At 63.8% G+C, this 56,129-nt stretch carries 56 protein-coding genes and 2 pseudogenes (2 of these 58 only partly in view); 41 read left to right on the plus strand and 17 right to left on the minus strand.

The window, feature by feature from the left end; all coding sequences use genetic code 11:
• The 12 genes and pseudogenes from U0025_RS08595 to U0025_RS08650 all read left to right on the plus strand — a co-directional run.
• On the plus strand, window positions 1–619 hold the final stretch of the coding sequence (locus tag U0025_RS08595; protein ID WP_004212675.1) for an aldehyde dehydrogenase family protein. It extends 902 nt beyond the left edge of the window; the window shows 619 of its 1,521 coding nt (coding positions 903–1,521); the start codon falls outside the window, past its left edge; it ends in the stop codon at window positions 617–619.
• Window positions 620–644: 25 nt separating this feature from the next.
• The gene (gene adhP / locus U0025_RS08600) at window positions 645–1,670 is read left to right on the plus strand and encodes an alcohol dehydrogenase AdhP (RefSeq protein WP_004212676.1); all 1,026 of its coding nucleotides are present in this window, start codon (window positions 645–647) and stop codon (window positions 1,668–1,670) included.
• Window positions 1,671–1,695: 25 nt separating this feature from the next.
• Window positions 1,696–3,402: a copper resistance system multicopper oxidase gene (locus U0025_RS08605; protein WP_015449263.1), complete on the plus strand. Its 1,707-nt coding sequence runs from the start codon at window positions 1,696–1,698 to the stop codon at window positions 3,400–3,402.
• Window positions 3,399–4,385 carry a copper resistance protein B gene (locus U0025_RS08610; RefSeq protein ID WP_004212678.1) on the plus strand — a complete coding sequence of 329 codons (987 nt, stop codon included), beginning with the start codon at window positions 3,399–3,401 and terminating at the stop codon, window positions 4,383–4,385. Before U0025_RS08605 ends, U0025_RS08610 begins: the two co-directional genes overlap by 4 nt.
• On the plus strand, window positions 4,379–5,620 hold the full coding sequence (locus U0025_RS08615; RefSeq protein WP_037491517.1) for an MFS transporter: 1,242 nt from the start codon (window positions 4,379–4,381) through the stop codon (window positions 5,618–5,620). Before U0025_RS08610 ends, U0025_RS08615 begins: the two co-directional genes overlap by 7 nt.
• A 79-nt stretch (window positions 5,621–5,699) precedes the next feature.
• A complete protein-coding gene (locus U0025_RS08620; RefSeq protein WP_007683347.1) occupies window positions 5,700–6,137 on the plus strand; it encodes a DUF411 domain-containing protein in 438 nt (145 codons plus the stop codon).
• A 383-nt stretch (window positions 6,138–6,520) separates the two neighbouring features.
• Window positions 6,521–6,784 (plus strand): type II toxin-antitoxin system RelB/DinJ family antitoxin, encoded by a 264-nt coding sequence (locus U0025_RS08625; protein ID WP_004212689.1) that lies wholly within the window; start codon window positions 6,521–6,523, stop codon window positions 6,782–6,784.
• Window positions 6,771–7,052, plus strand: a complete 282-nt coding sequence (locus U0025_RS08630) for a type II toxin-antitoxin system YafQ family toxin (protein ID WP_004212690.1) — start codon at window positions 6,771–6,773, stop codon at window positions 7,050–7,052. Before U0025_RS08625 ends, U0025_RS08630 begins: the two co-directional genes overlap by 14 nt.
• A 401-nt stretch (window positions 7,053–7,453) precedes the next feature.
• Window positions 7,454–8,148, plus strand: a pseudogene (locus tag U0025_RS08635) (Mu transposase domain-containing protein); the annotation flags it as partial.
• A complete protein-coding gene (gene istB / locus U0025_RS08640; RefSeq protein WP_004212693.1) occupies window positions 8,135–8,863 on the plus strand; it encodes an IS21-like element helper ATPase IstB in 729 nt (242 codons plus the stop codon). The pseudogene U0025_RS08635 and the gene istB, both read left to right, overlap by 14 nt.
• Window positions 8,864–9,064: 201 nt before the next feature.
• Complete coding sequence (locus tag U0025_RS08645; RefSeq protein ID WP_021245211.1) at window positions 9,065–9,493, plus strand: TonB-dependent receptor domain-containing protein; 429 nt, start codon at window positions 9,065–9,067, stop codon at window positions 9,491–9,493.
• Between the two features lie 275 nt (window positions 9,494–9,768).
• Window positions 9,769–10,884, plus strand: coding sequence for an IS110 family RNA-guided transposase (locus U0025_RS08650; RefSeq protein WP_004206949.1), 1,116 nt, complete (start codon window positions 9,769–9,771; stop codon window positions 10,882–10,884).
• A gap of 824 nt (window positions 10,885–11,708) precedes the next feature.
• Here the strand turns inward: U0025_RS08650 and U0025_RS08655 are convergent.
• From U0025_RS08655 to U0025_RS08665, 3 genes are all read right to left on the minus strand, one after another.
• A complete protein-coding gene (locus tag U0025_RS08655) occupies window positions 11,709–13,976 on the minus strand; it encodes a nitric-oxide reductase large subunit (RefSeq protein ID WP_004212696.1) in 2,268 nt (755 codons plus the stop codon).
• Window positions 13,977–14,054: 78 nt separating this feature from the next.
• On the minus strand, window positions 14,055–14,519 hold the full coding sequence (locus U0025_RS08660; protein ID WP_004212697.1) for a cupin domain-containing protein: 465 nt from the start codon (window positions 14,517–14,519) through the stop codon (window positions 14,055–14,057).
• A gap of 257 nt (window positions 14,520–14,776) precedes the next feature.
• Window positions 14,777–15,235, minus strand: a complete 459-nt coding sequence (locus tag U0025_RS08665; protein ID WP_004212699.1) for an Rrf2 family transcriptional regulator — start codon at window positions 15,233–15,235, stop codon at window positions 14,777–14,779.
• A gap of 109 nt (window positions 15,236–15,344) precedes the next feature.
• Here U0025_RS08665 and U0025_RS08670 point away from each other — a divergent pair, with 109 nt between their 5' ends.
• From U0025_RS08670 to U0025_RS08745, 16 genes and pseudogenes are all read left to right on the plus strand, one after another.
• Complete coding sequence (locus tag U0025_RS08670; RefSeq protein WP_004212701.1) at window positions 15,345–15,782, plus strand: group III truncated hemoglobin; 438 nt, start codon at window positions 15,345–15,347, stop codon at window positions 15,780–15,782.
• On the plus strand, window positions 15,775–16,050 hold the full coding sequence (locus U0025_RS08675) for a DUF1971 domain-containing protein (protein ID WP_004212703.1): 276 nt from the start codon (window positions 15,775–15,777) through the stop codon (window positions 16,048–16,050). Before U0025_RS08670 ends, U0025_RS08675 begins: the two co-directional genes overlap by 8 nt.
• A gap of 40 nt (window positions 16,051–16,090) precedes the next feature.
• Window positions 16,091–17,302, plus strand: a complete 1,212-nt coding sequence (gene hmpA, locus U0025_RS08680) for an NO-inducible flavohemoprotein (protein WP_004212704.1) — start codon at window positions 16,091–16,093, stop codon at window positions 17,300–17,302.
• 12 nt (window positions 17,303–17,314) lie between these two features.
• Window positions 17,315–17,776 carry a hypothetical protein gene (locus tag U0025_RS08685; RefSeq protein ID WP_004212706.1) on the plus strand — a complete coding sequence of 154 codons (462 nt, stop codon included), beginning with the start codon at window positions 17,315–17,317 and terminating at the stop codon, window positions 17,774–17,776.
• Window positions 17,777–18,025: 249 nt separating this feature from the next.
• The gene (locus U0025_RS08690) at window positions 18,026–18,814 is read left to right on the plus strand and encodes a YbaY family lipoprotein (RefSeq protein ID WP_004212707.1); all 789 of its coding nucleotides are present in this window, start codon (window positions 18,026–18,028) and stop codon (window positions 18,812–18,814) included.
• Window positions 18,815–19,159: 345 nt separating this feature from the next.
• Window positions 19,160–20,803, plus strand: a complete 1,644-nt coding sequence (gene ccoN / locus U0025_RS08695; protein ID WP_004212708.1) for a cytochrome-c oxidase, cbb3-type subunit I — start codon at window positions 19,160–19,162, stop codon at window positions 20,801–20,803.
• Between the two features lie 3 nt (window positions 20,804–20,806).
• A complete protein-coding gene (gene ccoO / locus U0025_RS08700; protein WP_004212709.1) occupies window positions 20,807–21,559 on the plus strand; it encodes a cytochrome-c oxidase, cbb3-type subunit II in 753 nt (250 codons plus the stop codon).
• A 15-nt stretch (window positions 21,560–21,574) separates the two neighbouring features.
• On the plus strand, window positions 21,575–21,745 hold the full coding sequence (locus tag U0025_RS08705; protein ID WP_004212711.1) for a cbb3-type cytochrome c oxidase subunit 3: 171 nt from the start codon (window positions 21,575–21,577) through the stop codon (window positions 21,743–21,745).
• Window positions 21,736–22,614: a cytochrome-c oxidase, cbb3-type subunit III gene (ccoP, locus tag U0025_RS08710; protein WP_004212713.1), complete on the plus strand. Its 879-nt coding sequence runs from the start codon at window positions 21,736–21,738 to the stop codon at window positions 22,612–22,614. Before U0025_RS08705 ends, ccoP begins: the two co-directional genes overlap by 10 nt.
• Before the next feature lie 198 nt (window positions 22,615–22,812).
• Window positions 22,813–23,631 (plus strand): DUF2189 domain-containing protein, encoded by an 819-nt coding sequence (locus U0025_RS08715; protein WP_004212715.1) that lies wholly within the window; start codon window positions 22,813–22,815, stop codon window positions 23,629–23,631.
• A 2-nt stretch (window positions 23,632–23,633) separates the two neighbouring features.
• Window positions 23,634–25,895, plus strand: coding sequence for a heavy metal translocating P-type ATPase (locus tag U0025_RS08720; RefSeq protein WP_004212717.1), 2,262 nt, complete (start codon window positions 23,634–23,636; stop codon window positions 25,893–25,895).
• Window positions 25,892–26,101, plus strand: coding sequence for a cbb3-type cytochrome oxidase assembly protein CcoS (ccoS, locus tag U0025_RS08725; protein ID WP_004212718.1), 210 nt, complete (start codon window positions 25,892–25,894; stop codon window positions 26,099–26,101). Before U0025_RS08720 ends, ccoS begins: the two co-directional genes overlap by 4 nt.
• 39 nt (window positions 26,102–26,140) lie before the next feature.
• Window positions 26,141–26,266, plus strand: a complete 126-nt coding sequence (locus U0025_RS08730) for a hypothetical protein (RefSeq protein ID WP_004212719.1) — start codon at window positions 26,141–26,143, stop codon at window positions 26,264–26,266.
• A 97-nt stretch (window positions 26,267–26,363) separates the two neighbouring features.
• Window positions 26,364–27,534 (plus strand): annotated as a pseudogene (locus U0025_RS08735) (IS3 family transposase).
• A 315-nt stretch (window positions 27,535–27,849) separates the two neighbouring features.
• The gene (locus U0025_RS08740; protein ID WP_004212722.1) at window positions 27,850–28,257 is read left to right on the plus strand and encodes a single-stranded DNA-binding protein; all 408 of its coding nucleotides are present in this window, start codon (window positions 27,850–27,852) and stop codon (window positions 28,255–28,257) included.
• 116 nt (window positions 28,258–28,373) lie between these two features.
• The gene (locus tag U0025_RS08745) at window positions 28,374–28,919 is read left to right on the plus strand and encodes a PepSY-associated TM helix domain-containing protein (protein ID WP_004212723.1); all 546 of its coding nucleotides are present in this window, start codon (window positions 28,374–28,376) and stop codon (window positions 28,917–28,919) included.
• A gap of 207 nt (window positions 28,920–29,126) precedes the next feature.
• Here the strand turns inward: U0025_RS08745 and U0025_RS08750 are convergent, their stop codons facing one another.
• Window positions 29,127–29,693 carry a TetR family transcriptional regulator gene (locus tag U0025_RS08750; RefSeq protein ID WP_004212724.1) on the minus strand — a complete coding sequence of 189 codons (567 nt, stop codon included), beginning with the start codon at window positions 29,691–29,693 and terminating at the stop codon, window positions 29,127–29,129.
• Between the two features lie 69 nt (window positions 29,694–29,762).
• On the opposite strand from U0025_RS08750, the gene U0025_RS08755 reads away from it, so the two are divergent.
• A complete protein-coding gene (locus U0025_RS08755) occupies window positions 29,763–30,593 on the plus strand; it encodes an SDR family oxidoreductase (RefSeq protein WP_021245217.1) in 831 nt (276 codons plus the stop codon).
• 449 nt (window positions 30,594–31,042) lie between these two features.
• Complete coding sequence (gene corA / locus U0025_RS08760; RefSeq protein WP_004212726.1) at window positions 31,043–32,011, plus strand: magnesium/cobalt transporter CorA; 969 nt, start codon at window positions 31,043–31,045, stop codon at window positions 32,009–32,011.
• A 61-nt stretch (window positions 32,012–32,072) separates the two neighbouring features.
• Here the strand turns inward: corA and U0025_RS08765 are convergent, their stop codons facing one another.
• The 9 genes from U0025_RS08765 to U0025_RS08805 form a co-directional block, all read right to left on the minus strand.
• Window positions 32,073–32,480, minus strand: coding sequence for a response regulator (locus tag U0025_RS08765; RefSeq protein WP_021245219.1), 408 nt, complete (start codon window positions 32,478–32,480; stop codon window positions 32,073–32,075).
• Window positions 32,481–32,561: 81 nt separating this feature from the next.
• On the minus strand, window positions 32,562–33,185 hold the full coding sequence (locus tag U0025_RS08770) for a response regulator transcription factor (RefSeq protein WP_004212728.1): 624 nt from the start codon (window positions 33,183–33,185) through the stop codon (window positions 32,562–32,564).
• Window positions 33,175–34,710, minus strand: coding sequence for a PAS domain-containing sensor histidine kinase (locus U0025_RS08775; protein WP_323156769.1), 1,536 nt, complete (start codon window positions 34,708–34,710; stop codon window positions 33,175–33,177). Before U0025_RS08775 ends, U0025_RS08770 begins: the two co-directional genes overlap by 11 nt.
• Window positions 34,711–34,769: 59 nt before the next feature.
• Window positions 34,770–35,243, minus strand: coding sequence for a DUF305 domain-containing protein (locus U0025_RS08780; RefSeq protein WP_004212732.1), 474 nt, complete (start codon window positions 35,241–35,243; stop codon window positions 34,770–34,772).
• Window positions 35,244–35,333: 90 nt separating this feature from the next.
• Window positions 35,334–36,521, minus strand: coding sequence for a copper resistance protein B (locus tag U0025_RS08785; RefSeq protein WP_004212733.1), 1,188 nt, complete (start codon window positions 36,519–36,521; stop codon window positions 35,334–35,336).
• Window positions 36,518–38,470: a copper resistance system multicopper oxidase gene (locus tag U0025_RS08790; RefSeq protein WP_323156770.1), complete on the minus strand. Its 1,953-nt coding sequence runs from the start codon at window positions 38,468–38,470 to the stop codon at window positions 36,518–36,520. Before U0025_RS08790 ends, U0025_RS08785 begins: the two co-directional genes overlap by 4 nt.
• 66 nt (window positions 38,471–38,536) lie before the next feature.
• Complete coding sequence (locus U0025_RS08795) at window positions 38,537–39,103, minus strand: RNA polymerase sigma factor (RefSeq protein WP_010336585.1); 567 nt, start codon at window positions 39,101–39,103, stop codon at window positions 38,537–38,539.
• Window positions 39,100–39,537 carry a periplasmic heavy metal sensor gene (locus U0025_RS08800; protein WP_029547545.1) on the minus strand — a complete coding sequence of 146 codons (438 nt, stop codon included), beginning with the start codon at window positions 39,535–39,537 and terminating at the stop codon, window positions 39,100–39,102. The genes U0025_RS08795 and U0025_RS08800 overlap by 4 nt, the downstream gene beginning before the upstream one ends.
• Complete coding sequence (locus tag U0025_RS08805; protein ID WP_010336583.1) at window positions 39,537–39,809, minus strand: hypothetical protein; 273 nt, start codon at window positions 39,807–39,809, stop codon at window positions 39,537–39,539. Before U0025_RS08805 ends, U0025_RS08800 begins: the two co-directional genes overlap by 1 nt.
• A 132-nt stretch (window positions 39,810–39,941) precedes the next feature.
• Between U0025_RS08805 and copC the strand changes: the two genes are divergently transcribed.
• From copC to U0025_RS08830, 5 genes are all read left to right on the plus strand, one after another.
• A complete protein-coding gene (gene copC / locus U0025_RS08810) occupies window positions 39,942–40,319 on the plus strand; it encodes a copper homeostasis periplasmic binding protein CopC (protein WP_159365914.1) in 378 nt (125 codons plus the stop codon).
• Between the two features lie 4 nt (window positions 40,320–40,323).
• Window positions 40,324–41,268, plus strand: coding sequence for a copper homeostasis membrane protein CopD (copD, locus tag U0025_RS08815; protein ID WP_007406374.1), 945 nt, complete (start codon window positions 40,324–40,326; stop codon window positions 41,266–41,268).
• Window positions 41,269–41,304: 36 nt separating this feature from the next.
• On the plus strand, window positions 41,305–41,979 hold the full coding sequence (locus tag U0025_RS08820) for a class I SAM-dependent methyltransferase (RefSeq protein WP_004206947.1): 675 nt from the start codon (window positions 41,305–41,307) through the stop codon (window positions 41,977–41,979).
• 107 nt (window positions 41,980–42,086) lie between these two features.
• Window positions 42,087–44,444 carry a heavy metal translocating P-type ATPase gene (locus U0025_RS08825; protein ID WP_004206948.1) on the plus strand — a complete coding sequence of 786 codons (2,358 nt, stop codon included), beginning with the start codon at window positions 42,087–42,089 and terminating at the stop codon, window positions 44,442–44,444.
• Window positions 44,441–44,857: a MerR family transcriptional regulator gene (locus U0025_RS08830; RefSeq protein ID WP_010336581.1), complete on the plus strand. Its 417-nt coding sequence runs from the start codon at window positions 44,441–44,443 to the stop codon at window positions 44,855–44,857. Before U0025_RS08825 ends, U0025_RS08830 begins: the two co-directional genes overlap by 4 nt.
• Before the next feature lie 241 nt (window positions 44,858–45,098).
• On the opposite strand, the gene U0025_RS08835 is transcribed toward U0025_RS08830, so the two are convergent.
• Both U0025_RS08835 and U0025_RS08840 read right to left on the minus strand, forming a co-directional pair.
• Complete coding sequence (locus U0025_RS08835) at window positions 45,099–46,214, minus strand: IS110 family RNA-guided transposase (protein WP_004206949.1); 1,116 nt, start codon at window positions 46,212–46,214, stop codon at window positions 45,099–45,101.
• Window positions 46,215–46,290: 76 nt separating this feature from the next.
• Entirely contained in the window at window positions 46,291–49,260 is a 2,970-nt protein-coding gene (locus tag U0025_RS08840; RefSeq protein ID WP_004206950.1) for a Tn3 family transposase, read from the minus strand.
• A gap of 129 nt (window positions 49,261–49,389) precedes the next feature.
• On the opposite strand from U0025_RS08840, the gene U0025_RS08845 reads away from it, so the two are divergent.
• Complete coding sequence (locus U0025_RS08845; protein WP_080604448.1) at window positions 49,390–50,022, plus strand: recombinase family protein; 633 nt, start codon at window positions 49,390–49,392, stop codon at window positions 50,020–50,022.
• Between the two features lie 5 nt (window positions 50,023–50,027).
• Here the strand turns inward: U0025_RS08845 and U0025_RS08850 are convergent, their stop codons facing one another.
• Together U0025_RS08850 and U0025_RS08855 are read right to left on the minus strand one after the other, a co-directional pair.
• Complete coding sequence (locus tag U0025_RS08850; RefSeq protein WP_004206954.1) at window positions 50,028–51,212, minus strand: alpha/beta fold hydrolase; 1,185 nt, start codon at window positions 51,210–51,212, stop codon at window positions 50,028–50,030.
• Window positions 51,205–51,582 carry a carboxymuconolactone decarboxylase family protein gene (locus U0025_RS08855; RefSeq protein ID WP_004206955.1) on the minus strand — a complete coding sequence of 126 codons (378 nt, stop codon included), beginning with the start codon at window positions 51,580–51,582 and terminating at the stop codon, window positions 51,205–51,207. The genes U0025_RS08850 and U0025_RS08855 overlap by 8 nt, the downstream gene beginning before the upstream one ends.
• A gap of 91 nt (window positions 51,583–51,673) precedes the next feature.
• Between U0025_RS08855 and U0025_RS08860 the strand changes: the two genes are divergently transcribed.
• The 5 genes from U0025_RS08860 to hmpA (U0025_RS08880) form a co-directional block, all read left to right on the plus strand.
• Window positions 51,674–52,558 carry a LysR family transcriptional regulator gene (locus U0025_RS08860; protein WP_004206956.1) on the plus strand — a complete coding sequence of 295 codons (885 nt, stop codon included), beginning with the start codon at window positions 51,674–51,676 and terminating at the stop codon, window positions 52,556–52,558.
• Between the two features lie 76 nt (window positions 52,559–52,634).
• Window positions 52,635–53,750, plus strand: a complete 1,116-nt coding sequence (locus tag U0025_RS08865) for an IS110 family RNA-guided transposase (RefSeq protein WP_004206949.1) — start codon at window positions 52,635–52,637, stop codon at window positions 53,748–53,750.
• Window positions 53,751–54,363: 613 nt separating this feature from the next.
• On the plus strand, window positions 54,364–54,843 hold the full coding sequence (locus U0025_RS08870; RefSeq protein WP_017503290.1) for a group III truncated hemoglobin: 480 nt from the start codon (window positions 54,364–54,366) through the stop codon (window positions 54,841–54,843).
• A complete protein-coding gene (locus tag U0025_RS08875; protein WP_004206958.1) occupies window positions 54,836–55,111 on the plus strand; it encodes a DUF1971 domain-containing protein in 276 nt (91 codons plus the stop codon). Before U0025_RS08870 ends, U0025_RS08875 begins: the two co-directional genes overlap by 8 nt.
• A gap of 39 nt (window positions 55,112–55,150) precedes the next feature.
• Window positions 55,151–56,129: the 5' portion of an NO-inducible flavohemoprotein gene (gene hmpA, locus U0025_RS08880; protein WP_004206960.1), read on the plus strand. 233 nt of this gene lie beyond the right edge of the window; only the first 979 of its 1,212 coding nucleotides appear in the window; its start codon is at window positions 55,151–55,153; its stop codon lies off the right edge, out of view.

The following is a 56,129-nucleotide window of genomic DNA, read 5'->3' on the forward strand; positions in this document are numbered from 1 at the left end:
TACCTGCCCGTCGCGCGCCCTGATCCATGAGTCGATCTTCGACCGCTTCATCGAGCGCGCCGTGGCGCGCGTCGCCGCGATCCGCCAGGGCGATCCGCTCGACCCGTCGGTCCAGGTCGGCGCGCAGGCGTCGGAGGACCAGCTCCACAAGATCCTGGGCTATATCGATATCGGCAAGGCCGAGGGCGCGCAGTGTCTGGTCGGTGGCGCCAGGGCGCTGCCGGGCGGTGCGCTCGACCAGGGCTATTTCGTGCAGCCGACCGTGTTCGTGGGTCAGAACCACATGCGCATCTTCCAGGAGGAGATCTTCGGTCCCGTCCTGTCGGTCACCACGTTCAAGACGGTCGAGGAGGCGATCGCACTTGCCAACGACACCGCCTACGGTCTTGGCGCGGGCGTCTGGACCCGGAGCGGCAACACCGCCTACCGGCTCGGCCGCGCGATCGAGGCCGGGCGGGTCTGGACCAACTGCTATCATCAGTACCCCGCCCATGCCGCCTTCGGCGGATACAAGGCGTCGGGCTTCGGGCGTGAAAATCACCGGATGATGCTCGACCATTATCAGCAGACCAAGAACCTGCTCGTCTCCTATGACGAGCACGCGCTCGGCCTGTTCTGACCCCTCGCTCAAAGGAGAAACGGACATGGCGAAAACCATGAAGGCGGCGGTCGTCCGCGAATTTGGCAAGCCCCTGGTCATCGAGGACGCGCCGATCCCGACGGTCGGCCCCGGGCAGGTCCTGGTCAAGATTGCGGCAACCGGCGTGTGCCATACCGACCTGCACGCGGCAGAAGGGGACTGGCCGGTCAAGCCCAACCCGCCCTTCATTCCTGGCCATGAGGGCGTCGGGCATGTCGCCGCCGTTGGTGCCGGCGTCACCCATGTGAAGGAAGGCGACCGGGTCGGTGTGCCCTGGCTCTACACCGCCTGCGGGCACTGCGTGCATTGCCTGGGTGGCTGGGAGACGCTTTGCCACGAACAGCAGAACACCGGCTATTCGGTCAATGGCAGCTTTGCCGAATATGTCCTCGCCGATCCCAACTATGTTGGTCACCTTCCCGACAATGTCGACTTCCTCGACATTGCGCCGATCCTCTGCGCGGGCGTCACCGTCTACAAGGGATTGAAGGCCACCGAGGCCCGACCCGGCGAGTGGGTGGTCGTCTCCGGCATTGGCGGGCTCGGCCACATGGCGGTGCAATATGCCCGAGCCATGGGTCTCAATGTGGCCGCGGTCGACATCGACGATAGCAAGCTCGACCTCGCTACACGCCTTGGCGCCACACTGACGGTCAACGCGCGCAACGAGGACCCTTCGGCAGCGCTCAAGAAAGCCATTGGCGGCGCGCACGGGGCGCTGGTGACCGCCGTTTCGCCCAAGGCGTTCCAGCAGGCGCTCGGCATGGTCCGGCGCGGCGGCACGGTCGCGCTCAACGGCCTGCCGCCGGGCGACTTCCCGTTGTCGATCTTCGACACCGTGCTGAACGGCATTACCGTGCGCGGCTCGATCGTCGGCACGCGGCTCGATCTGCTCGAGGCACTGGCGTTCGCCGGCGAGGGCAAGGTCAAGGCCACGGTCCATGCAGACAAGCTGGAGAACATCAACGACGTCTTCTCCCGCATGCATCATGGCGACATCGAGGGCCGGATCGTCCTCGACCTCGCCTGAAGCCGACTTCGCGAAAGTACAGTTCATGTCTCCCTTACATATCCGGCCGATCGCGCGGCGCCGTTTCGTCCAGGGGCTGGCGATCGGCGGCGCGGTCGCCGGTTTCGCCCCGGCGCTTCTCGCGCGATCCGCACCAACCTTGCCCGCTGAGCTGAGCGGGACCGAGTTCGACCTCGAGATCGCCGAGCTGCCGGTCAACTTCACCGGCAAACGCCGTATCGCGACCGCCGTGAACGGCAGCGTGCCCGCGCCGGTCCTGCGCCTGCGCGAAGGCGACACGGTCACGCTGCGCGTACGCAACGGCCTCAAGGAGATGTCGAGCATCCATTGGCACGGCATCATCGTGCCGGCGGAGATGGACGGCGTGCCCGGCATCAGCTTTGCCGGCATCGCGCCGGGCGAGACCTTCACCTATCGCTTCGAGGTCCGCCAGAGCGGAACCTACTGGTATCACGCTCACACGCTCGCCGAGCAGACGGGACTCTATGGAGCGATCATCGTGGAGCCAAAACAGGTGCCGACGGCGCGGGCGCCCGATCGCGACTATTGCATCGTGCTCAGCGACTGGTCGGACGAGCCGCCGCTGCAGATCTTCCTCAATCTCAAGAAGCAGAGCAGCTACTATAATTTTGCGCAGCCGACCGCCGGCGATTTCCTCAAGGATGTCGGCACCATGGGCTTGGGCAAGGCGCTCGAGCGGCGGCGGATGTGGAACAGCTCGCGGATGAACCCGACCGACTACAGCGATGTCTCTGCCGCGACCTACACCTATCTGATGAACGGCGCGCCGCCCGCCGGCAACTGGACCGGTATCGCCGCGCCCGGCGAGCGCGTGCGCCTGCGCTTCGTCGGCGCGGGGACGGCGACGTTCTTCGACGTGCGGATCCCCGGGGTCGAGCTGACGGTCGTATCGACCGACGGGCAGCCGGTCGAGCCGGTCACGGTCGAGGAATTCCGGATCGGCCCGGGCGAGACCTACGACGTCGAGTTCACCATGCCCGAGGGCGGCGCCCGCACCATCTTCGCGCAGGCGATCGATCGGAGCGGCTATGCGCGTGGCACGATCGCACCGGCCCCGGGCATGGCGGCAGCCGTGCCGCCGCTCGATGCCCGGACCTGGCTCGAGCCGGTCGACATGATGGGCGCGATGGCGACGATGGGCGCAATGGGAGGCGACGCGCATGCCGGGCACGGCATGACCGAGATGCCGGCCAGGGCACGGCACGCCCGCACCGAATATGGCGCCAATACCGACATGCGCGTCGACTATCCGCGCACCAATCTCGACGATCCCGGCGCCGGGCTGCGCGGGCGCGGCTGGCGCGTGCTGACGCTGGCCGATCTGCGCACGCCGGGCGGCGATCCCGACCCGCGCGAGCCCGAGCGCGACATCGAGCTGCATCTGACGGGCAATATGGAACGGTTCATCTGGTCGCTCGACGGCATCAAGCTCAACGATTCCAGGCCGCTTCATTTCAAGCCAAACGAGCGGCTGCGCGTCACCTTCGTCAACGACACGATGATGGCGCATCCGATGCATCTGCACGGCATGTGGAGCGATGTCGAAGGCCCGGACGGCGCCTTCCAGGTCCGCAAGCATACGGTCGTGGTCCAGCCCGCCCAGCGGGTGAGCTTCCGCGTCACCGCCGACGCCATGGGCCGATGGGCCTTCCACTGCCATCTGCTCTATCACATGGCGGCCGGCATGTTCCGGGAGGTGGTGGTCGCATGATCCGGATTTTCCCCTCGCGCGGCATCGCTCTTGGCGCTGCCCTCTTCCTGGCGCCGGCGATCACGGCTCCCGCCCTCGCGCAGGATGCCTCGCCCCCGTCGCCCGCCGCCACCCCTGCCCAAACGGCCACTCCCGCTCAGCACACCCCTTCCGCGCAAGGCTCTCAGGACCATGCGGGCATGGACATGCCGGGCATGGATATGACCGACACGAAGGCGTCCGGTAACGGCGCCACGATGGACATGGGCTCGATGCAGGGTGGCAAGGCCCCGCCGGACGCGCGCAACTCGGACGATTATGCCGACGGCTATCGCAACTCGACGCTGCCGGGCTATGAGATGGCCGACAAGCTCTCGATCCCCAAGATACTTGTCGATGAGCTCGAATTCGCCAGCGGCAACGAGGGTCAGGGCGTGGGCTGGACCGTGCTCGTCACCAAGGGTCAGGACAATGACAAGCTCTGGCTGCGCAGCCAGGGCCTCAAGAACTCCCGCGACCAACGTCTCGATCCGGAGAGCAGCGTCGAGGCGCTGTGGTGGCACAGCAAGAACCCGTTCTGGGGCACGCTGCTCGGGGTCAGGCAGGATCTCGGCAAGGGCGCGACGACATGGCTGGCCGCCGGCGTCGAGGGACTGGCGCCTTATTGGTTCGACGTCCAGCTCACCGGCTATGTAGGGACCGATGGGCGTCTCGCGGCGCGCGCCAAGGCCTCCTATGAGGTCCTGTTCACCAATCGGTTGATCCTTACGCCGCAGGTGGAAACCAATATCTATTCGAAGCGGTCGAGCGATCGGCAGCTCGGCAGCGGCTTCAGCAATGTCGAGCTGAGCGGACGGTTGCGCTACGAGGTGTCGCGCAAGTTCGCGCCCTATATCGGCTTCGTCTGGGAGCGCGCATTTGACGGCACGGCCGATTTCCGTCGCCTGCGCAGGGAAGGGCCTTCCGAACACAGGCTGGTGATCGGCTTGCGCGCCTGGTGGTGATCCGCGGATGGCCACTCGAGGGATCGACCGCGAACGCGCCGCGTGACAAGGCTGGATCGCAAGCCAACGGTCGCTGGCCGGCCTCCTTTTTCGTCTTGTTGCTCGCGGCGGCTGCGGCGTCGGCGGGACAGACGGCCATTCTCGCCTTCCTTCCGGCACTGGTCGACCCGGCTCGTGGCGCGCTATCGTCAAGCGCTCATGATTTTCACGTCGCGAGCCTGACCGCGGTCCATCCCCTGGCAGCCTTGCTGGCGGCGCCGCTCTGGGGCTGGATCGCGGACCGGGTCGACTATCGGGCGATGTTGCGCGCAGCGCTGGTCATCCTCGCGCTGGTGACCGCGCCGATCGGCCTCGTCGGGTTGCCTGAGCTTTATGCATTGCGTCTGGTGGCGGGGATGGCGTCGGCCGCCATCATACCGTTGGGCTTGCTCTGCGCGAGCTTTGCCGCAAGCGGGCGCGCGGACCAGGCGCGCCGCTTCACCTGGCTGACCGCCTTCGTGTTTCTGGGCGATCTCGCCGGTCCGCTGGTGGCGGAGGTCTCGGCCGCGATCCTGCCCCGCGCTCCCCTCATGATCCTCGCTCTCGGCATCGGTGCCGTCGGGGCGGCGCTTTGCGCCGTGCGTCTGCCGCGCTGGTGTGCACCTTGCATCGATGGCGGAGACCTGCCCGCGCCTACGCTCGGCGCGACGTTGATCCTGCTTTTTATCACGATCGTCGCGGGCGGCGGGCTGGCGGCGATGCATGTCAATCTCCTGGTGACGCGGAGCGCCATTTCGCTGAGCCGCGAAGAGATCGCCTGGATGCTCAGTCTCTGCGGATTGGGCATGCTGGCGGCACAGATCTTCCATGCGAGGCTCGATTGGCTGGTCACTGTGCCGAGGCGGCTTGCCGGATTGACGCTGGGCCTGCTGGCTGTGGCACTTTTCATGTTTCCTGTCGCCGCGAGTATGGCCGAGCTCAGTGGGATCATCGTTGCTGCCGGCTGGAGCTCGGCAACCCTTCGATTGGTCACCAGCTTCTGGATCAGCGGCGGCGGGGCCCCTTCAGGCGTGAAGCTCGGTTTCCAGCATTCCGCCGCCAGCATCGGGCAGGCGCTCGCGCCGCTGGCGATAGCCATCGTCGCTCCCGGGGCGCAGCCGCTCGTTCTGTGGGGGATTGGTGGTCTATCGCTAGCGCTGCTTGTGTCCCTGCCGCTAGCCTGGAGGCCGCCCGCCATCGTAAAATCATCTGCGTGATGAGGGGAGGGGCGCATTGATGCGTATAGAAAAGAAGGGGCCTCTGCCCCATGCTTATCGTTCTTCCGGGAGTCATTTCATGAAGACCCGCCTATTCGTCGCCTTGCTGTTCCTCGCCATGCCCGGCGTAGCGCTTGCGGCCAGTGATATCGTCGTCCACCGGGATCCGGGATGTGGATGTTGCGAGAAGTGGGCGCAGGCCGTGCGCGCGAAGCTGGGACGCAAGGTCGTCATGCGTGACGATGCGTCGCGCAGCGAGCTTCAGCGCAAGGCCGGCATGCCCCGGACGCTGGCATCTTGCCACAGCGCGATCGTCGATGGCTATATGATCGAGGGCCATGTCCCGATATCCGACGTCAAGCGCTTGCTGGCGACCCGTCCTGCGGGCGTCAAAGGCATTGCGGTTGCGGGGATGCCGATCGGTTCGGAGGGCATGGAAGTGGCAGGCGCTGCCCGCCAACCCTATACGGTGGTGGCCTTCGGCAGCGCCGGTCAGCGAATTTTCGCCCGCCATTGATATCGCGCGGTTTGCAGCATCCTGCAGAATTGCCCGGTGGTAGAGGACCCCGCTGTCGAGTGTAGAACCTTGTGTCAAGCGAGCTGATGGCGTCCCTACCCCTACCTACACTGAAAAAGCAACGATTTGTCTTGTAAGTTGTTCGCGGTCGTCTCCCTGATTTGCCTGAATTTGGCCCAAAATGTGGAACGATTGTGGGACCGTTTGCCCACCGAAAGTGTGAGAACGGCCCCAACATTCCCGATCAGGGCCCCGAACCGATGGCACTCACAGCATTGAAGGTGAAAAACGCGAAGCCCGGTCGCCATGTCGATAGCCGGGGCTTTGCCTGATTGCACTTTGCGTTCGCTTGCATTACATCGTCATGCAGAAAGGAAATCGACATGGCCGCAAACGCTCTTGTGCAGACCCGGATCGACGGAGCGGTGAAGGAGGAAGCCGCGACCGTGCTGGCTGCTATGGGGCTGACCGTCTCCGATGCCGTGCGCCTGATGCTGACCCGCGTTGCCCGCGACAAGGCCTTGCCGTTTGAACCGCTGGTGCCCAATGCCGAGACGATCGAGGCCATGAAGGAAGCGCGCGAGGGAAAGGGCAAGCGGTTCGCCACGGTGGTCGACCTGATGGCCGACCTCAATGCGGACGATTGAACGCTTCGGGCGGTTCAAGCGCGACTACAAGCGGGAGAAGAAGGGGCAGCACGCCAAGACGCTGGACGCTGACCTGATCCCGATCATCGAGGCGCTGGCATCCGACGAGCCGCTTGAACCGCGCCACCGCGACCATGCGCTGACCGGCGACTGGCGCGACCATCGCGATTGCCACATAAAGCCCGACCTCGTGCTGATTTACCGCAAGCCCGATGACGACACCTTGCAGCTTGTGCGCTTGGGATCGCACGCGGAATTGGGTTGGTGACGCCCGCGCATGGCGAGCTTATACGTTTGTCGGGTATGTCAGCCAGAGGCACGATTACGGGTTAGGTGTGATCAGCGAGCATCCGATGCCAACAAGCTTTTGCAGAAGACATCAATCGCAGAGATGCATTCGGCAGGCGCTGCTTGAAACAAAAATGAGGGCCATAAATCACTTTCACCCTCAAATTCTGACAAATTTGCCGTTAGTTCACGACTGGTGAGCGAGAAATGAGCCGATCGCGTTGGGCTTGAAGAGCCGACCGCTCGCTCCACCGTCGTGACCCCTACGTTGATGACCGGCGGATGCTGGCCCGGTAGACGATGCTGCCGAGAGCGACGACGACGCCCATGATGGCAAAAGATTCCATGCTCGAATGGCTCAAAAGCCAGATCGTGAGAAGGAAGGCGGAGTGCCGGCGCTGGGCCGAGCACCACACCCATCCCGAGCGCGGCGATATCACCGTGGCCTAGGCGCTGGAGATGGAGCGGCCTGTCCTGCAGCCGATCCTGGCGCCCTTCGATGGCTTCCATGAGAGCGAGCATGCCGTCACCGGCACCTGCCTCATCAGCTTCGACCGCAACCGCTACTCGGTCATGTCCAGGGCGGCGCGGCGCACGGTGCAGGTGCGCGCCTATGCGGGCCGGATGGTCATCCGCTGCGGCGAAGAGATCGTCGGGGAACATGAGCGTCACTTCGGGCGGAACCGCACCATTTACGATCCCTGGCATTATCTGCCGGTTCTGGCCCACAAGCCCGGTGCCCTGCGCAACGGCGCGCCGTTCCAGGACTGGGAGTTGCCGCCATCCCTCCATCGCCTGCGACGCAGGCTGGGGCACGGGGATGAGGCGGATCGCAGGTTCGTGCGGGTGCTCTCGGCCGTGCTCACCGATGGCTGGAGCAGGTCGAGGCGGCGGTGCGCGAAGCGCTGGCGAGCGGAACGGTCAGCGACGACCTGATCCTCAACATCCTCTCCCGTCGCCGCGAGCCGGCGACGCCCCATAGCATCGTCACTTCGGAAGACCGGATGCTGAGTCACCCGCCGATCGCCGACTGTGCCAGCTATGACCGACTGCGAGGCTATGATGCAGCGGCATGAGATGATCGACACAATGCGCGGCCTGGGCCTCAAGGGCATGGTGGCCGCGTTCGACGAGGCCGTCACCACCGGCCTCCAGCGCCAGCGCACCACCATGGAGATCCTGACCGATCTGCTCCGCGCGGAAGCCACCCATCGCGACGCCGCCTCGATCCGATATCGCATGACGGCCGCGCGGCTGCCGGTGGTGAAGGACCTGGAGCGGTTCAGCTTCGAAGGGACGCCGATCAACGAGGGACTGATCCGCTCCCTGCATGATGGCTCCTTCCTACCGGCGCGTCGCAACATCGTGCTCGTCGGCGGCACGGGCACCGGCAAGACCCACCTCGCCATCGCGATTACCGCCAACGTCGTGCGCAAAGGGGCTCGGGCACGATACTTCAACACCGTCGATCTGGTGACACGCCTCGAAGAGGAGGCCCGGATCGGCAAGGGCGGGACCCTGGCGGGACAGCTCTCACGGCTCGACCTGGTGGTGCTCGATGAGTTGGGATATCTGCCGTTCGCGCGCTCTGGTGGCCAGCTCCTGTTCCACCTGTTCAGCAAGCTCTACGAACGCACCAGCGTCGTTATCACGACCAACCTCGCCTTCGGCGAATGGCCTACCGTGTTCGGGGATCCCAAAATGACCACGGCTCTGCTCGACCGCGTCACTCATCACTGCGATATCGTCGAGACCGGCAACGACAGCTGGCGCTTCAAAAACCGCAGTTAGCCGCCACTCTCACCCCAGCTTCAAAACGAACTTGCGCTGTGTACGCCTCCGGCCGGGCTACGCCCGACCTCCGCCGCACACAGCGCAGGGCATCAACCCTCCGCTCAATCTCGAAAAGGGGGTCCCCCTTCAACGCCTATACGGGGTCCCGTTTGCGCGCCGTTTGACAAAGTGAATGGCAGACTGCCGATCACCCCGGCATTGCTGCTGACCGCGAATTATACCTACACCGATTCCGTCCGGAAGGGTGGCGGCGAGCCCGCTTTCGACGGCAGTTCGCTTGACGGAACGCCGCTCGACAAGACGCCCAGGCACATGGCCAACGTTCGCCTGGACTGGCAAGCGACCGAGCAGATCGCGGCCTATGTGCTCGGCTACTACTCGGGCAAGCAGACTTTCAGCGGGTTCCGCAACGGCGCGCTCAACACCCGCACCCGTGAAGGGAGCACGACCTTCGATGTCGGCATCAATTTCACGATCAATGAGAATTTCGCGCTGAGGGCGGCGGTGCTCAACGTCACCGACAAGATCGTGCCGGTCGATGACCGCGGCCGGTTTGATGGTCTCGACGGCAACTGGATGCTCGATGAAGGGCGCCGCTTTTGGGGCACGGCAACGATCAGCTTCTGATCGATCAGGCCGGCCTTCTGCCTTCGCGTTCGAATATTCGCTGAATGCAGAGAGTCGGCCCCTTTTCATCCATGGATCCCGATTCAAGAAACGTTTCTAAAGTCAGAATTCAGTGATCAGTGGATTCGATCTCCGTAAGGAGCGGGGTGGGAGCACATAACCCTGACCGGCGAAGAATATCGCTGGCCAAAATTCTTAGACCCCATGACTGCCAGAGCCTCGGAGGCTCGAATCTGAGATGCTGATGATGGATTTGTCAGCAGCGGAGACGAGTCATGACGGAGACGGTGAAATACGTTGGTCTGGACGTTCATAAGGAAACCATTGCGGTCGCGGTTGCCGATGGGGAACGCGGAGGCGAGGTGCGTTTCGTCGGCACGGTCGCCAACGAGGACGATGCGATCAGGAAGCTGGTCAAGCGGCTGACTGGACCGGGCGTGACGTTGAACGTCTGCTACGAAGCTGGTCCCTGCGGGTATGGCTTGCATCGGCTGCTGACGAAGCTGGGACAGAATTGCATCGTCATCGCCCCCTCGATGATGCCGCGGCGCCCGGGTGACCATGTAAAGACGGACCGGCGTGACGCGATGACCCTGGCGCGGCTGCTACGCGCTGGCGAACTCACCGCAATCTGGATACCGGACGAAGCGCACGAGGCGGTACGCGATCTCATCCGCGCGCGACGCAGCGCGCAAGATGATGCCATCGGAGCCAAGCAGACAGTGCGCAGCTTCCTGTTGCGTCATGATCGTCGTTTCGGCGGCAAGGCGGCCTGGACGAAAATGTACTGGCGGTGGTTGTCCGAGCAGCGGTTCGATTTTCCCCACCAACAGCTGGCATTCGAGGAAATGCAGAAGCGGGTGCTGGAGGCGCAGGCACGGGTTGGGCGCTTAGAAGCGGCGCTGACTGAAGCGGTGGACGCATGGTGTTTTGCGCCGCTGGTCCGCAATCTACAGGTCCTGCGCGGTATCAGGCTGGTCAGCGCTGCGACGCTGGTCGCTGAAGTAGGCGATCTCACCCGCTTCGACAATCCCAAGCAACTGATGGCGTATGTCGGCTTGGTGCCGTCCGAGCACTCCAGCGGCGCTCGGACCAAACGGGGCCGGATCACCCGCGCGGGCAACGCGCAGGCACGAACCATGCTGATTGAGGCGGGCTGGTCGTATCGACTGCCCGCTCGCGAGGAACGACGCTACCGTGAGCGGGTCATCGACTTGTCCGAGGACATCCAGGCGATCGGGTGGAAAGCGCAGGTTCGCCTGTGCCAGCGCTACCGTCGCCTGGCGGCCACGGGCAAGCCTCAGCCCAAGGTGACCACCGCGATCGCGCGTGAACTGGTCGGCTATGCCTGGGACATCGCCCGTCGGGTGTCGCCGGCGATAGCCGGCTGATCCACCCACGACATTAACGAGAGGAGGCGCCAGCGCGCCAACTGCATAGCCTTGGCCGGCGTGCCGCGGGCACCCGACTGTGATGGGCAATCCACGGTGTACGGTGGGGCAGGTTCGTCCGACGCCCGAACTTAGACGGAGGATAGGCCCAGCGACGGATACGGGTAGTGCGGTAATCAACCCGCGGATGAGAGCATGATCAATCGTCGTCGATCAGGCGCCCGCGGCACACCCGCCAAGGTCAATGCGACCGCTGGTCTCGAGGCCAGCGAAGGAGTAAACTCGGCCAGCGTCTCGGATGGCAGTCATGAGAGCGTAGGATTTGGTCCCCTCCTGGAAACGCACCATGATCGCCATGTGCGGCATCGAGCGCGTCAGTCGCATTTGCGCCCGATGCCAACTGTCATGGATCCGTCCAAGCTGGTGACGGGGCGCGAAACGGCGCGGCAGTTTTTGCCCTTGCGGGGACGCCGGAGGGCTTTGCGCTCAGAGGCTGTCATGCACACCTGTTCATACAGCCATTATCGGCAAATGCTTGCCCATCGACGCGCACGCGGCGCCGGTAACGGGATTGGTACCGAGACTTTTCCTCCGGCGATAGCGACTGGAATGAACAGTCCCGTGAGCCGGGCGGCATCTGAGCAATCGCGGGCGAGGATAGAGCAGCCATCGACCCGGCTGCCAGACCTGCGAACAGAAGTTTGGTGCGCATGGACAAAAGGTTCACCGAAACTCGCATCCAAGTGTGGCGTTTGTCGACAGAACGTGGCTAGCCCACGAGCAAGGGTTGGCTGGGACTGCGCGGCATCGGACTCCTCGATCGATCACTGTGCAATTTGCGCCTCGCTGTCGTCAGACCGGGGTCTGAGCCAAAGACTGGCGACAAACCAGGCGAGCGCTACCGCCCCGGCAGAAAAGACGATATCTCCAGGAACCCTCAGCCACACCAGCAGATCGACCACCGGTTGCTGCATGAACTCGGCCGAGCGAGCGTACCAGTAGCCCTTGTCAATCGCGGCGGTCAGCTGAAGCGTACCAAGTGGCAGCAAGGTCAGGAGCGCCATCAACGCAAGGCCGATGTTGAAGCACCAAAAGCTCGTCTTAAGCACGCCTTCGTTCCAGATCAGGTTCGGCAACATGCCACGCAGGCAGAACAGGACGAGCCCGACGCCCAACATGCCGTATACGCCGAACAATGCGGTGTGTCCGTGCAGCGGCGTCAGATTGAGACCCTGCATGTAATAGAGCGACAGCGGCGGATTGATGAGGAAGCCGAACAGGCCTGCTCCGACGAGATTCCAGAAGGATACCGCCAGGAAGAACATGACGGGCCATTTATAACGCTGCATCCAGGGTGTCGCGCTGCTCAGCTTCCAGTGTTCATAAGCTTCGAAGCCAATATAGGCGAGCGGCACGACCTCGAGCGCTGAGAAGCTCGCGCCAAGCGCCAGCACCGCGATCGAGGTTCCCGCGAAGTAGAGATGGTGCAACGTTCCCAGCACTCCGCCTGCCATGAAGATGATCGTGGCAAACAAGACGGCGACCGTGGCGGTGGGTGTCGGAATGAGGCCGAGGCGCGTGAAGAGGAAGGCGATGACCGCGGTGGCGAACACCTCGAAAAAGCCTTCGACCCACAGATGGACCACCCACCAACGCCAATATTCAATCATGGAGAGCGCTGTATGCTCCCTCCAGAACAGCCCGGCACCGTAGAAGAGTCCGATGGCTACGGCGGATAGGAAAAACAGCATCGTGATGTGGCGGGATTCGGACTTCTCTTTGAGCGCAGGCCAGAGCGCCCGGCCGACGAGCACAAGCCAGAGCATCAGGCCGATGAAGAGAAACCACTGCCAGAAGCGCCCCATATCGACATATTCCCAGCCCTGGTGTCCGAACCAGAAGTTCCTCTCCAGTCCCAGTTTCTGCATCACCGCGAGCCATTGCCCGGCAAAGGAGCCCACGACGATAATCAGGAGGCAGGCCCAGAGGATGTTGGCACCCAGAGCCTGGAACCTCGGTTCATGGCCCGAGATCGCAGGAGCTATGTAGAGGCCCGTTCCCAGCCAGGCTGTCGCGATCCACAGCACGGCAAGCTGCGTGTGCCAGGTGCGGGTGATCGAATAAGGCAGGATCTCGGCCGCTTCATAGCCATAAACCAGCTGCCCCTCGACCTGATAGTGGGCCGTCATTGCACCCAGCATGATCTGCGCGAGAAACAGTGCGAGAACGACCCAGAAATATTTGGCTGTCGCCCGCATCGAAGGCGTCACCGCGATCTCGCGCAGCGGATCTTTCGCGGGGAGGTCGTGCTCCTTCTCCCTTCGTCCGTGCGTCACCGCATGGTGCCAACCCAACAGCGCGATGCCGGCAAGCAGGAAGGTGACGCTGAAGGCCGACCAGATGAATGTACTTGATGGTGGGCGATTCCCGACCAGCGGCTCGCTCGGCCAGTTGTTCGTATACGTTGTCGTCCGCCCTTGTCGTTCCGTTGTGGCCGCCCAGGCCGTCCACCAGAAGAAGGAGGTCATGGCGGCTCGGTGCCCTGCGTCGGGGACCGTATCGTTCTTCATGGCATAGTTTTCGCGCAGCTCGGCCGTGGCGGGGTCGTTGCCGAACAGATTGACGTAGTGCTTTGCCACCCGCTCGATTGCCACCGCGCGATCGTTGCTGATCGTGATGGTATCCGTGCTCGCTTCAAACGTGTTTCGGCGCATTTCCGTTTGCAGCCGCCGCTGGAGGAGCGCCTTGTGTTCCTCGTTTAAACTCTCAAAGGCGCCGCCCAGATCCCGCTGTGCCCAGAGATCGAGAAGTGCCAGTGATTCCCGGTGCAACCAGTCGGCTGACCAATCGGGCGCTACGTAGCCGCCGTGTCCCCAGATCGAGCCCAGTTGCATGCCGCCCATAGATTGCCAGACCTGGCGGCCACGCTGCATCTCGGCACGGGTGAAGACGGTTTCGCCGTTTGCGGTCACGACCTTGGCGGGAAGCGGCGGCGCCTGAATGCTGATGTCGCGGCCAACCAGAAGCAGGACGGCAAAAGAGACTGCCAGCAATGATAGAAGCCAAATCCAGAGCTGACGTGTTCGATCCATGGTTCTCCCCTATGGGCTACGAGGCGGTACAGCAAAGCGACTAGCGCGCTGCGCGCCGTGCCATCATGCCGCCCGTGATCAATTCTTCCTGGGGGCAGGCTGATCCGATTGAACGACCGGACCGCCTTCCGCTTCCCACCGGTCGACACAGTCGCAATCGTCATAGGCATCGACCGCCAAGGTCTCGGCGCCGGCTTTTGCCTGTGATCCTTCTACAGGCGGAAAGAGGATCGTCAGAAGCAGCACAGAGTTTTCCGCGCCCTTGACCGAGTGCGGCGCGCCTCCTTCGAGATAGACCCACTGGTTACGCCGCAGTTCGATCGAGCTTGCGCTGAGCTCGACTTTCACATGGCCCTCGAGGCAATGCAGCATGATGCTGCCCGGCACCTGATGCTGGCGCATTTCGGTGCCGCTCGGGATCACCAGCCGGATGGTTTCGAAATGGTCCGCCTTCACGATCGCTGTGGAATGTTCTTCATGTGTCGTCACGTTCTCGGGCAAGAGATCGACGACTTCTCCGGGCGCTGCGTGGTGAAGGGCCATATCGTTCAATTCCTTTCAGTGTTCGTGGTTTTATGATTGGAGCAAGACGGGCAAGCGGACTGCCGCGTGCGGTCCGGCTTGGAGCGTCCAGCGCGCAATACCTTTACCCATCGCGCGCCGATTTGGAGTCCTGCGGCGATCCATGACCGCGACGCGCGGCGACGACCGTCAAAGGGAGCGGGATCGACCGGTTCACCACATTCTGGACAGAACATGTCACGTTCCTCCTTTTCGGCTTCGATGCGCCAAGACGTCAATCATCCATCTGGCGCCGCAGGGGTTTCGAACCGATCGGCCGCGTTACGCTCGAAGAGCGACGCGAGATCTCGCCGCTTCGTCAGCAGGTCGGCAAGCGTATAGCGGTCAAGTACCGCCAGGAACGCGCCGAGCGCCTCCTTCAGCACGCCCGTCAGCCCACATGCAGGCGCGACCACGCATCCGCCGCAGTCAACGAGATCGAAGCCGTCCTCGGTCTGGCGTATGAGTGCGCCGATGTTGATCTCTTCGGGCGGCCGCCCCAGGCGGATGCCGCCCGACCGTCCACGCACACTCTCCACATCACCACTGCGTGCGAGTTGGTTCACCACCTTCATCAAGTGATTCTGCGAGATTCCGTAGGCCTGCGCGACCTCACCGATCGAGCACAGGCGGTCAGGCCGCGCGCCCAGATAGAGCAGCACGCGCATCGAATAGTCGGTGAACAGGGTCAGTTTCATGGGGCGTTCCCACTCTCTTCCTCAGCTCGTCGCATTAAGATGTATTCATCTTGCATGTTTTCATGGAAAAGTATAGATGCATTCGTGATACATGATTGGAGTCGGGCGAATGACCGAGCTGGAACTGAAGGATGAGGCGCTCAAGCAGCTTGTCGACGCCTTCTACGCGCGCGTTCGCGCAGATGCCGACCTGGGGCCGATTTTCAACGACGCGATCGATGACTGGCCGGAACATCTCGAAAAGCTGGCGGCGTTCTGGTCATCCGTCATGCTCGCCAGTGGCCGATACAAGGGCCAGCCCGTGCCAGCGCACCTGAAGCACAGGTCGAGGATAACGCCAGCGCTTTTCGACCGCTGGCTCGCGCTGTGGGACTGTACGACAAACGAGATGATGGCGCCCGACGCAGCTGCGGCTCTGCAGGCGAAAGCGAAGCGGATTGCCGAGAGCCTGCAGCTTGCCATGTTTTTTCGGCTCGATCGGCCAAGCGTCGCTGACGGCGAGGCCGGGTCCATTCATTGCGAACGGCGAGTACCCACCCATGCCTGACATTCTACCCTATCGTTCGACGCCGGTGTTCGATCAGGACACGCTCCCGGCCGCCCTGCGGGCACGCCATGATACCAAGGCGGGTGTCTGGGGTTTGATCCGCGTTCTGGAGGGTGAGCTTCGGCTGACCTATCTCGATCCACCGTCGGAGGTTGTCCTGACGCCCGAACGGCCCGGATTGATCTTGCCGCAGCAGCCGCACTTCGTGACGCCCATCGGCGCCATGAAAATGCGGGTCGATTTCTATGATCAGCCGCCCGGCGCCTGATCGCCGGGAAACTCGAATCCCTTCCAACAAGGAGAAGTTTATGTCGCAGCCCCTCAGCGATCAGACCATCGCGCTCGTCAAGGCGACGGTCCCCGCGCTCGAAGCGCATGGTCTGGATATCGTGCATGAAATGTATTCCAGGATGTTCCAGAACCCGGACATTCGCGATCTTTTCAACCAGTCGCATCATGGTGACGCCGGTTCGCAGCCGCGCGCGCTCACCGGCGCCATTCTCGCCTATGCCAGCAATATCGACAATCTCGGCGCGCTGGCTCCCGCGGTCGAGCGCATCGCGCAAAAGCATGTCGGTCTCCAGATACTGCCGGAGCACTATCCGCACGTCGCCGAAGCACTGCTCGGTGCGATCAAGGCGGTGCTGGGCGATGCGGCGACCGACGAAATCCTCGGGGCCTGGGGGGAAGCTTACTGGTTTCTCGCCAATATCCTGATCGCGCGGGAACAGCGCGTCTACACCGAACAGAAGGACGCGGCCGGCGGCTGGAACGGCTGGCGCGATTTCCGCGTCGAAGACGTTGTGCGCGAAAGCAGCGTCATCAATTCCTTTGTCCTTCGCCCCGTCGACGGCGGCCCCGTCATGCGCCACAAGCCGGGCCAGTATCTTACCTTCTGGCTCGAAATTCCCGGACATCCGCCGGTCAAGCGCAACTACTCGATTTCGGCCGCCGCCAATGGCGAAACCTATCGCATTTCGGTCAAGCGCGAGCCGCAAGGGCTCGCGTCGGGCTGGTTGCACGACGAGGCGAAACCCGGGACGATCCTGAAGGTGGCCGCGCCTGCTGGCGAATTCTTCCTCGCCGATCATGTCGAACGGCCGGTCGTACTGCTGTCGGGCGGCGTGGGCCTGACGCCGATGGTGGCGATGCTCGAAGCCCTCGTTCAGAACGGCGCCGAAGTGCCGGTTCATTACATCCACGGCACGCATGACCGCGACACCCATGCGATGCGCGACCATGTCCGCGCTGTGGCGAGCCATGGCCAATCGATCGCGATCACCGATTTTCACCAGACCCCGCTCGAGGATGAAACAGAGGGCAGCGACTACGATGTGGCCGGCATAATTACCGATGAATGGTTGGTCGCCAGCACACCGGTCGCACAAGCGGACTATTACATCTGCGGGCCGCGTCCGTTCCTGCGTCATGCGGTCTCGACCCTGTCGCTGGCGGGTGTGCCGTCGGACAGGATCCACTATGAGTTCTTCGGCCCGGCCGACGAACTGCTCGCGGCCTGAGGGAGCGGAGGCATGGACGACATCATCCTGGCCCGGGCCGTTCATGTCCTGGCGGTCCTTGTCTGGATCGGCGGCGTGGCGTTCGTGACGCTTGTGGTGATGCCGTCCGTGCGCGCCGCCAATCCGCCGGCGGAGCGGCTGGCGGCCTTTCATCGACTGGAGGGGCGCTTTGCGGCGCAGGCGCGCATCTGGGTGCTATTGGCAGGACTGAGCGGCTTCTGGATGATCTATCGCGCGCAGATGTGGGACCGCTTTTTCGATCTTCGCTTCTGGTGGATGCATGCGATGGTAGGGCTGTGGGCCGTGTTCGCCGCGATGCTTTTCGTGATCGAGCCGCTGTTTCTCCACCGCCGAATGATGACATCGGTCAAGCCCGCCGCAGATTTTGCCCGAATGGAGACACTTCACCGAATATTGCTGGGTATCGCGGCTGTCACGGTTCTCGGCGCAGTGGCGGGAAGCCACGGGTTCTAGACTGCGCTTTTCGTGTGGTTCCAAAATTCAGTGGCTGTCTCCCAAGAGGGGATCAGATATCCGCCGGGGCCGCCCGCGCCAATCCAGCCCAATCTTCCGCCCGCCATCGGACGTTCGTGGTTCGGAACCATCCTATGCGAAGTCGATTCCCACAGGACTGCCGCTCGAAGCCCTCCCATTATTGCCGATGCCATGGGTTCCGCCTGACCTGCTCTCTTCCGCTCCAATCGCACAGCAAAGTGAAACGCCATGTTCAACAAGCCATTCACAGCCGTACTGGCGATGACCATGCTCGCGCTCGGCGGCTGCGCGACAGGCGCGCGATACGTCGATCCCCAAGCCCCCATTGCGGAGCTGAGAGACAAGGTCGTAACCGGCAACGCATCCTATCGACAGCGCATCGCTCTGCCCGCCCGCGCGAAATTCAACGTGAGACTGCTGGACGTTTCGCGCGCCGATGCGAGATCGGTGATCATTGCCAAGGAAACGCGCGAGACAGCAGGGCAGCAGGTTCCTTTGCCATTTTCGATTAGGGTGAAGGAACAGGACTTGAAGACCAACATGCGTTACGCAGTCCGTGCGACGATTACCGATCCCGAGGGCAACCCGATATGGACCACGGATACGGTTCATTCGGTCGATCCCACGCGGTTCGAGCAGGATCTGGGGACGCTCAATATGGTTCGCGTTGGTGACCGCCCGGCGGCTTCAGGCTTGATCGGCCCGCAATTCAAGGTGGAGGACATCAATCAGACCGGTCTGATCGACAAATCCAATGTGACGGTGCAGTTTTCGCAAGACGGCCGAGTGAGCGGATCGGCCGGCTGCAACAGGTTCACCGGCGACTATTCGATCGAGGAACAGTCGCTTCGGATCGGACCGCTCGCCGTGACGCGCCGGGCTTGCGTGCCGGCGCTCGGGAACCAGGAAACCAGGTTCCTGGCCATTCTGCAGGATGTGACCTCATGGTCCGTCAACAGCAATGGGTCAGTGCTCTTCCGTGCCGACGACGGACGATACCTGGCGGCGATACGCTGATTCGACCGCAGTATGCTGAAGAGCGGCTGCCGCTCAGTCCTGACCGATCGGAGACGGAGGTCGAGCCAGTCTTGGACACAGGCTTAACGGTCCAAGAGCTTGATCGGCAAAAGTCCATTGCGCCGTCGCCAAACACAGGTTCAAATTCGGCCGCGATGCGTGGCGAGCGACGCTGACCACTGATTTTTTGGTGTTTACCGCGGGAGACGGCAGGGCAATAGTTGGGAACTTCCGTCCGACCCGCGTGTTGCTGGTTCGGCGCGAGCTGTGTTCCCATCGGGAGCGAACCTGCTGCTGCGCTGTCAGCCCGTGGCGATGACCGATGAGGGGGGAAATAGATCGGCCATGATACTGACCTTGACCGAGACCGAACGCCAGATCGCGCTCGCCATTTCCGTTGCCGTCGGTCTGTGCGGCCTCGTTCTCGCAGCGGCAGGCAATCAGGACACAATGGAAATCCACGGCTGGCTGATCCTGGCCATTGCCGCCATTTGCGCCATCATCGTAATCCGCGGCATCTGGGGACCGGAACCGCCAAAATCCCGTTTGCAAAGCTACTATGACGAGCCCATCAAGGCCGGCATCATCGCCAGCATGGCTTGGGCGGTGGTGGCGATGTTCGTGGGGGTCTGGGTCGCCGCGCTGCTGGCATTCCCTGACCTGACGTTTGACAGTGCCTGGGCGAGCTTCGGCCGCTTGCGACCGGTGCACACCAGCGGCGTGATCTTCGGCTTTGGCGGCAACGCGCTCATCGCCACCTCGCTGCATGTCGTGCAGCGGACCTCGCGGGCGCGTCTTCCCGATCAGCTTTCGGCCTGGTTCGTGCTGGTGGGCTACAACCTGTTCTGCATCCTCGCGGCCAGCGGTTATCTGCTCGGGGTTACCCAATCGAAGGAATATGCCGAGGCCGAATGGTATGCCGACATCTGGCTGGTGATCGTCTGGGTGACCTACTTCATCCTCTACATCCGGACGCTCGCACGCCGCAAGGAACCACACATTTATGTGGCCAACTGGTACTTCATGGCCTTCATTCTCGTCGTCGCGATACTCCATATCATCAACAATCTCGCGATTCCGGTCTCGCTGGGCCATGCGAAGAGCTACACCATCTGGTCGGGCGTCCAGGATGCTATGGTGCAGTGGTGGTATGGTCATAACGCCGTCGCCTTCTTCCTGACGGCGGGCTTCCTGGGCATGCTCTATTACTACCTGCCCATCCGGGCCCAGCGGCCGATCTTCTCCTACCGTCTCTCGATCCTGAGCTTTTGGGGCATTACCTTCTTCTACATGTGGGCGGGTTCCCACCACCTTCATTATACCGCCCTACCGCACTGGGTTCAGACGCTGGGCATGACCTTCTCGGTGATGCTCCTCGTGCCGTCATGGGCTTCGGCTGGCAACGCCTTGCTAACATTGAACGGCGCCTGGCACCGCGTGCGCGATGATGCGACGCTCCGCTTCATGATGGTCGCGGCGGTGTTTTATGGCATCTCGACCTTTGAAGGTTCGTTCCTCGCCATCCGGCCCGTCAATTCGCTTTCGCATTACACCGACTGGACGGTTGGCCATGTTCACGCCGGCGCGCTCGGCTGGGTGGCGCTCATCACCTTCGGCTCGCTCTACACGCTGGTGCCGTCCTTGTGGAAGCGCGAGGCGATGTATTCGCCCGCCTTGGTCGAGTGGCACTTCTGGCTCTCGCTTGCCGGCACTCTTGTCTACATTTTTGCCATGTGGAACTCGGGCATCATCCAGGGCCTGATGTGGCGGACCTATACGGAGGAAGGCACGCTAGCCTACTCCTTCCTGGATTCGCTCAGAGCCATGTATCCCTATTACATCGCGCGTACGCTCGGCGGCCTTCTGTTCCTGATCGGTGCTGTGATCGGCGCCTACAATATGTGGAGGACCATTCGCGCCGCCTCGGCCCAGGCGCCGTTCGAAGGCGACGTCCCGCTACAGGCCGCGACGGCGGCGGGGAGGGCCTGAGCCGTGGCGGAACTGTTTCATCGCAAGCTCGAACGTTCGGCGATCGGCTTCGTGCTCGCCATCATCGCGGCTGCCAGTGTCGGCGGCCTCGTCGAGATCGCTCCGCTTTTCACGATCGACGAGACGGTCGAGGAGGCGCCAGACATGCGGCTCTACACGCCGCTCGAACTGGCGGGGCGAAACATCTATGTGCGCGAAGGATGCTATGCCTGTCACAGCCAGATGATCCGGACGCTGCAGGACGAAGTTGAGCGCTATGGTCCCTATTCGCTCGCGGTCGAATCCAAATATGACCATCCGATGCTCTGGGGTTCGAAGCGCACCGGACCCGACCTCGCCCGCGTTGGCGGCAAATATTCCGATTTCTGGCACGTCGCCCATCTGACCAATCCGCGCGATGTGGTGCCCGATTCCAATATGCCGGCCTATCCCTGGCTGGCGCGGACGCCCTTGCGCCTCGCTGATCTGCCCTTGCACCTCAAGGCGCTGCGGGCCGCGGGGGTGCCCTACACCGATGCCATGATCGAGAATGCGAGCGTCGATGCCTTCGACCAGGCGACACCGGAAAGCTCGACCTCGTCCGGTATCACCGAGCGGTATGGCGAAGAAACGCAGGTTCGCGTGTTCGACGATGTGGCGACCGAGGTCACCGAGATGGACGCGCTCGTCGCCTATCTTCAGGTTCTCGGCCGGCTGACCGACGTGCCGTACAAGAATACGGCCGCGCCGCAGAAGCCGCCAGAGCCGGTGAAATGACATGAGGAGGCAGGCATGGACATAAGCCACGAGGCTCTTGTTGCATTCTCGAAAAGCTGGGGGCTGTTCTACCTCATCGGTCTGATGATCGGTGTCCTCATTTATACGTTCCGGCCGTCCAATCGTGGCAAGTTCAACCGAGCCAAACAAAGCGTTCTCGATCAGGACGACAAGCCATGGACGTAGAGCGCGATCCCGTCAGCGGTCATGAAACGACCGGCCATGTCTGGAATGGCATCAAGGAGCTCGATACGCCGGTCCCCAAGGGTGTGCTGATTTTTCTGATCGTCACCCATCTCTTCGCTTTCGCCTGGTGGATTCTCATGCCGACTTGGCCCTTGGGCGACACCTACACCAAGGGAATTCTCAACATCGACCAGCGCACCTCGGTCGAAAAGCACCTGGTCGATTCGCAGGCGGGACGGGCCGACTGGATAAAGCGGATCGAAAGCGAGAACCTCGAGCAGATCGCGGCCGACCCCCGGCTCATGACCATCGTGCGTAGCACCGGCCACCGGTTGTTCGGCGACAACTGCGCCGCCTGCCACGGCATTAATGCCAAGGGGGGTTATGGTTATCCCGATCTGACCGATGACGACTGGATCTGGGGCGGCGACCTTGAGACGATCGCGCAGACCATGCGCGTTGGGGTCAATGTGGAGCATCCGCAGGGGCGCGTCTCGCAGATGCCCTCGTTCGGACGCGACGGGATACTCGATGCCGATCAGGTCAGTCTGGCGGCCAACTATGTCTACGCCTTGTCGCATCCCAAGTTCGTGACGAATGCCAATCGGACGTCGATTGTATCGGGGCGCGAGGTCTTCATGGCCAATTGCGCGATTTGCCATGGCGAGGATGCGCGCGGGAAGCGCGATGTCGGCGCTCCCAATCTGACGGACGCGCGTTGGATCTATGGAGGAGACATCGATCAGATCGTGGAGACCGTCCATGGCGGACGCCAGGGGCATATGCCGACATGGGACGAGCGGCTTACGGACTCGGATATCAAGATATTGGCGCTCTATGTTCATTCGCTGAGCGCGCCTCAGCGATGACGGCCATGCGATCCCGATCCCGGTGGCTGGTCTGGACGCTGGTGGCAGCAGGCCTTTTGCTGTTCGTTCTTGCGAACGCGCATTTTTTCTACGTCGCCTTTCGCTCGCAGCCCGAATGCGTGGGACATTTGAAGGAACGCGCGAACGGGAGCGGGCAGTATCGCGCGGCGAAATCGGCATGCTGAAAGGTAGCGGGACATGAGCGATAAAAGCCCCTCTTATGGCTTGCTGAGCCAGACCTCGGGCATCGAGGAGACGAAGAGCGCGCGGTTTCAGCGCCATCTTCCCGCTTCCATCGGCTTCCAATGGCTCAAGGCCGGATGGCAGGATCTTTTCCATCGGCCGATGCCGAGCCTGGCCTACGGTCTGGGCATTTTCCTTCTGTCTCTCGCTGCTGTCGCGATGCTCGCGCTGTATGGCCGCGACTATATTCTTTTTCCCGCGCTCGCCGGCTTCATGATCATTGCCCCGCTGCTGGCCATCGGACTCTATGAGAAAAGCCGCAACCGAGAAGCGGGACGCGATACGTCGCTGCGCGAAATGCTCCTGGTGAAACCGGCGGCGGGCCCGCAGGTGCTTTTCACCGGGGTCCTGCTCAGCCTGCTGATGCTACTGTGGATGCGATCCGCGGTGCTCATCTATGCGTTGTTCTTCGGCGTGCGCCCCTTTCCCGGCCTGCCTCACATAACCGCCTTCCTGCTGACCGAGCCGGTGGGATGGATTATTCTCGGCGTCGGCACGGCGGTGGGCGGCCTGTTCGCCTCATTCGCTTTTGCGATCAGTGTTTTTGCCATTCCGATGCTCCTCGATCGCAAGGTCGATGCGCTCACGGCGATGGGAACAAGCACGGCGCTCGTCTGGAACAACCTTGCGCCGATGATCGTCTGGGGCGCCATCGTCCTTGCGCTTTTCATACTCTGCGCGGCTACGGGCTTGATCGGCCTCATCGTCATCTTCCCGTGGCTTGGACATGCCACATGGCATGCCTATCGCGCGGTCTCAGACACGCAGGCCTAGACATGGCCAGCCATGCCATGCCTGCCGTCCAGGCGCCGACATCATTGACCGGGCAATCGGTCGATGAACTCATCTTCGCCAGCCAATCGCTGGATGACGGAACGATGAGGACGCAACTGTCGGTCCCGACCGCGCATTGCGGCGGATGCATGGCGAAGATCGAGCGCATCCTTGGTAACCTCGAGGGCGTCGTAGCGGCTCGGGTCAATCTATCGACGCGGCGTGTGACCGTCACATGGCGGCAAGCGCAAACCGCGAGTGCACCGCCTTTGCTGGCAACGCTGAACGAGGCGGGCTTCGAGGCAAATCTTCTCAGCCAACCGGACGAACGCGCCGATCCCGAAAAGCGCCGGCTGATCGTCGCGACAGCGGTCGCCGGCTTCGCGGCGATGAACATCATGCTGCTTTCGGTGTCGGTCTGGTCAGGCGCCGACCCCGCTACGCGGCAGCTGTTCCATCTCATCTCGGCGCTGCTCGCGCTTCCCGCGGTATTCTTTTCGGGGCGCATCTTCTTCTTGTCGGCATGGTCGGCATTGCGCGCGGGACGCACCAATATGGATGTGCCCATCTCGATCGGCATCGTCCTGACACTGGGTCTCAGCATCTACGACACGCTGCATTTCGGACGCCATGCCTATTTCGACGCGGTCGTGACGCTGATCTTTTTCCTGCTTGTCGGACGAACGCTCGACCATGCCATGCGTGACAAGGCCCGTTCGGCCGTGCTCGGGCTGACGCGAATGACGCCTGCGGGCGCGAATGTAATCGGCACGGATGGATCGCGCGCTTTTAGACCGCTCGAGGATGTCTCGGTGGGTGATGTCATCCTCGTCGCGCCAGGCGAGCGTGTTCCGCTGGATGGTCTTGTCCTTGCGGGCGAGGGCGATCTCGACACTGCCGCGGTCACGGGCGAGGCGATGCCGGTGCCGGTACGACCGGGAAGCACGCTCGTTTCGGGCATGCTGAATCTCAATGGTTCGCTCAAGGTGCGTGTGACCAACAGCCACGCGCGGTCCTTTCTATCCGAAATGGTGCGAATGATGGAAGCGGCCGAGCAGGGCAGAGCACGCTATCGCCGTCTCGCCGACCGTGTTGCGGCCTATTACTCGCCGATCATCCATTCGCTGGCCTTGGCCGTGTTTGCCGGGTGGTTCCTTGACACAGGCGATTGGCATCGGGCGCTGACCATTGCCATTTCGGTGCTCATTGTGACCTGTCCCTGCGCGCTTGGTCTCGCCATACCCATGGTTCAGGTCGCCGCGGCGAAGCGCTTGTTCGAGCACGGCATCGCGCTCAAGGATGGAAGCGCGCTCGAGCGGCTTGCACAGGTCGATACCGTGATTTTTGACAAGACCGGCACGCTCACTCATGGCGATTTGCGAGTGAGCAAGATCGCCATCGATGAACCCTATCGCGCAATCGTGATGGCGCTGGCGTCGCGTTCCAACCATCCCGTCGCACGCGCGATTGCCGCCAACGGCGGCGCCTTGTCCGGCCTCGATCTGGACAGTTTTTCCGAGCTGCCGGGCCGGGGTTTGGAGGGCCAGCGGAACGGCCATCTGTTTCGCCTGGGGCGTGCCGATTGGGCTTTGAATCCAGGCACGGGCGAGAGTGGCGGTTTCCAGACCGTGTTCTCGGTCGATGGTGAGCTTGCCGGCCATTTTGCCTTCTTGGACGTTGAAAAGACGAGTGCGCGGGAAGCGGTGGCCAAGCTTGACGCGCTTGGGCTGCCTATCGAACTGCTTTCGGGCGATCACATTGCTTCTGTGTCGGGGTTCGCGAACGCGATCGGTATCGCCCACTGGCGTGCCGGATTGCTGCCGCAGCATAAGGTGGAGCGGCTTCAGGCGCTGGCGGACAGTCAGCGCCTGACCTTGATGGTGGGTGATGGGCTGAACGATGGACCGGCACTGGCGGCGGCGCACGTTTCGATGGCTCCTTCCAATGCCGCCGACATCGGTCGGGCGGCCGCGGATATTGTTTATCTCGGCCAGGATCTCGATGCGGTTCCGCGCGCTGTGCAGATCGCGCGCGCGGCCCGGCAACGTGTCCGCCAGAACCTGGCGCTTTCCGTCGGTTATAACCTTTTGGTGATTCCTGTGGCCATGGCGGGCTATGTCACCCCACTGCTTGCTGCCGTCGCCATGTCGCTTTCGTCGATTTCGGTCGTTGCGAACTCTCTGCGAATTCCCGCAGCACGCGGATCACGGCTTAGCAGGCGAGCGCCGGCACCGACCCTCGTTCCCCTGGCCGCTACCCGATGAGCGGGATCCTGTGGCTGGTGCCGGTCGCGCTGCTGATGGGCCTTGCTGGGCTGGGCGCCTTTCTTTGGTCGATGCGCACCGGGCAGTATGATGATCTGGATGGAGCGGCCGAGCGAGTCGTGACCGACGCCAAGTCAGACCAGCCTCTTGTCGAACCTGATGATTGGCGACCCGAAACCGAGGGCGAGGCAAATCGTTTGCGATAAGGATGGTGGTGTGGACACCATTGGGCAAAGGACGAAGTGATGATGCAGGCACCGAGTTGGAATTGGGTGGGCGTCCTTGCCTTCATCTGCGGGGCGGCGGTCATCATTCCCAGCCTTGTCGCGCTTGCACTCAGTCTTGCCGCTGTTGCCCGAAACCTCCTGTGAGGCTGGCATCGGTCTGACGGAGGGATAGTGGTCTACCTTGGAAAAACTGGTCCAATTCTGAAGAGAGCCCATTTGGGCATGAGAATTGGAGAAATGTATGGGACGTCAGAGGTTTACGCCGGAGCAGATCATAGCGAAGCTGCGTGAAGTAGAGGTGATTGTGGGGCGAGGCGGCACAGCGGTGGAGGCTTGCCGCCAGATCGGGATCGCGGAGCAGACGCTATATCGGTGGCGCAAGGAATATGGCGGGCTGAAGGTCGACCAGGCGCGGCGAATGAAGGATCTGGAGCGCCAGAATGCGCGGCTGAAGAAGCTGGTGGCCGACCTCGCGCTCGACAAGGCGATCCTGCAAGAGGCGTCGAAGCTGACTTTTTGAGTCCCTCCCGTCGCCGTGAGGCGATCGAGCAGATCCGTCGCGCGTTGCCGGTATCGGAGCGACGGACCTGCCGTGTTCTGGGCCAGCATCGTTCGACACAGCGCCATCCACCGAAGGATGATGCCGACGAGCGGCGGCTAACAGCCGACATCATCGCGCTGGCCAAGGACTATGGCCGGTATGGCTATCGCCGCATCCATGTCTTGCTGGGCCAGGCGGGCTGGCAGGTCAGCCTGTCAGTGGTTGAGCGTATCTGGCGGCGGGAGGGTCTTAAAGTGCCGAAGCGGCAACCGAAACGGCGGCGGCTCTGGCTCGGCGACGGATCGTGCATCCGGCTGCGCCCGGAGCATCGCGGCATGTGTGGTCCTACGACTTCGTCGAGGATCAGACGCACAACGGTCGCAAGTTCCGAATGCTCGACATTATCGACGAGTTCAGCCGGGAATGCCTGGCGATGGTGCCGCTGCGGCGCTTCCGGTCGAACGACGTGATTGACGTGCTGACCGATCTGTTCATCGAGCATGGGCCGCCCGAGCATATCAGATCCGATAACGGCCCCGAGTTCGTCGCTAATGCGGTGCGCGAGTGACTCGGCAGGCTTGGCGTCATTACCCTCTATATCGAGCCCGGCAGCCCATGGGAGAACGGCTATATCGAAAGCTTCAATGCCCGTCTGCGAGATGAACTGCTCAACGGCGAAATCTTCTACAGCCTTGAGGAGGTGCGGATCGTCACCGGCTGGTGGCGCGATCATTACAACCGAGCACGGCCCCACAGCAGTCTCGGATATCGACCACCGGCCCCGGAGACGATCAAGATGCCAGCCTGGCCGCTCGGCTCCGCTACGCTCCGCCTCCCGCCCAGGCTGGTATCAGAGGCGCAGATCAACTAACTACACAACCGGACCAGTCATTGCGGGCAGTCCATGTCCTGAGCTCGGCCCATCGCGATGTTGCGACATGGCTCTGCCGTTGCCTGGCGCCGAGGGAAAGCGCCCTCCGCCTGACTGATCCCCTAAGCCCGGACGGTTGCCGTGGGGCAACCCCCGCGGTGCCGGACCGGGTTGTCGCTCGCGCGCCTGCCCGCACCACTCCGGCCCTTGTGGGTCGGGTCGCCGCTTGCGCGTCGATGCCCTCGTCTCCCGCCGGTCTTGGCCGGGTCTCGTCGGAGGGACGGTCCCTCGGACGGAAGCAACGGAGATTTGATCATGCAGAACATCGTCATTCTTGCCGGCAATATCGGCATGGATCCGGAGAGCCGCACCACCCAGGGCGGGACCCGCATCACCCACTTCACCCTGGCGACCTCGCGTCCCCGCTATTCGGAAGGCAAGGTCGTTCGCGATGAGAAAGGCTACCGCGTCCAGGACACCGAATGGCATCGGATCACCGCGTTCAATGGCCTCGGCAAGACCGTGCAGGAGCATTGCACCAAGGGCATGAAGCTGCTGGTGCGCGGCCGCATCCATTACAGCGAATGGACCGATGGCGACGGCGTCGAGCGCTACGGCACCGAGATCATCGCCGAGACGATCGACTTCCTCAGCCGGGCGAAATCGAAGTCCGACGAGGCCGGCGACCCTGATCCTGAGCTCGACGACGACGTGCCCTTCTGACCCCCGGATCCCCGCGCGCTTGTGGCGCGCGGGGGCATCCAGCGGCGAGCCGGATTTGCCATAGCTCGCGAGGGATTTTGCAGGCGGGGGCGTCTGCACTATCCGCTTTCCGTCGCATGGGATCGAAGATCGCATGCCACACCGACCTCAACGAGGCCACGCTCAAAAATACGCCGCGCGGTCCGATATGGGTCCTCAAGGCGCGGGGCGGAAGCGAAAGCTGGTGGAACGCCTACACTGGCGAAAATGTCGATGAGATCAGTCTGGCAGACGCTCGGCGCTATGCTCTGATGTCCTACAAAGGATCCGGCAGGCTGCAGGCGGTCGACTATCAGGAAACGGCGCCCGAGGAAGCGCAGGTCGGCGGGCCGCTGTGGCGCGCCAGCTTCGCCGACAAGGAGCATAGTCGCCTCTATCTGGATCCGTTCACCGGAGAGGTGCTCAGTCGCCGTTCGGACCTGTGGGACTTCTATGATTTCTTTTACAAAATCCATATCATGAACCTTGGCGCCTCGCGCAGTTACAACCATCCACTGATCGTTGTCGCTGCATCGGCGACGTTGCTCATCGTGGTCACCGGGATCGTCATTCTGTTTTATCGCCTTGCGAAGGATCTCAAACGACTGCTGACGAAACGTCGCGCATCAAGGCCTGCGACCTGAGGTCATCGCGCTGCGACGGGCTCACTTGCCGATCCACTCCGGTTCGGCTGTGGCCGCGCAATTCTGATCGTCGCTCGGCCCGCCGTGTCCACGGGCAGCGCGAGCAGATGAGCCGCCGTATCTTCGCGGTCGGGTAATGTCGCGGGGTGCGATGGAGCTTGCTGTGTCCTGATCGGCGCGCGGGCGGGCAACGCGCGGCTCGCACGATCACACGCGCAGCAGTCGCCCCACCGCCCGCATGATCGTCGCCCTGCGCGCCGCATGCTCGGTAGCGTCGCGTGCGGCTCCGGTCATGCACCAGAGCTGGGTGAGGGCGGCGACAAGCCGGACGACGTCCATGGGCGTGAAGTCGGCGACGATCCGCCCCTCGGCCTGCGCCGCTGCGATCCCGTCCAGCTTCTCCCCGAGAAGGACCTCGCCGGCCGGGAGCATCAGAACATCCTGGCCACGCTCCAAATGATGCCAGGTCAGCAGCCTCCACAAGCGCGGGCGCTCGACCAGCAAGTCATAGGTGCGCCCCGCATAACCCTCAAGATCATTGGGATCGAAGCGATCGGCCTGCGCCGCGTCCATCACTTCCTGCGTCAGCGCGGCATCGAAGAGCGCCTCCTTGTCCCCGAAATAGGTGTAGAGCATCGGCTTGCTGATACCCGCCGCCTGCGCAATGCGATCGATCCGCGCGCCCGCCAGCCCATGGGACGCGAACTCCTCGGTCGCTGCAGCCAGGAGCGTCTCGCGGCTCTGTGCGGCATTCCGCCTGGTTCGTTCCTTCATCACACCTCCCGGCATTGACGCATTCCACATATGAAGTTACCTACCAGTTGGTAATATATGGAGCAGCATATGTCCAATCACTGGTTTCTCACGGGCGCGTCCAGCGGCATTGGCCGCCATCTGGCCGAACTGATCCTGGCCGCGGGCGACGACCTTACCGCGACGGCTCGCAGGCCCGAAAGCCTCGACGACCTTGCGGCGAAATATCCGAGCCAGCTGCGCGTCGAAGCGCTCGACGTCACGGTCAAGGACGATATTGCTGCGGTCGTGGCCCGGGCGCAGGCGCGTCGACCCGTCGATATTCTGGTCAACAACGCCGGCGGCGGCGTGATCGGCGCCACCGAAGAGATGTCGGACGCCGAGGTCGAAGGCCAGATCGCGCTCAATCTCATGGCGCCCATCCACATCACCCGCGCCTTTGTCCCCGCGATGCGCCTGCGCGGGAGCGGCCGGATCATCCAGATCTCCAGCGCCAGCGGTCAGGGCTCGCTTCCGACGAGCAGTCTCTATCATGCGGCCAAATGGGGCCTGGAGGGCTTCAGCGAATGCCTCCGCCAGGAGCTTGAACCCTTCAACCTGTTCGTGACGCTGATCGAGCCGGGTGGCGCGCGCACCAGCTTCAGCCACAACCTGCAATTCGCCAGCGAGATCGCCGCCTATCGCGATACGCCCGCCGGCGATATCCGCAAGATGTTCGAGACCGCCGGAAACGAGCTCTACACGCTCGACCCGCAAAAGATCGCGCAAGCGATCGTCGATGTCGCAACCAGCGACCATCCGCCGCTGCGCGTGACTCTGGGGGGTGACGCTTTCGGCGTTGTCCAGGCGGCGCTGCAATCGCGGCTCGCCTTTCTGCAGTCCCAGGAAGCGCTCGCGCGCTCGGTCGCTTTCGACAGTTGAGCTTTCCCGTCTTCCAGCTTTCGTCTCCGCGCGGTGCGATGCGCCTCACCGGGGCCCGGCAACCCCTGTCGTCAGCGCCGCTATCCGATACTTAGGTATAGCCATCCGACACGATTGCCGAAGCGCCAAACGGGCAATCGCTTGGTACCATCGCAAGAGAGGAAAACCTTCGCGGTCGCCAATCAAGGGTGCGCGGACCTTCGCAGTCTGCGTGCCCTTGATGTGGCAGCGCGCCGCCCAGCCACGCGCGTCATGAACGGGAGCGGCCTTCTGCGAAACCCAACGCTCCGCCGCATCTTCTATAAGCTCTCGCTCGAATTGCTGCGCGCCGCCTTCGTCTTCCTGCGACTGGGGTTAAAGGGCGAGGCGCGCCTGCTTGTGCACGCGTCTCAATGGGCGAGGCACACGGCTTCCGGTCGCCGCCGCAGGTGGCGGCACCGGAAAGTGCCATGAGCGTCGTCGCCGCCTTTCTTTATCACGAGGGCAAACGGCTGCGGCCGGTGACCCTGATCGATCCGGCGTGCGAGCATATCGCCAAGGATGACTTTGTGTGGATCGGCCTCTCCCAGCCCAGCGAAACAGAACTTGCCGACATCGCCGGAAATTACGGCCTTCACCCGCTTGCCGTGGAAGATGCCGGCAACGGCCACCAGATTTCCAAGCTCGACGTCTACGGTGACCAGTTGTTCATCGTCGCCAGGACGGCACATCTTGAAGGCGATCATATCGCCTACGGCTCCACCGCGATTTTCCTGGGCAAGAATTTCCTCATCACCGTTCGGCAGGGTTCGGCACGCTCGCACAGCGAGCTTCGCGCGCATCTCGAAATCACGCCGGACCTGCTGCGCGAGGGCCCGGACTATGTGCTCCATGCCATTCTGGACTTCATCGTCGATGGCTATTTCCCGATCGTCGAGGCGATCGAGGAGGACGTCCTCAAGATGGAGCAGCGCATGCTTGCAGCCTTTCTCACCCGCGAGGAGGTGACCCGGATTTTCACGCTGCGGCGTGAGCTCGTCCGCTTCCAGCGCGTGCTCGGACCCATGCTCGAGGTCGGTCGCAAGCTGGTGAACCTGCAGCTTCCGCGGCTTGATGAGGCCTCCAAACCCTATTTCCGTGATCTGCTCGATCACATGCTCCGGGTTGAGAGCGCCATCACCGGCATCCGCGACATCCTGATCTCGGTGTTCGAGGCGAGTCACCTGCTCGAACAGCAGCGCCAGGGTGCGATCACGCGTCAGCTCGCCGCCTGGGCCGCGATCCTCGCGGTGCCTACCGCGATTGCCGGGATCTACGGGATGAACTTCGAGAATATGCCCGAACTGAAGACGCAGTGGGGATATTTCGTCATCCTCGGCGTCATCGCTGCGGTCTGCATCGGACTCTACATCCGGTTCAAACGCAACCACTGGCTTTGACGTCGCTGACCGCTGTCCACATCGCGCAGGGCTGAGGCCGCCGGGGGCAGGTTGCCACAGTTCAATGCTTTCGAAGCGTCTCGGCGCGGTGCCGGTCCAACGCATCGAGCAAAGCCCTGCCGATCAACGGCTTTGCGAGAACGTGATCGAAGCCCGCCTCGGCGGCCCGCGAGGCCAGCAGCGTGTCGTGAAAGCCTGAGATCATGATGGCCCGTCCCGACCATCCGATCTCGCGAAGGTGACGCAGCATCGCGAATCCGTCGATGTCGGGCATGCGATAGTCGAGGATGACGCAGTCCGCCTCCTTCGCGCGGGGGTCGGCCAACAGCGCGCGGCCGGTCGTATATCCCCACACGGCATAGCCGCGCGATCTCAGCAGCAGCTGGAGGCCACGCCGCACGCCGGGATCGTCGTCGGAGACGAGGATGGTGTATCTGCCATCATGCTGAGTGGAACGGACCGATGGCATTGCGAGAAGCGGACACCCGTGTGACGATTGCACCATCGATCGCATATCGCGCCTCGTCCCGTCGCTACGTAGAGGTCGCAGTCACTTCGGCTTGCGGCCCATGCCCGCGGCAAAGGCGATCCGCAGGGCTTCGGACAAATTGCGGACCTCGAGCTTGGCCATCAGGCTCGCGCGATGGACCTCGACCGTTCGCGATGAACAGCCCAGGTCATAGGCGATCGTCTTATTGGGCAGGCCGTTCGCCAGCCCTTCCAGCACTTCACGCTCCCGGGGCGTCAGTGCAGCGACCCGCACGCCGGCTTCAGAGGTTTCCAGAGTGCGAAAGTCGACATCGTCGAGACGCGCGAACGCGCGGCTGACGGCGCCGAGCAGGGCGGCTTTCTCGAAGGGCTTCTCGAGAAAGTCGACCGCGCCGCCTTTCATGGCCTGCACCGCAACCGACACGTCGCCATGGCCGGTCAGGACGATGACCGGCATATTGACCCCGCGTGCTGCCATGGCGGCCTGAATCTCGAGACCGTCCATCTCGGGCATGCGCACGTCGAGGATGACGCAGCCGACGGCCGCCGACTTCGCCTCCTTGAGAAACTCCACGCCCGAGGCATAGGTCACGACGTCGTAGCCCGCGGTCTTGAGCGCAAAGCTCGCCGCCTTGCGGATGCTCTCCTCGTCGTCGACCAGATGGATGACGCGTCTATCCCCCATGTTCCTCCTCCGCCCGCGCATGGATCAAGGTAAAATGAAAGCGCGCGCCGCCGCGGTCGGGGCGCTCCATCCAGATACGGCCCCCATGCGCTTCGATGATGGTCCGGCAGATCGAAAGGCCGAGGCCCATGCCGTCGGCCTTTGTCGACTTGAACGCCGTGAAGAGCTGCTCCCGGACCTCGTCGGCGATGCCGGGGCCGGTATCCTCCACGGTCACCTCGATCAGCCCGTCAGGGCGCAACCTGGTCGCTACCTTGAGGTCGCGAACAGGACACGCCGCCATCGCCTCGATGGCGTTGCGCATCAGGTTGACCAGCACCTGCTGGATCTGCACCCTGTCGACGAGAACCGGCGTCGCGGCGTGCTCGACCGCAAAGAAGCTGCGGATGCCGCGCTCGCGTGCGCCGACCAGCGCGAGCTGGCTCGCCTCGGCGATGACCTGCGGCAGCTCGTGGAGGCTCTTGTCGACCTCGCCGCGGGCGACGAAATCGCGAAGGCGCCGGACGATATGGCCGGCCCGCAGCGTTTCCTGTGCCGCATCGTCCATCACGGACCGTAGCGACACGAAGGGTTCGTCGTCCCGCTCGTCGAGCATGTCGCGGATCGTCTCGAGATAGAGCGCGACCGCGGCAAGCGGCTGGTTGAGCTCATGCGCGAGGGTCGAGGCCATCGTGCCCATCGCGCTCAGCCGGGAGACATGGACCAGCTCTGCCTGCAGTTCCTTGAGCCTGAGCTCATCCTGCTCCTTGGCGGTGAGATCCCGGATGAACCCTGTGAAAAGCCGCTGGCCCTCTTCACCGGCCTCGCCGACCGACAACTGCATCGGGAAGGTCGAGCCATCGCGGCGCTGGCCGACCACGACGCGACCGAGGCCAATGATCCGGCGCTCGCCGGTCTGCAGATAATGCGCGAGATATTCGTCATGCCGGTCGCGATCGGGCTGGGGCATGAGGCAGGAGACGTTGCGGCCGACGAGCTCGGCTTCGCTGTAGCCGAACAGGCGTTGTGCCGCTGCGCTGAACGACGTGATGGCGCCGGTCTCGTCGATGATGATCATCGCATCCGGCACCGTCGCCAGAATCGATTGCAGATGCTGCTTGCGGGTCTCGATCGATGCGCGGACCGCCGCCTCGTCGGTGACATCGCGGCTGATGCAGGCGAAGCCTCGATGTGTGTCGCCTTCGAACAGGGCGCTGATCGTCAGGCGCGCGAGATATTCCGCGCCGTTCTCGCAGACCCGCCACGCTTCGCGCTCCAGCGTGCCTTCGTGAAGGGCGGCCGCCAGGTCTGCGCACGGGCGGCCGGCCGCAATCTCGTCGGGCGGGTAGAACAGGTCATGGGGCTGTCCCAGGACGCGATCGAGGGGCCAGCATTCGGCACGCTCGCCTTCTTCATTATAGCTCAGCACGATCCCGGCAGGATCGAGCAGCGTCAGGACGTGGCCGCCAGCCTGTCGCAGGAACAGCGGCGCAAGCCGCGCTACGTCGCTGGCAATCTCGTCCGGCCCGCGCCTCGTGTCGACCATCGTCCCGGCTCACGGGCCTGGCCGGGCGCACGGATCCGGGCGTAGCCCGACCGTGCCACTCACCGCCGCGCGAGTATGGCCTTCATCTCGTCGATTTCCTGCCGCTGCGAGCGCTTGATCGCTTCGCAAAGCCGGATGACTTCCGGATCGCTGAGCTTTGCTTCCTGGCACATCAGGATCGCCCCGGAATGATGCGGGATCATCGAGCGCAGAAAGGCCGTGTCGCCGATCGTGGTCTGGGTGCGGATGAGCGCAAAGCTGCCGAAGAAGGCGACCAGCGACGCGGCGATCAGCGCGATGTTGGCGGCTTTCGACGCGAACATGTGCCGCATGGCGACGATCATCAGCACCACCATCGGCGCGACCATCATCAGCGTCATGTAGAGCATGTTGAGGTTGTTGTAGAAGCTGTCGAGCCCGTCGATCATGACGAACATCACCAGATACATGATGACGCCGCTGATGACGGTCTGAACGGCAAGGCTCCAATAGGCGCCCATCTTCCGGGTGTTCATGTGGGACGAATGGTCCATGGCGTATCTCCTTCGCTCGGCGCCGGCCGACCTTGGTATGAGTGTAACGCCCCGCTCTCCTGTTCGCCCCCGCCATCAGCCGTCCTGATGCTAAAACCAGAAGCGAACGCCGGCGACGAAGCTGGTCGCATGGACGTCCTCGCCGGCAAGCCTCGACAGCCGCGCCGTGTCGCCGGCTTTGCGCAGATAAGAGACGCCGATATAGGGTGCGAACTGGCGGCTGAACTCATAGCGCAGGCGCGCGCCGAGCTCTATGTTGACCAGCCCCGAACCGATGTCGTTCTCCGGAATATCCTGCGCGGCGAAATTGACCTCGGCGCGCGGCTGGAGGATCAGGCGCTGGGTGATGCGCTGGTCGTAATAGCCCTCGACCCGGCCCAGAACATCGCCCTTGGTCGAGAGGAACAGCGCGCCTTCGACCTCGAACATGCCAGGAGCCAGGCCCTCGACGCCGATCGTCGCGTAGGTGCGGTCGGGCCCGCGGCCGAAGTCCTGGCGGATACCGCCCTGAAGATTGAAATAGGGGTCGATGGCCCGGCTGTAGAGCACCTGCACCTCGGCGCTGTCGATGCCGCGGCCGAACTCGCCTTCGCCCTCGCTCTTGAGCCAGAGCCGGTTGATGTCGCCGCCGTAAAAGCCTTCGCCATCCCAGCGATAGCCATCGCGGCCGCTATGCGCCTGATACTCGAACAGGTTGAGCAGCACCTGCCCGAAATTGTTGCCGCCGCTATCCTTCATCATGATGTCGCGCGAGCGCGCCATCTCGCCGCCGGGAAAATCACGATCGGCGAAGTGGTCGCTTGGGGGAGGCGGCGGGGGCGCATTGCCGGCCGGAAGCGCCGTGCCGGTCATTTGCATGCCGGGCATGGCGGAGGTTCCGGGCATGGCGGTCTCGCCATGCTGCGAATGGTCCATCCCGGGCATGTCCGGCATCGCGCCGTCCTGATGCTGGGAGTGGTCCATGCCCGGCATCTCCGCCATCGCGGGAGAAGCGGGTTGCGGTTGACCGGCGGCATCTCCCTGCGGCGCAGGACTGGCCTGGTGCTGCGAATGGTCCATCGCCGAGGTGGCGTCCGGCGCTGGCTTCTGAGCGCGCGGCCCGGCAGCGGGCTTGGGGCGCGGCGCGGCGGCCTTGTCCTTCTTTTTCTCCTGCGCCGGCCGCGCCCCGCCCGGCGGCGCCATGCCGGGCATGTCGTGCATCGAATGATCCTGGGCAAAGGCGGGCGCGGCGGAGAGAAGGGCGATCGCGCTCACCAGCGGCGTGAGGATGCGGGTCATTGGGCATCTCCCTTCGGACGGACGCTTACGACCCGCATCATCCCTGCATGCATGTGGTAGAGAAGGTGACAGTGGAAGGCCCAGTCGCCGACCGCGTCGGCGGTGAAGTCCCAGGTCACCTTGCCGCCCGGCTGGACGATCACCGTATGCTTGCGTGGGCTGTGATCGCCATGCCCCGTCACCAGCTCGAAAAAATGCCCGTGAATATGGATCGGATGCCCCATCATCGTGTCGTTGATGAGATTGACGCGCACCCGCTCGCCTTCGATGAAGGGGATCGGCTCGTGATGGTCCGACATTTTTTCGCCGTCGAACGACCACATGAACCGCTCCATGTTGCCGGTGAGGTGAATGTCGATGCTGCGGCTCGGCGCGCGCACGTCCGGATTGCGATCGAGCGCCATCAGGTCCCTGTAGACAAGCACCTTGTGGCCGACGTCGGCGAGGCCCTGGCCGGGCTCGCCGGTGCGGTCTACGGGCATCGGCGAGATGGTCTGGACGCTCGGGTCGCGCTTCACCTGCGGCGCGTTCGAGAAATCGCGCATCTTCATCGAGCCCATCGCGTGCCCGCCATGATCCATGCCCGCCATCTGGCCATCGGCGCCCATCGCGCCGTGGTCCATGCCGGCCATCGATCCATGATCCACCCCGCTCATCGCGGAATGATCCATCCCCGAATGGTCCATGCCCGCCATGGCGCTGTGGTCCATGGTCGCCACAGCTGCCGCCGCGCCGGTCGCGAGGCGCGCGGAGGCGTTCTTCTCGGCTGTGGGATCGACGCCCCGCATCGCGCCGCCCGACATGTCCATGCCTTCCATGCCCGGCATCGAGGACATGTCCATGCCCATGTCTTTCATGTCGGCGAGCGGCCGTTTGCGTAAGGGAGGCACCTCGCCGGCCATGCCGGCGCGGGGCGCAAGCGTGGCACGCGCCATGCCCGAGCGGTCGATCGCCTCGCCGACAAGGGTGTAGGCCTTGTCATCGCCTGGGCTGACAACGACGTCGTAGGTCTCGGCAACACCGATCTGGAACTCGTCGACGGTGACCGGCATCACATTCTGCCCGTCGGCCTGGACGATGCTGAGCGGCAGGCCGGGAATGCGGACGTTGAAGGTGGTCATCGCCGACGCATTGATGACGCGCAGCCGCACCCGCTCGCCCGGGGTGAAGAGCGCGGTCCAGTTGTCCATCGGACCATGGCCGTTGACGAGATAGGTGTAGGTGGATCCGGTCACATCGGAGATGTCGGCCGGGTCCATCCGCATCTGGCCCCAGTCGAGCCGGTCCTTGAGCGGCTGATCCTTGCCCGACAGGAGCCCGGCCAGGGTCTGGCGCTGGAAATTGAAATGGCCGGGGTTGACCTTGAGGCGCCGGAAGATCGCCTGCGGCGAGAGCGCGCTGTGATCGGCGAGCACGATGACATGCTCGCGGTCATAGGCGACCGGATCGGCACCGGCGGGATCGATGATGATCGGGCCGTAATGGCCTTCCTGTTCCTGCAGGCCTGAATGGCTGTGGTACCAGTAGGTGCCGCTTTGCACGACGGAGAACTGGTAGAGGTAGTTCGAGCCCGGCTTGATGCCCGGAAAAGACACGCCCGGCACACCGTCCATATTGGCCGGCAGGATCAGCCCGTGCCAGTGGATCGAGCTGTCCTCCTCCAGCTGATTGATGACGTTGAGCCGCACGCGCTGGCCCTCGCGCAGCCGGATCAGCGGGGCGGGGACCGTGCCGTTGAGGCCGATTGCCCGGAACTTGCGCCCGTCGATGGTCATCGACTGCCGGGCGATGGTGAGCGTGATGTCTTCGCCCGACACGGTCGGCAGCGTCGGTCGCATCCCCGGCGAGATCGTCTGCGCCCAGGCCGGCAGCCAGGCTGACAATGCTGCGCCGCCGCCGGCGAGGGCCGCGCCGCGGAGGAACTGGCGGCGGTCGAGAGCAGAAATCATTCGGTTGTCTCAGCTTTAAGAAAGAGGGCGGACCTATTGGAAATACGCAGCGTGGCCTCATCCCCCTCAAACTTTCTTCAACATTTCCGCGAGGCGTGCGCGGGCGCGGTAGAGGCGGGTCTCGACTGCCTTCTGGCTGATGCCGAGAATCTCGGCGGTTTCGGCTTCCGATTTCTCGTCGATCGTCCGCAGGATGAGCGTGTCTTTGAGAGAGGCGGGCAGGGCGGCGATCGCTTTCATCGCCTCTGCCAGTTGCTGCTCGGCGCCGATTGCCTGGTCGGGTAGCGGCGCCTCATCGGCGACGTCATCCGCCTCGCCCAGCGGCAGGGCCATGGAGAAGAAGTTCCGGACCGCGCGCCGGCGCCGCCAGTCATGGCATTTGTTGATGACGATCCGGGACATCCAGACCTGGAAGGGTCGCGCAGCGTCATAGCGGTTGAGTGCGGCGAAGGCGGCGACGAAGCTCGCCTGGGTCACGTCGAGCGCTTCGTCGCGGTTCCCGACATGGCTGCGCACGAGGCGGTGCACCCAACCTTGATGCCGGCGGACCAGCTCGCCATAGGCCGCTTGCCGGCCTGCAAGCGCCAGAGCCGCAAGCTCCCCGTCCGAGCAGTCGGGGAGGTGGAGCGTCATTTTTTCTCGGCCGTCAGCGCTTTCACCACGGCGTCGTCGAACTTGTCCGTCTGATCCGGGCGCAGCACGGCCCGCATCGCGAAGATATGCTCGAGTGTTTCCTTCTGCAGCGCGCCCATCGCCTGGTGCGAGCGATCCACCGCCCCTGCAACCCGAGGACCATAGCCATGCTCCGCCTCGATCGCCTCGGCGAGCCGCGCGTTATCGGCGCGCAGTTCGGCCTCCAGTGCCTGACGCCGGATCGCATAGTTCTTCTCGATCGTCTCGAGACGGCTATGTTGCGCGGTGTCCAGCTTCAGATCGCGATGGAGCAGGTCGTGCAACTCATTTTCGACCGGGCGCACCGGAACCACATAGACGCGGCCGATGACCACACCGGCGATCGCCGCGGCAAAGGTCAGCAGGACGAGGAGCAGGAGCCGGCGGTCGCGCATCATTGTGAACTCAGCAGCGTCGAAGGAGCGAGCGCGGGCCGCGCGTCAAAGGGCGATATCGGCCCGGCTTCGGTCGACCGCACAGGCACGGCCGAGCCGGCAATTCCCAGGAACAAGGCTGCTGCCGCGGCGATACCGAATGTCGTGGCGCTCAGGCGGGGCATGGCCTGGAGCCGGGCGATCTCGGCCATGACGCGGCTGTCCAGCCCGGCAAGCCGGGGATCGAGCGGCGCTTCCCGCAACCGGCTGAGCATGTCGTCGAGGTGGTCCATGATGTTTCTCCGTCTTCACTTCTCAATACGCAGGATGGTCCGGCAACCCTTGTCCGGGAACAAAAAGAAAATTGCGAGGGGTGCAGGTCGCGGCTGCGTATTCTCTCATGTCACTGACAGGAGAATGTCCAAATGCGCTTCTTTTCGCCGCTCGCAGCCATCGCCGCCGTCGGCCTGAGTGTTTCGGCTCCGGCCTACGCCCATCCCAAGCTCGTGTCCTCGACGCCCGCCGCCAACGCCAGCGTCCCGGCGCCGTCGCGTATAACGCTCACCTTCAGTGAAGGTCTGATGCCGAAGCTGTCGGGCGCCGAGATCGTGATGACCGGCATGCCCGGCATGCCCAACCACCGCATGGCGGTAACCGGCTTCAAGACGTCCGTCGAAGGCGACAAGACGCTCGTGCTGACGCTCGGCAAGCCGCTCATGGCGGGCAGCTATCAGGTCGCCTGGCACGTCGTCTCGACCGACACGCACCGCATCCAGGGCAATCTCGCCTTTACCGTCAAGTGACGCCATGAACGACGTGGCACTCGTCGCCGTCCGCTGGGCGCTCTACGTCGATCTCGGCCTGTTGTTCGGCCTGCCGCTGTTCGCGCTCTATGCGCCCGGCGGCGGCCGGATGGTACAGCGGCATCTGCCGATGGTAGCAATGGTGGCCGGTCTCGCCTGTCTCGCCCTCCTGCTGTCGGCGCTGGGGTTCGCGTTGCAGGCAGCGGCCATGACCGGGCTGCCGCTCACCCAGCCTGATCTTTCCATGGTCGCAGAGCTGTTCAACGGCACGTCCATGGGAACGGCGCTGAAGGCGCGCCTCGTCGCGCTCCTCGTTCTTCTGCTCTCCATCCCCTTCTATCGCCGGCAATCCCGTCCTGCCTTCATCGCCTCCACTCTGGCAGGCGCGGTCGCACTCGCGACCCTCGCCTGGAGTGGGCATGGCGCGGCTGGCGAAGGCGAGGCGGGCTGGCTGCAACTGGGGGCCGATCTCATCCATCTGCTCGCCGCCGGCGCCTGGGTCGGCGCGCTTGCCGCATTCCTCGCGCTGGTACTTCCCAGGCTCGCAACCGACGATCTCGCCGCTCAAGACATGGACCGGGTCACGCTCGCCGAGGAAGCGTTGCGGGGCTTCTCCCTCGTCGGCACGATCATCGTCGCCCTGCTGATCCTGACCGGGACGGTGAACGGCTGGTTCCTCGTCGGTCCGGGCAACATCGCCTCGCTCGGGCAGTCGACCTACGGCCTGCTGCTCATCGCCAAGCTGCTGCTGTTCGCCGGCATGCTGGGCCTGGCCGCGCTCAACCGTTATCGCCTGACCCCGGCACTTGCGCAGGCGATCGAGGAAGAGGACGCGCCACGGGCGCAGGCGCTGCTGCGCGCGAGCCTCGTCGTCGAAGGCGGTCTTGCGATCGTCATTCTCGGGCTCGTCGCCTGGCTGGGGACACTATCGCCGCCCATGTCGATGTAGCTTATCGTTTCGGACGCCTCGCGTTGGGAGAAGCCTATGCAATCCTACACCCCGCCCCTCGGGACCGGATCGACGAAAGACTATGATCGCGCGATCCGCCTGTGGACGCGGGAGAAGCGGTGGCGTGCCGCCATGCTCGCCGCCCTGGCGCCCAAAGCCGGTGAGACGGTCGTCGACGTCGGCTGTGGCACCGGCAGCTTCGCGCTGATGCTCAAGCAAGCCGAGCCCAGGACGCAGGTGATCGGTCTCGATCCCGATGCCGAGGCGCTCGACATCGCGCGGCACAAGGCCGCTGTGCGGCGGGCCGATATCGACTGGCGTCAGGGATTTGCCAGGGACGTGGCCCCGGGTACCGCCGACGCTGTCGTGTCGAGTCTCGTGCTGCATCAGATGCCGGTCAGGGAGAAGGCGGCAACCCTGCGCGCCATGTTCGCCATGCTGCGCCCGGGTGGGCGCCTGGTGATCGCCGATTATGGCCGCCAGCAGGGTTTCATGCGGCTTGCCTTCCGCCTGACCGTGCAGCGGCTCGATGGCATCGATGATACCCGGCCCAATGCCGACGGCGTGCTCCCCGGCCTGATCGCGGCGGCCGGCTTCAGGCATGTGGCCGAGACGTTTTGGCTTTTGACCATCACCGGCGCGATCGACTTGTTTACGGCGCATCGACCGGCGCAGGACCACGGCCTTACGGTTGCCAATGACCTTGGCTGATGGCGGCCAGGCGAACGGGCCCGCCGATTTGTCCGCTTAGGCGATTACGTATTGACCCTGACACGGTGTCAGACCCTAGATCGTCAGGCGTCGAAAGGAGCAAGGCGATGAACGAGACACATGGAGCGGCGCATGGCGGCGGTTGCTGCGGCGGCCACAGCGCCGCGAAAGCGGCGACCGGCGTCAAGGACCCGGTCTGCGGCATGACCGTCGACCCGGCGACCACGGCGCATCAAGCCGAGCATGGCGGTGAACGCTATCATTTCTGTAGCGCGGGCTGCCGGACCAAATTCATCGCCGATCCCGAGCGCTATCTCGGCCCGCCAGCGCCGCCGGTCGCGGCGCCCGAAGGCACGATCTGGACCTGCCCGATGCATCCAGAGATCCGGCAGGACCATCCCGGATCCTGTCCGATCTGCGGCATGGCGCTCGAGCCCGCGACCGTGACTGCCGACAGCGGCCCCAGCCATGAGCTGGTCGATTTCACACGGCGCTTCCGGGTCGGCCTGATGCTGGCCCTCCCGGTGCTGATCCTCGAGATGGGCGCGCATCTCTTTCCCGCGATCCATCGCCTCGTGCCGATGTCGATCTCGGTATGGATCCAGTTCGTGCTGGCGACACCCGTCGTGCTCTGGGCGGGCTGGCCCTTCTTCGAGCGTGGCTGGGCCTCGCTCAAGACCCGCAACCTCAACATGTTCACCCTGATCGCGATGGGGACCGGGGTCGCCTGGATCTACAGCGTCGTCGCGACGCTCGCGCCCCAGCTGTTCCCGCCCGCCTTCCGCGGAGAGGACGGCATGGTTGCCGTCTATTTCGAGGCGGCCGCGGTGATCACTGTCCTCGTGCTGCTCGGCCAGATGCTCGAACTGCGCGCGCGCGAGCGGACCTCGGGCGCGATCAAGGCGCTGCTTAACCTTGCTCCAAAGACCGCGCGCCGGATCGGTTCCGATGGCAGTGAAGAGGAAATCAGCCTCGATCTCGTTGCGGTCGGCGACCGCCTGCGTGTGCGTCCCGGCGAGAAGGTGCCGGTCGATGGCGTGGTCGAGGACGGCCGTTCCTCGCTCGACGAGTCGATGGTCACCGGTGAGTCCATGCCCGTCACCAAGGCCAAGGCCGACACGGTGATCGGCGGCACGCTCAACCAGACCGGCGCGCTCGTTATCGTCGCCGACAAGGTTGGCCGGGACACCATGCTGGCGCGCATCGTCCAGATGGTCGCCGAGGCGCAGCGCTCGCGCGCGCCGATCCAGCGCATGGCCGATCAGGTGTCGGGCTGGTTCGTGCCCGTGGTCATCGCGGTCGCGGTGGTCGCGTTCATCGCCTGGGGCATCTGGGGCCCCGAGCCGCGCTTCGCCTACGGGCTGGTTGCGGCGGTCGCCGTGCTGATCATCGCCTGTCCCTGCGCACTGGGTCTCGCCACGCCGATGTCGATCATGGTCGGGGTTGGCCGCGGCGCCGGGCTCGGCGTCCTCATCAAGAATGCCGAAGCGCTCGAGCATATGGAAAAAGTCGACACGCTCGTCGTCGACAAGACCGGCACGCTGACCGAAGGCCGGCCTGCCGTCACCCAGATCGTGCCGGCGCCCGGCTTCGACGAAGCCGAACTGCTGCGGCTTGCCGCCTCGGTCGAGCGGGCCTCCGAGCATCCGCTCGCGCTGGCGATCGTCGAGGCCGCCAAGGATCGCGGCATCCCCACGAGCGACGTCACCGACTTCGATTCCCCCACCGGACGCGGCGCGCTCGGCACCGTCGACGGCCGCCGGATCGTGCTCGGTAATGCGCGGTTCCTCTCGGAAGAGGGCATAGCAACCGACGCGCTGGCGGAGCAGGCCGACGCCCTGCGCCGGGATGGCGCCACCGCGATCTTCATCGGCGTCGACGGCACCGTCGGCGGCGCCTTTGCAATCGCCGATCCCGTGAAGCAGACGACGCCGGAGGCCCTGGCCGCACTCAAGGCCGAAGGCATTCGCGTGGTGATGTTGACCGGCGACAACCGCACCACAGCAGAGGCGGTGGCAAGGCGGCTCGGCATTGACGATGTCGAAGCCGAGGTACTGCCCGACCAGAAGAGTGCCGTCGTCGCGCGGTTGAAGAGCGAGGGGCGCGTGGTGGCGATGGCCGGCGACGGGGTCAACGACGCCCCCGCACTGGCTGCCGCCGATGTCGGCATCGCAATGGGATCGGGCACCGACGTCGCGATCGAGAGCGCCGGCGTGACGCTGCTCAAGGGCGATCTCATGGGCATTGTGCGGGCACGGCGGCTGAGCCAGGCGACCATGTCCAACATCCGCCAGAACCTGGTCTTCGCCTTCATCTACAATGTCGCCGGGGTGCCGGTGGCGGCGGGCGCGCTCTATCCGCTGTTCGGCATCCTGCTCTCGCCGATCATCGCGGCCGCCGCCATGGCGCTCTCCTCGGTCAGCGTGGTCACCAACGCGCTGCGCCTCAACCGGAAAGCGCTGTGAACATCGGGGAGGCGTCGAAGCAAAGCGGGGTCTCGGAGCGGATGATCCGCCATTATGAGAAGATCGGCCTCATCCCGGCGCCGCCACGCCGGGGTGCGGGCTATCGCGACTATGGCGCGCGCGATCTCCATCGCCTGCGGTTCATCGCAAATGCCCGCGATCTCGGTTTCCCGATCGAGGAGATCCGCACGCTGTTGGGCCTTTGGGCAGATATTGGACGGGCAAGTTCGGAGGTGAAGACCCTCGCATTGGCTCGGGCTGAAGAGCTTCAACGCAAGGCCGAAGCCTTGACCAGTTTGCGCAACACGGGGGCGTCACATAAAACGGGCACAGATATACGCTCTCATGACTGCCATCCGAGACGCTGGCCGAGTTTACTCCTTCGCTGGCCTCGAGACCAGCGGTCGCATTGACCTTGGCGGGTGTGCCGCGGGCGCCTGATCGACGACGATTGATCATGCTCTCATCCGCGGGTTGATTACCGCACTACCCGTATCCGTCGCTGGGCCTATCCTCCGTCTAAGTTCGGGCGTCGGACGAACCTGCCCCACCGTACACCGTGGATTGCCCATCACAGTCGGGTGCCCGCGGCACGCCGGCCAAGGCTATGCAGTTGGCGCGCTGGCGCCTCCTCTCGTTAATGTCGTGGGTGGATCAGCCGGCTATCGCCGGCGACACCCGACGGGCGATGTCCCAGGCATAGCCGACCAGTTCACGCGCGATCGCGGTGGTCACCTTGGGCTGAGGCTTGCCCGTGGCCGCCAGGCGACGGTAGCGCTGGCACAGGCGAACCTGCGCTTTCCACCCGATCGCCTGGATGTCCTCGGACAAGTCGATGACCCGCTCACGGTAGCGTCGTTCCTCGCGAGCGGGCAGTCGATACGACCAGCCCGCCTCAATCAGCATGGTTCGTGCCTGCGCGTTGCCCGCGCGGGTGATCCGGCCCCGTTTGGTCCGAGCGCCGCTGGAGTGCTCGGACGGCACCAAGCCGACATACGCCATCAGTTGCTTGGGATTGTCGAAGCGGGTGAGATCGCCTACTTCAGCGACCAGCGTCGCAGCGCTGACCAGCCTGATACCGCGCAGGACCTGTAGATTGCGGACCAGCGGCGCAAAACACCATGCGTCCACCGCTTCAGTCAGCGCCGCTTCTAAGCGCCCAACCCGTGCCTGCGCCTCCAGCACCCGCTTCTGCATTTCCTCGAATGCCAGCTGTTGGTGGGGAAAATCGAACCGCTGCTCGGACAACCACCGCCAGTACATTTTCGTCCAGGCCGCCTTGCCGCCGAAACGACGATCATGACGCAACAGGAAGCTGCGCACTGTCTGCTTGGCTCCGATGGCATCATCTTGCGCGCTGCGTCGCGCGCGGATGAGATCGCGTACCGCCTCGTGCGCTTCGTCCGGTATCCAGATTGCGGTGAGTTCGCCAGCGCGTAGCAGCCGCGCCAGGGTCATCGCGTCACGCCGGTCCGTCTTTACATGGTCACCCGGGCGCCGCGGCATCATCGAGGGGGCGATGACGATGCAATTCTGTCCCAGCTTCGTCAGCAGCCGATGCAAGCCATACCCGCAGGGACCAGCTTCGTAGCAGACGTTCAACGTCACGCCCGGTCCAGTCAGCCGCTTGACCAGCTTCCTGATCGCATCGTCCTCGTTGGCGACCGTGCCGACGAAACGCACCTCGCCTCCGCGTTCCCCATCGGCAACCGCGACCGCAATGGTTTCCTTATGAACGTCCAGACCAACGTATTTCACCGTCTCCGTCATGACTCGTCTCCGCTGCTGACAAATCCATCATCAGCATCTCAGATTCGAGCCTCCGAGGCTCTGGCAGTCATGGGGTCTAAGCGTCCCGGCCTTGCTGGTGGAGCCGGAGCGGCCTGAACCGTTCACGGGGTTTGTCGATCTCGCCCCAAAGATAGTCGCCGGTCAGGCCGACATGCTCCCAGCCCAGCGGGGCGACGTGGGCGAGCAGTTCGTCGGACACGTCGACGCCGCTGCCGCGCAGATGACGGAAGGCGCGGTCGAGATAGACGGTATTCCAGAGCGTCACGGCCGCGGTGGCGAGGGTCAGGCCGGATGCACGATGGCGCTGGTTCTCGAAGGTGCGGTCGCGCAGTTCGCCGAGCCGGTTGAAGAAGATGGCGCGGGCGAGCGCGTTGCGGGCCTCGCCCTTGTTGAGGATGCTGCCGGTGCGGCGCCGCTGGTCGGGATCGTCGAACCAGTCGAGCATGAACAGTGTGCGCTCGATCCGTCCAATCTCGCGCAGGGCGCGGGCGACCGGGTTCTGACGCGGGAAACCCGCCAGCTTGCGCAGCATGACCGAGGCGCTGACGGTGCCGGCACGGATCGAGGCGGCAAGGCGCAGGGTTTCGTCCCAGTTCTCCTCGATCGCGCGGAGGTTGACCGGCCCGGCGACGAGCGGGCGCAGCGTCGGCCACGGGTCGAGCGGCGACAGGCCATACAGCCGGCGCTCGTTGAGGTCGCGGATGCGCGGTGCGAAGCGGAAGCCGAGCAGGTGGCACAAACCGAAGACGTGATCGACCGCGCCGGCGGTATCCGTCGCATGTTCGCGGATCACCAGTTCGCTCTCATGGTCGAGCAGGCCGTCGAGGACATGCGCGGCTTCGCCGGCATTGGCGGCGATGACCTTGGTATGGAACGGCGTAAAGCGGTCGGTGACGTGGGTGTAGAACAGCACGCCGGGTTCGGTGCCGTAGCGGGCGTTGCGATCGGCGCGGGCCTCGCCCTGACCACCGGCGCGGAAGAACTGGCCGTCCGACGACGATGTGTCGCCCGGTCCCCAAACCGCCGCGAGGGGATGCGCGGTGTGGCAATCGACGATCGCCGCCAGCGCCGACAGGTAGGTTTCGTCGCGCACATGCCATTCCGCCGTCCAGCGCAGGCGAGGCAACGTCAGCCCGCGCGAACTTTCGGCCATGCGGCCCAGGCCGAGATTGGTCGCATCGGCGAGGATCGCACCCATCAGCGCGGATTGGTCGGAGGCGGAGGCGCCGCTGCGCGCATGGACGAAGCGGTCGGCGAAACCCGACCATGCGGCGACCTCGACCAGCAGGTCGGTGATGCGGACGCGCGGCAGCATCGCGTAGAGCCGGGCCTTCAGTGCATCGGCATCGTCGGAGGGAGAGCGCCGGATCGGCGAGATCAGCAACTGCCCGCGCTCGATTGTCACGTCGACCAGCTCGCCCGCCGCGGCTGCGCGTTCCACCTCCGTCATGCGCCGGACCAGTAGGGTGCGGCGCTCCTCATACCATTCGGGGAAGTCGGTCGGCACGGCCAGGCGCAGATCGCCGGTCGCGCGCATCGCCTCAAAAGTGGGCACGGGCAGCTGATAGTCGTCGAGCGTGCGATAGGCGCGGCTGCCGTCCACCCAGATGCTGCCCGACCCGAGCCGCTCGCGCAGATGGACGATCACCGCGATCTCGTAAGCGCGCCGGTCGATCGTCCCTTCCGCAGGCTGCACGACCTTGCGCCAGCGCGGCTTGATGAAGCTGGTTGGCACCCGCTTCGGCAGGGCCGATCGACCGTCGCGGTACATCGTGCGCAACACCTCGATCGCGCCGAGCAGCGGATCGCCCGACCGCGCGGTGCGGAAAGTGAAAGCGGCAAGAAACGTCGGGGCGAACCGCCGGACGGCGGTATAGCGTTCGACCACTTCCTCCAGCCCGTCGTCGGCCGAGCGCGTCAGGTCCTCGGCGAAGCGGATGCTGCGTTCGAGTTGCTCCCAGCCAACCTTGGCGTCGATCGTGCGGAAGGCATCGCGCCCACTCGCGCGAGCATCGACCAGAAGGCGACCGAGCCGGGCATGGAAGCGTGCGGTGTCCTTCAGCATCCGTGCCTGGCCGAGCAACCGATCGGAGCGGTTGCGGTCGGCGCGGCGGAACAGCGCGCCCACCATCTTCTCGACCATGACCAGTGCGGCATCAGTCAATCCCGCCTCCATCTCGATCATCGAGGCGATGAGCATGGCGAGCCGGCGCAGGCGTTCGAGACGTCGCAGGTGCTGGGCGGTGACGATACCGGCGGTCCGTGCGATGACGGCATAGCGGGCGGCATGTATACGTCGCGCCCTATCCGCTGCGATCCCGATGCCGCGCACAGCGTCAAGCCGTTCGATAATCCCTTTCAGGTTGGCGGCCGAAGGGGCTTCGGGCCATTCGCGTATCCACCCGAGCCGGGTGCGGCCGTGGTCGTCGGTTGCGATCAGATGTTCGAGCGCGGCTTCCTGCTCGGCCGAACAGTCGCGGATCAGGTTAGCATGAGCGGCCTTGCGCGCCCGTGTCCGCACGATAAGCGCGAGCCGTTCCAGCGTCGATGGTGCCGGCAGCACGATCCGGTCTGCGCGCAGGCGATCGACCATGCCGGCGACAATCGTCTCGCCCCGATCGGTCGAGGCGGCGATCTCCGATCCCAGCGCCAGCATCGCTCGCACGTCCACTCGCGCAAAGGCACGCAGACCGAGCAGGGCTTCGATTTCGGCACGGTGTTCGCGCAGCGTCGTGGAGCGCATGGCATAGCCGGTGAAGTCGTCGGCCGCGCACCCGATCTGCTCGGCGAGCAGCTTGAGTATGGCGTCGGGCACCGCCTCACCCATCAGCAGCCCGCGGCCGGGATGACGCAGGTAGCAAAGCTGCACCGCGTAGCCGATCCGGTTGGCCCCGCGCCGACGTCGCGCCACCTGCGCCAGATCATCGGGACCGAGCGTGTAGAGCCGTTCAATCGTCGCGCGATCAGCGGGCGGATCGAAGATGGCAGTGCGCTGCGCGGGCGACAGAATGGTCTTGGTCGGCATCGGTGTCCTGTTCGTCACGAAACAGGAAAGCGGACCTGTTCATGGAGCATAGACCAGAAGACGGGTTATGTGACAGGATGAGGATTGTTGGAGGAGCGCTCCCGCTCTGTCACACGAACGGACGTATATGTGACGACCCAGATCGGCTACGCACGGGTGTCCAAGGCGGACGGCAGCCAGGTTCACGACCTTCAGCGTGATGCGCTGGTCGCGGCCGGCGTCGATCCCGACCATATCTATGAGGACGCCGCATCGGGCCGGCGCGACACGCGCCCGGGCCTCGACGCCTGCCTGAAGGCACTGCGGCGTGGCGACACGCTGGTCGTATGGAAGCTCGATCGGCTCGGGCGCGACCTGCGCCATCTCGTCAACCTAGTCGGCGAGCTGACGAAAAGGCAGATCGGCCTCAAGGTCCTCGCCGGCGAAGGCGCATCGATCGACACCACCACCGCCAACGGCCGGCTGATCTTCGCGATCTTCGCCGGCCTCGCCGAGTTCGAGCGCGAGTTGATCGTCGAGCGCACCCGCGCCGGCCTTGCATCTGCCCGTGCGCGCGGTCGGCATGGCGGACGCCCGTTCAAGATGACGCCTGCCAAGCTGCGCCTCGCCCAGGCGGCGATGGGCAAGCCCGAAACCAAGGTCGCCGACCTGTGCGCCGAACTCGGCATCACCCGCCAGACGCTCTACCGGCACGTCACGCCCAAGGGCGAGATCAGGCCAGACGGTGAGAAGCTCCTTGCCCGAAAAACCCGCACTGTTTGACCACATCAGTCGCGCCGAAACAGGGCCGCGATCGCATCTGGCTGTTCGATCGGTATGTGATGTGCGGCACCGTCAACGACGACATGACGGCCCGCATCGACTGACATGGCAATCTCCTGCCCCAGTTCGGGAGGCGTCGCATGGTCCAGCGCGCCGGAAAGCACCTCTACCGGCACTTTGATCTGGGAAAGCAGCGATCGGATATCGTCGCGATTGAGCACTGCGGCATCAAGCGCAAAGGCAAGAGAAGCCGGGTCATGCGAAGCCATGGCCTCGCGTTCGCTGGCCGCCTCGCCGGGGTGCGCCTTTACCCACCCCGGCGCGGTTGTCATGCGTTGAATTTCGCTCAGCGCCCGATGTCGCGCACCCTCGTCCAGCAAGGCCGCGCGACGGTTTCGCCATGCCCCCAACCGTTCGGGGTACTCGGCACGCGCACTGCTATTCACCACTACAAGGCGTTCAACAGCATGCGGATGCCGGATAGCGAGCCGCAGTGCGATCATGCCGCCTTGGCTGTGGCCGACGATCGTCGCCGGCGTCGCTCCATTCTCTGCAATCCACAGTGCCAGATCATCTGCAATGCCGTCCAGATCGAAACCATCGCGCCAGCCACTGACGCCATGGCCCGGCATGTCGAAGGTGACTAACCGCTTGCCCGTTCCCATTCGGTCGGTCAGCGGGGTCCAGAACTGGCGGTTCAGGAACAGGCCGTGCAGGAAGAGAACGGGACGTCCGCTGCCGCGGTCGTCCCAACCATAGAGCACGCCATTGATCCGCGCCTGTCGCGATGGCGCTGCGCTGTGCCGTGCCATCGCGATCAGCAGCGAATCCTCGAATATCTGATATCGCGCGATCAGGCCGTCACGGATCGTGAACCGGATGGCGTAATCACTGTCCACGATGGCATCGGCGGGTTGAACGCGGTGTCGAAACCGCCCGAGGGCGATGACGTCCCCGCCGTCTCCGATCACGCGCTCGACCGAAAAGGCCAATGGGCGAAAGCCGGTGGGAAAGCGTTCGAGCCAGCGGCGCACCCCATCGCGCCCCTGCATAATCCCAACCGTGACGACCGCCGGGTCGCCGTCGACGTGCCAGATCGCCTCGGGGTGGACGCAGTCGAGCGCCGCATCGACATCGCCAGCGCCAAAAGCAGCGAAGTATCGTTCGACCAGAGCGACGTTCTCACCCATGACGGGTCTCCAGGACCTTGCGCAAGGCCGCGACGCCGTTCAGCGCTGCGGGAAAGCCGGCATACAGCGCCATCTGGATGATGATCTCGACTATCTCCTCCTGCGTGGCGCCGACGTTGAGCGCACCCTGCAGATGCACTTCGAGCTGGGGACGGGCAGTGCCGAGCGCGACCAGCGCCGCGACGGTCGCCAGCTCGCGCGTTCTGAGATCAAGGCCTGGGCGGCTGTAGATGTCGCCGAAACCGAACTCGATGATGTAACGGCCAAGATCGGGCGCGATATCGGTAAGCGATGCGATCACCGCTTGTCCGGCTTCTCCGTCGATCTCGGCCAAACGAGCCTTCCCACGTTCAAATCGCGATTGGTTCATGAGCGATCTCCTTCACCGCCCTATTTAGGTCCAACCAGCGCCTTCAGGAATGGAAGTGGAAGGAAGATCGCTTTCCAGATATGGATGACGCATGGATTGGAACGACGTTCGCTATTTCGCCGCGACCTATCGGGCGGGCAGCCTGACCGGCGCTGCCAGGATGCTCGGGGTCAGCGTGCAGACGATCGGCCGTCGGATCGATGCCCTTGAAACCGCGATCGGCTCCACACTCTTCGTGCGGCACTCGGGCGGTTACACGGCGACGCCGGATGCCGAGGCGTTGATGGCGGAAGCAGTGCAGGTGGAGGAAGCCATGGCCAGCTTCCGCGCCCGTGCGAGCGGTCGAGCCGAGACAATCAGCGGGGTGGTGCGCCTTGCGGCGCCAGAGACGATCACAACACACCTGCTGCTGCCGGCGCTGCCAGCCATGCTTTCGCATTACCCGCAACTGGAACTAGAAATCATCACGGGTATCGCTCCGGTGGGCATTGCCCGCGGCGAAGCCGACCTGGCCTTGCGTCTTGTTCCTCCGGATCACGGGGCTCTTACGGTTCGCAGGATTGGCACGATGAGACATGGCCTCTACGCTGGTGCCGGATCGATCCCCGATCTTGCTGCATCAAGGCTCGTGGGGTGGACCGACGATCATGATCTTCCCGCCTCGCGCTGGCTTTATCGCCTCGCCGGACGATCGGCGGACCTTCGTTTCAACCATCTCGAAGCTCACCGCGCCGCCATTGTCGCGGGCCTCGGCGTGGGAATCCTGCCCTGCTTTCTCGATCCGGGTCTGTCGCGCTTGCCCTGCACGTTGTTGATGGAAGAGCCGGTATGGCTGGTAGGCCATGCTGCCGCCGAGATGTCGGTGCGGGTACGTGTCGTTTACGATGAGATCGCCGCCATCATCGCCGCAAATGCTGACCTCCTGACGGGCCGTCGCGGAACTCGTGAGCAACTTGGCGTTGAAGAGACCCTTTAGACCCCATGACTGCCAGAGCCTCGGAGGCTCGAATCTGAGATGCTGATGATGGATTTGTCAGCAGCGGAGACGAGTCATGACGGAGACGGTGAAATACGTTGGTCTGGACGTTCATAAGGAAACCATTGCGGTCGCGGTTGCCGATGGGGAACGCGGAGGCGAGGTGCGTTTCGTCGGCACGGTCGCCAACGAGGACGATGCGATCAGGAAGCTGGTCAAGCGGCTGACTGGACCGGGCGTGACGTTGAACGTCTGCTACGAAGCTGGTCCCTGCGGGTATGGCTTGCATCGGCTGCTGACGAAGCTGGGACAGAATTGCATCGTCATCGCCCCCTCGATGATGCCGCGGCGCCCGGGTGACCATGTAAAGACGGACCGGCGTGACGCGATGACCCTGGCGCGGCTGCTACGCGCTGGCGAACTCACCGCAATCTGGATACCGGACGAAGCGCACGAGGCGGTACGCGATCTCATCCGCGCGCGACGCAGCGCGCAAGATGATGCCATCGGAGCCAAGCAGACAGTGCGCAGCTTCCTGTTGCGTCATGATCGTCGTTTCGGCGGCAAGGCGGCCTGGACGAAAATGTACTGGCGGTGGTTGTCCGAGCAGCGGTTCGATTTTCCCCACCAACAGCTGGCATTCGAGGAAATGCAGAAGCGGGTGCTGGAGGCGCAGGCACGGGTTGGGCGCTTAGAAGCGGCGCTGACTGAAGCGGTGGACGCATGGTGTTTTGCGCCGCTGGTCCGCAATCTACAGGTCCTGCGCGGTATCAGGCTGGTCAGCGCTGCGACGCTGGTCGCTGAAGTAGGCGATCTCACCCGCTTCGACAATCCCAAGCAACTGATGGCGTATGTCGGCTTGGTGCCGTCCGAGCACTCCAGCGGCGCTCGGACCAAACGGGGCCGGATCACCCGCGCGGGCAACGCGCAGGCACGAACCATGCTGATTGAGGCGGGCTGGTCGTATCGACTGCCCGCTCGCGAGGAACGACGCTACCGTGAGCGGGTCATCGACTTGTCCGAGGACATCCAGGCGATCGGGTGGAAAGCGCAGGTTCGCCTGTGCCAGCGCTACCGTCGCCTGGCGGCCACGGGCAAGCCTCAGCCCAAGGTGACCACCGCGATCGCGCGTGAACTGGTCGGCTATGCCTGGGACATCGCCCGTCGGGTGTCGCCGGCGATAGCCGGCTGATCCACCCACGACATTAACGAGAGGAGGCGCCAGCGCGCCAACTGCATAGCCTTGGCCGGCGTGCCGCGGGCACCCGACTGTGATGGGCAATCCACGGTGTACGGTGGGGCAGGTTCGTCCGACGCCCGAACTTAGACGGAGGATAGGCCCAGCGACGGATACGGGTAGTGCGGTAATCAACCCGCGGATGAGAGCATGATCAATCGTCGTCGATCAGGCGCCCGCGGCACACCCGCCAAGGTCAATGCGACCGCTGGTCTCGAGGCCAGCGAAGGAGTAAACTCGGCCAGCGTCTCGGATGGCAGTCATGAGAGCGTACGTTTTCGACCATCCTCTCACCGGTCCCCGAGTGCGCCAGATCACGCGGATTAGCGTTCCAGCGAATGTCCTACGGAATCGGAAAAGAAAACCCGCCCGTCTTTTGACGGGCGGGCAAGGAAAGGTGTCTACGTCTCACCGAGACTCCTTCGGGTCGCTGGCTGATGCTATGCCTTCGTGTTTCGGATTCAAGGCTAAACTAGCGGGGCTGAGCAGTTTCTCAGGCTGTGTACATCGCCGCGACCGACGACCTGGAAATATGCGCTAGCCTTGCGTTTATGCGCAATCATGATCGATGTATTATATATACATGATTGGAGCGCGAGTCGTGGACGGTGTCTCGAAAATCAGAGAAGAAGAGCTGACTCCTTTGGTGGAGGAATTTTACGCGCGGGTCCGCGCCGATCCCGCGCTTGGGCCGATTTTCAACGATGCGATCGATGACTGGCCGGAGCATCTTGGGAAGCTGACTGCGTTCTGGTCCTCCGTCATGCTCACCAGTGGCCGATACAAGGGGCAACCGGTGCCGGCCCATTTGAAGCATAAGGCCAGGATAACGCCCGCGCTGTTCGAGCGCTGGCTCGCACTCTGGGTTCAAACGACCAATGACAGGATGACGCCCGAAGCGGCAGCGGCGCTACAAGCGAAGGCGCGGCGCATCGCCGAGAGCCTGCAACTGGCGATGTTCTTCCAACTGGAGGAACGGAGTGCTGCATCGGTCGCCAACGCGGAACGTAAGGATGCCATCGAGCGACCAGGGCAAACCCATGGCTGAAATCTTGCCTTACCGTTCCACGCCGGTGTTCAACCAGGACACTCTGCCGGCTGCCTTGCGCGCGCGACATGACACGAAGGCTGGTGTTTGGGGCGTGATCCGGGTTTTGGAGGGCGAACTCCGGCTAACCTACCTCGAGCCACCTTCGGAGATCGTCCTGACGCCTGACCAGCCTGGCTTGATTCTCCCTCAGCAACCGCATTTCGTAACGCCGACAGGGCCGATGAAGATGCAGGTGGATTTTTACGATCACATTCCCAAGCTCTGACATTCCGGGATTTTCAACGCATTCAAAAAGGAGAAGTTGATGACGCAGCCCCTCAGCGATCAGACCATTGCGCTCGTCAAGGCGACCGTCCCCGCGCTCGAAGCGCATGGCCTCGACATCGTGAACGAGATGTATTCCCGGATGTTCCAGAACCCGAACATTCGCGACCTTTTCAACCAATCGCACCATGGTGATGCCGGTTCGCAGCCGCGGGCGCTGACCGGCGCCATTCTCGCCTATGCGAGCAACATCGAAAATCTCGGTGCGCTTGCCCCGGCGGTCGAGCGGATCGCGCAGAAGCATGTCGGCCTGCAAATTCTGCCCGAACATTATCCGCACGTTGCCGAGGCGCTCCTGGGGGCGATCAAGGCGGTGCTGGGGGATGCGGCCACCGATGAGATTCTCGCTGCCTGGGGCGAAGCCTACTGGTTCCTGGCCAACATCCTGATCGCCCGCGAGCAGCGAGTCTACTCAGAACAGAAGGATGCGACCGGCGGATGGAATGGCTGGCGCGATTTTCGCGTCGAGGACGTCGTGCGTGAGAGCAGCGTCATCAATTCCTTCGTTCTGCGCCCCGTTGATGGCGGGGCCGTCATGCGGCACAAGCCCGGGCAATATCTGACCTTCTGGCTTGAAATTCCGGGACATCCGCCAGTCAAGCGCAACTATTCGATTTCAGCAGCCCCCAACGGCGAAACCTATCGCATTTCGGTCAAGCGTGAGCCGCTTGGTCTTGCGTCAGGCTGGCTTCATGATGAAGCCAAGCCGGGCACGGTGCTCAAAGTTGCCGCGCCTGCAGGCGAATTCTTCCTGGCAGCGCATGTCGAACGCCCGGTGATCCTCCTGTCGGGCGGCGTGGGGCTGACCCCGATGGTGGCCATGCTCGAAACGCTTGCTGAGGGCGAGGCGGGAGTCCCCGTGCACTATGTCCACGGAACTCATGACCGCGATACCCACGCAATGCGTGATCATGTTCGCGCTGTCGCTGGGCGGGGCAAGTCAATCACCGTCACCGATT

This window comes from Sphingobium yanoikuyae (assembly GCF_034424525.1).
GTDB classification, from domain to species: Bacteria; Pseudomonadota; Alphaproteobacteria; order Sphingomonadales; family Sphingomonadaceae; genus Sphingobium; species Sphingobium yanoikuyae.

What these genes read in the sequence shown, in the direction of transcription:
- U0025_RS08775 (WP_323156769.1), bottom strand. Translation starts at nt 34,710, where the DNA reads ATGGTCGACACGAGGCGCGGGCCGGACGAGATTGCCAGCGACGTAGCG.
- U0025_RS08865 (WP_004206949.1), top strand. Translation starts at nt 52,635, where the DNA reads ATGACGGAGACGGTGAAATACGTTGGTCTGGACGTTCATAAGGAAACC.
- U0025_RS08800 (WP_029547545.1), bottom strand. Translation starts at nt 39,537, where the DNA reads ATGCGCGACCGCCGGCTCCTGCTCCTCGTCCTGCTGACCTTTGCCGCG.
- U0025_RS08625 (WP_004212689.1), top strand. Translation starts at nt 6,521, where the DNA reads ATGGCCGCAAACGCTCTTGTGCAGACCCGGATCGACGGAGCGGTGAAG.
- U0025_RS08650 (WP_004206949.1), top strand. Translation starts at nt 9,769, where the DNA reads ATGACGGAGACGGTGAAATACGTTGGTCTGGACGTTCATAAGGAAACC.
- U0025_RS08805 (WP_010336583.1), bottom strand. Translation starts at nt 39,809, where the DNA reads ATGGACCACCTCGACGACATGCTCAGCCGGTTGCGGGAAGCGCCGCTC.
- U0025_RS08780 (WP_004212732.1), bottom strand. Translation starts at nt 35,243, where the DNA reads ATGGACCATTCGTCCCACATGAACACCCGGAAGATGGGCGCCTATTGG.
- U0025_RS08795 (WP_010336585.1), bottom strand. Translation starts at nt 39,103, where the DNA reads ATGACGCTCCACCTCCCCGACTGCTCGGACGGGGAGCTTGCGGCTCTG.
- U0025_RS08860 (WP_004206956.1), top strand. Translation starts at nt 51,674, where the DNA reads ATGGATTGGAACGACGTTCGCTATTTCGCCGCGACCTATCGGGCGGGC.
- copD (WP_007406374.1), top strand. Translation starts at nt 40,324, where the DNA reads ATGAACGACGTGGCACTCGTCGCCGTCCGCTGGGCGCTCTACGTCGAT.
- U0025_RS08630 (WP_004212690.1), top strand. Translation starts at nt 6,771, where the DNA reads ATGCGGACGATTGAACGCTTCGGGCGGTTCAAGCGCGACTACAAGCGG.
- U0025_RS08835 (WP_004206949.1), bottom strand. Translation starts at nt 46,214, where the DNA reads ATGACGGAGACGGTGAAATACGTTGGTCTGGACGTTCATAAGGAAACC.
- U0025_RS08750 (WP_004212724.1), bottom strand. Translation starts at nt 29,693, where the DNA reads ATGAAGGAACGAACCAGGCGGAATGCCGCACAGAGCCGCGAGACGCTC.
- U0025_RS08770 (WP_004212728.1), bottom strand. Translation starts at nt 33,185, where the DNA reads ATGGGGGATAGACGCGTCATCCATCTGGTCGACGACGAGGAGAGCATC.
- U0025_RS08620 (WP_007683347.1), top strand. Translation starts at nt 5,700, where the DNA reads ATGAAGACCCGCCTATTCGTCGCCTTGCTGTTCCTCGCCATGCCCGGC.
- U0025_RS08730 (WP_004212719.1), top strand. Translation starts at nt 26,141, where the DNA reads ATGATGCAGGCACCGAGTTGGAATTGGGTGGGCGTCCTTGCCTTCATC.
- U0025_RS08705 (WP_004212711.1), top strand. Translation starts at nt 21,575, where the DNA reads ATGGACATAAGCCACGAGGCTCTTGTTGCATTCTCGAAAAGCTGGGGG.
- U0025_RS08875 (WP_004206958.1), top strand. Translation starts at nt 54,836, where the DNA reads ATGGCTGAAATCTTGCCTTACCGTTCCACGCCGGTGTTCAACCAGGAC.
- U0025_RS08605 (WP_015449263.1), top strand. Translation starts at nt 1,696, where the DNA reads ATGTCTCCCTTACATATCCGGCCGATCGCGCGGCGCCGTTTCGTCCAG.
- U0025_RS08660 (WP_004212697.1), bottom strand. Translation starts at nt 14,519, where the DNA reads ATGGCCCTTCACCACGCAGCGCCCGGAGAAGTCGTCGATCTCTTGCCC.
- U0025_RS08655 (WP_004212696.1), bottom strand. Translation starts at nt 13,976, where the DNA reads ATGGATCGAACACGTCAGCTCTGGATTTGGCTTCTATCATTGCTGGCA.
- U0025_RS08785 (WP_004212733.1), bottom strand. Translation starts at nt 36,521, where the DNA reads ATGACCCGCATCCTCACGCCGCTGGTGAGCGCGATCGCCCTTCTCTCC.
- U0025_RS08715 (WP_004212715.1), top strand. Translation starts at nt 22,813, where the DNA reads ATGAGCGATAAAAGCCCCTCTTATGGCTTGCTGAGCCAGACCTCGGGC.
- copC (WP_159365914.1), top strand. Translation starts at nt 39,942, where the DNA reads ATGCGCTTCTTTTCGCCGCTCGCAGCCATCGCCGCCGTCGGCCTGAGT.
- U0025_RS08740 (WP_004212722.1), top strand. Translation starts at nt 27,850, where the DNA reads ATGCAGAACATCGTCATTCTTGCCGGCAATATCGGCATGGATCCGGAG.
- corA (WP_004212726.1), top strand. Translation starts at nt 31,043, where the DNA reads ATGAGCGTCGTCGCCGCCTTTCTTTATCACGAGGGCAAACGGCTGCGG.
- U0025_RS08665 (WP_004212699.1), bottom strand. Translation starts at nt 15,235, where the DNA reads ATGAAACTGACCCTGTTCACCGACTATTCGATGCGCGTGCTGCTCTAT.
- U0025_RS08675 (WP_004212703.1), top strand. Translation starts at nt 15,775, where the DNA reads ATGCCTGACATTCTACCCTATCGTTCGACGCCGGTGTTCGATCAGGAC.
- U0025_RS08690 (WP_004212707.1), top strand. Translation starts at nt 18,026, where the DNA reads ATGTTCAACAAGCCATTCACAGCCGTACTGGCGATGACCATGCTCGCG.
- U0025_RS08765 (WP_021245219.1), bottom strand. Translation starts at nt 32,480, where the DNA reads ATGCCATCGGTCCGTTCCACTCAGCATGATGGCAGATACACCATCCTC.
- U0025_RS08855 (WP_004206955.1), bottom strand. Translation starts at nt 51,582, where the DNA reads ATGAACCAATCGCGATTTGAACGTGGGAAGGCTCGTTTGGCCGAGATC.
- hmpA (WP_004212704.1), top strand. Translation starts at nt 16,091, where the DNA reads ATGTCGCAGCCCCTCAGCGATCAGACCATCGCGCTCGTCAAGGCGACG.
- U0025_RS08870 (WP_017503290.1), top strand. Translation starts at nt 54,364, where the DNA reads ATGTATTATATATACATGATTGGAGCGCGAGTCGTGGACGGTGTCTCG.
- U0025_RS08850 (WP_004206954.1), bottom strand. Translation starts at nt 51,212, where the DNA reads ATGGGTGAGAACGTCGCTCTGGTCGAACGATACTTCGCTGCTTTTGGC.
- U0025_RS08720 (WP_004212717.1), top strand. Translation starts at nt 23,634, where the DNA reads ATGGCCAGCCATGCCATGCCTGCCGTCCAGGCGCCGACATCATTGACC.
- adhP (WP_004212676.1), top strand. Translation starts at nt 645, where the DNA reads ATGGCGAAAACCATGAAGGCGGCGGTCGTCCGCGAATTTGGCAAGCCC.
- ccoP (WP_004212713.1), top strand. Translation starts at nt 21,736, where the DNA reads ATGGACGTAGAGCGCGATCCCGTCAGCGGTCATGAAACGACCGGCCAT.
- ccoS (WP_004212718.1), top strand. Translation starts at nt 25,892, where the DNA reads ATGAGCGGGATCCTGTGGCTGGTGCCGGTCGCGCTGCTGATGGGCCTT.
- U0025_RS08670 (WP_004212701.1), top strand. Translation starts at nt 15,345, where the DNA reads ATGACCGAGCTGGAACTGAAGGATGAGGCGCTCAAGCAGCTTGTCGAC.
- U0025_RS08755 (WP_021245217.1), top strand. Translation starts at nt 29,763, where the DNA reads ATGTCCAATCACTGGTTTCTCACGGGCGCGTCCAGCGGCATTGGCCGC.
- U0025_RS08790 (WP_323156770.1), bottom strand. Translation starts at nt 38,470, where the DNA reads ATGATTTCTGCTCTCGACCGCCGCCAGTTCCTCCGCGGCGCGGCCCTC.
- U0025_RS08825 (WP_004206948.1), top strand. Translation starts at nt 42,087, where the DNA reads ATGAACGAGACACATGGAGCGGCGCATGGCGGCGGTTGCTGCGGCGGC.
- U0025_RS08745 (WP_004212723.1), top strand. Translation starts at nt 28,374, where the DNA reads ATGGGATCGAAGATCGCATGCCACACCGACCTCAACGAGGCCACGCTC.
- U0025_RS08840 (WP_004206950.1), bottom strand. Translation starts at nt 49,260, where the DNA reads ATGCCGACCAAGACCATTCTGTCGCCCGCGCAGCGCACTGCCATCTTC.
- U0025_RS08610 (WP_004212678.1), top strand. Translation starts at nt 3,399, where the DNA reads ATGATCCGGATTTTCCCCTCGCGCGGCATCGCTCTTGGCGCTGCCCTC.
- U0025_RS08685 (WP_004212706.1), top strand. Translation starts at nt 17,315, where the DNA reads ATGGACGACATCATCCTGGCCCGGGCCGTTCATGTCCTGGCGGTCCTT.
- U0025_RS08820 (WP_004206947.1), top strand. Translation starts at nt 41,305, where the DNA reads ATGCAATCCTACACCCCGCCCCTCGGGACCGGATCGACGAAAGACTAT.
- ccoN (WP_004212708.1), top strand. Translation starts at nt 19,160, where the DNA reads ATGATACTGACCTTGACCGAGACCGAACGCCAGATCGCGCTCGCCATT.
- istB (WP_004212693.1), top strand. Translation starts at nt 8,135, where the DNA reads ATGCAGCGGCATGAGATGATCGACACAATGCGCGGCCTGGGCCTCAAG.